The 57,179-nt window shown below is 59.6% G+C and carries 52 protein-coding genes and 3 pseudogenes (1 of these 55 running past the window's edge); 34 read left to right on the top strand and 21 right to left on the bottom strand.

Going from position 1 to position 57,179, the window contains the following annotated elements; translation table 11 throughout:
- Nucleotides 1-431, bottom strand: the 5' portion of a protein-coding gene (locus KUA11_RS06485) for a deaminated glutathione amidase (protein WP_217409557.1). Its footprint begins 358 nt before the window's first position; 431 of the gene's 789 nt are visible here — the first part of the coding sequence; it begins with the start codon at nt 429-431; the stop codon falls past the left edge of the window.
- A gap of 221 nt (nt 432-652) precedes the next feature.
- Here KUA11_RS06485 and KUA11_RS06480 point away from each other — a divergent pair, with 221 nt between their 5' ends.
- Both KUA11_RS06480 and KUA11_RS06475 read left to right on the top strand, forming a co-directional pair.
- Complete coding sequence (locus KUA11_RS06480; protein ID WP_217409556.1) at nt 653-895, top strand: hypothetical protein; 243 nt, start codon at nt 653-655, stop codon at nt 893-895.
- A gap of 46 nt (nt 896-941) precedes the next feature.
- Nucleotides 942-1,247 carry a hypothetical protein gene (locus KUA11_RS06475; protein ID WP_166317964.1) on the top strand — a complete coding sequence of 102 codons (306 nt, stop codon included), beginning with the start codon at nt 942-944 and terminating at the stop codon, nt 1,245-1,247.
- A gap of 37 nt (nt 1,248-1,284) precedes the next feature.
- Here KUA11_RS06475 and KUA11_RS06470 read toward each other — a convergent pair whose 3' ends face one another.
- The 4 genes from KUA11_RS06470 to KUA11_RS06455 form a co-directional block, all read right to left on the bottom strand.
- Nucleotides 1,285-2,460: a deoxyguanosinetriphosphate triphosphohydrolase gene (locus tag KUA11_RS06470; protein ID WP_217409555.1), complete on the bottom strand. Its 1,176-nt coding sequence runs from the start codon at nt 2,458-2,460 to the stop codon at nt 1,285-1,287.
- 89 nt (nt 2,461-2,549) lie between these two features.
- Entirely contained in the window at nt 2,550-3,980 is a 1,431-nt protein-coding gene (locus tag KUA11_RS06465; RefSeq protein WP_408744167.1) for an outer membrane beta-barrel protein, read from the bottom strand.
- A gap of 353 nt (nt 3,981-4,333) precedes the next feature.
- Nucleotides 4,334-5,119: an ethanolamine ammonia-lyase subunit EutC gene (eutC, locus tag KUA11_RS06460; RefSeq protein ID WP_217409553.1), complete on the bottom strand. Its 786-nt coding sequence runs from the start codon at nt 5,117-5,119 to the stop codon at nt 4,334-4,336.
- A gap of 2 nt (nt 5,120-5,121) precedes the next feature.
- Entirely contained in the window at nt 5,122-6,504 is a 1,383-nt protein-coding gene (locus tag KUA11_RS06455; protein ID WP_217409552.1) for an ethanolamine ammonia-lyase subunit EutB, read from the bottom strand.
- Between the two features lie 222 nt (nt 6,505-6,726).
- On the opposite strand from KUA11_RS06455, the gene KUA11_RS06450 reads away from it, so the two are divergent.
- From KUA11_RS06450 to KUA11_RS06420, 8 genes and pseudogenes are all read left to right on the top strand, one after another.
- Nucleotides 6,727-7,272, top strand: coding sequence for a protein-export chaperone SecB (locus KUA11_RS06450; protein ID WP_217409551.1), 546 nt, complete (start codon nt 6,727-6,729; stop codon nt 7,270-7,272).
- Between the two features lie 181 nt (nt 7,273-7,453).
- The gene (locus KUA11_RS06445) at nt 7,454-10,441 is read left to right on the top strand and encodes a glycosyltransferase (RefSeq protein ID WP_217409550.1); all 2,988 of its coding nucleotides are present in this window, start codon (nt 7,454-7,456) and stop codon (nt 10,439-10,441) included.
- Between the two features lie 152 nt (nt 10,442-10,593).
- Nucleotides 10,594-11,943, top strand: a complete 1,350-nt coding sequence (aptA, locus tag KUA11_RS06440) for an omega-aminotransferase AptA (RefSeq protein WP_217409549.1) — start codon at nt 10,594-10,596, stop codon at nt 11,941-11,943.
- Nucleotides 11,944-11,978: 35 nt separating this feature from the next.
- Nucleotides 11,979-12,380, top strand: coding sequence for a tautomerase family protein (locus tag KUA11_RS06435; RefSeq protein ID WP_166317940.1), 402 nt, complete (start codon nt 11,979-11,981; stop codon nt 12,378-12,380).
- A gap of 121 nt (nt 12,381-12,501) precedes the next feature.
- Complete coding sequence (locus KUA11_RS06430) at nt 12,502-13,524, top strand: NAD(P)/FAD-dependent oxidoreductase (protein WP_217409548.1); 1,023 nt, start codon at nt 12,502-12,504, stop codon at nt 13,522-13,524.
- A 73-nt stretch (nt 13,525-13,597) separates the two neighbouring features.
- Complete coding sequence (gene alr, locus KUA11_RS06425; protein WP_217409547.1) at nt 13,598-14,731, top strand: alanine racemase; 1,134 nt, start codon at nt 13,598-13,600, stop codon at nt 14,729-14,731.
- A 319-nt stretch (nt 14,732-15,050) separates the two neighbouring features.
- A pseudogene (locus KUA11_RS18180) lies at nt 15,051-15,236 on the top strand (IS5/IS1182 family transposase); the annotation flags it as partial.
- 292 nt (nt 15,237-15,528) lie between these two features.
- Nucleotides 15,529-17,202, top strand: a complete 1,674-nt coding sequence (locus KUA11_RS06420) for a DUF6119 family protein (protein WP_217409546.1) — start codon at nt 15,529-15,531, stop codon at nt 17,200-17,202.
- Between the two features lie 292 nt (nt 17,203-17,494).
- Here the strand turns inward: KUA11_RS06420 and KUA11_RS06415 are convergent, their stop codons facing one another.
- The gene (locus tag KUA11_RS06415; protein WP_217409545.1) at nt 17,495-18,034 is read right to left on the bottom strand and encodes a hypothetical protein; all 540 of its coding nucleotides are present in this window, start codon (nt 18,032-18,034) and stop codon (nt 17,495-17,497) included.
- Nucleotides 17,995-18,576, bottom strand: coding sequence for a Fur family transcriptional regulator (locus KUA11_RS06410; RefSeq protein WP_254454734.1), 582 nt, complete (start codon nt 18,574-18,576; stop codon nt 17,995-17,997). Before KUA11_RS06410 ends, KUA11_RS06415 begins: the two co-directional genes overlap by 40 nt.
- A 50-nt stretch (nt 18,577-18,626) precedes the next feature.
- Here KUA11_RS06410 and KUA11_RS06405 point away from each other — a divergent pair, with 50 nt between their 5' ends.
- The 4 genes and pseudogenes from KUA11_RS06405 (at nt 18,627) to KUA11_RS06390 (ending at nt 21,513) form a co-directional block, all read left to right on the top strand.
- Entirely contained in the window at nt 18,627-19,511 is an 885-nt protein-coding gene (locus KUA11_RS06405) for a metal ABC transporter solute-binding protein, Zn/Mn family (RefSeq protein WP_217409544.1), read from the top strand.
- Nucleotides 19,508-20,278 (top strand): metal ABC transporter ATP-binding protein, encoded by a 771-nt coding sequence (locus KUA11_RS06400; RefSeq protein ID WP_368040948.1) that lies wholly within the window; start codon nt 19,508-19,510, stop codon nt 20,276-20,278. The genes KUA11_RS06405 and KUA11_RS06400 overlap by 4 nt, the downstream gene beginning before the upstream one ends.
- Before the next feature lies 1 nt (nt 20,279).
- Nucleotides 20,280-21,053 (top strand): annotated as a pseudogene (locus KUA11_RS06395) (metal ABC transporter permease); the annotation flags it as partial.
- 103 nt (nt 21,054-21,156) lie between these two features.
- A complete protein-coding gene (locus KUA11_RS06390) occupies nt 21,157-21,513 on the top strand; it encodes a hypothetical protein (protein ID WP_217409542.1) in 357 nt (118 codons plus the stop codon).
- Nucleotides 21,514-21,530: 17 nt separating this feature from the next.
- On the opposite strand, the gene KUA11_RS06385 is transcribed toward KUA11_RS06390, so the two are convergent.
- Nucleotides 21,531-22,334 (bottom strand): aminotransferase class IV, encoded by an 804-nt coding sequence (locus KUA11_RS06385; RefSeq protein WP_217409541.1) that lies wholly within the window; start codon nt 22,332-22,334, stop codon nt 21,531-21,533.
- Complete coding sequence (locus tag KUA11_RS06380; RefSeq protein WP_217409540.1) at nt 22,331-23,644, bottom strand: anthranilate synthase component I family protein; 1,314 nt, start codon at nt 23,642-23,644, stop codon at nt 22,331-22,333. The genes KUA11_RS06385 and KUA11_RS06380 overlap by 4 nt, the downstream gene beginning before the upstream one ends.
- Nucleotides 23,645-23,798: 154 nt before the next feature.
- On the opposite strand from KUA11_RS06380, the gene pstC reads away from it, so the two are divergent.
- The 7 genes from pstC to pstS all read left to right on the top strand — a co-directional run bounded on the left by pstC (nt 23,799) and on the right by pstS (nt 30,287).
- Complete coding sequence (pstC, locus tag KUA11_RS06375; protein WP_217409539.1) at nt 23,799-24,803, top strand: phosphate ABC transporter permease subunit PstC; 1,005 nt, start codon at nt 23,799-23,801, stop codon at nt 24,801-24,803.
- The gene (gene pstA / locus KUA11_RS06370; RefSeq protein ID WP_217409538.1) at nt 24,800-25,681 is read left to right on the top strand and encodes a phosphate ABC transporter permease PstA; all 882 of its coding nucleotides are present in this window, start codon (nt 24,800-24,802) and stop codon (nt 25,679-25,681) included. Before pstC ends, pstA begins: the two co-directional genes overlap by 4 nt.
- A 5-nt stretch (nt 25,682-25,686) precedes the next feature.
- Complete coding sequence (pstB, locus tag KUA11_RS06365; protein WP_166318346.1) at nt 25,687-26,478, top strand: phosphate ABC transporter ATP-binding protein PstB; 792 nt, start codon at nt 25,687-25,689, stop codon at nt 26,476-26,478.
- Between the two features lie 13 nt (nt 26,479-26,491).
- Nucleotides 26,492-27,199: a phosphate signaling complex protein PhoU gene (gene phoU / locus KUA11_RS06360; protein WP_166318349.1), complete on the top strand. Its 708-nt coding sequence runs from the start codon at nt 26,492-26,494 to the stop codon at nt 27,197-27,199.
- 8 nt (nt 27,200-27,207) lie between these two features.
- A complete protein-coding gene (gene phoB / locus KUA11_RS06355) occupies nt 27,208-27,924 on the top strand; it encodes a phosphate regulon transcriptional regulator PhoB (protein ID WP_217409537.1) in 717 nt (238 codons plus the stop codon).
- A gap of 72 nt (nt 27,925-27,996) precedes the next feature.
- A complete protein-coding gene (locus KUA11_RS06350) occupies nt 27,997-29,148 on the top strand; it encodes a sensor histidine kinase (protein ID WP_217409536.1) in 1,152 nt (383 codons plus the stop codon).
- 116 nt (nt 29,149-29,264) lie between these two features.
- Nucleotides 29,265-30,287, top strand: coding sequence for a phosphate ABC transporter substrate-binding protein PstS (pstS, locus tag KUA11_RS06345; RefSeq protein ID WP_217409535.1), 1,023 nt, complete (start codon nt 29,265-29,267; stop codon nt 30,285-30,287).
- A gap of 137 nt (nt 30,288-30,424) precedes the next feature.
- On the opposite strand, the gene KUA11_RS06340 is transcribed toward pstS, so the two are convergent.
- A complete protein-coding gene (locus tag KUA11_RS06340; RefSeq protein WP_217409534.1) occupies nt 30,425-31,873 on the bottom strand; it encodes a glycosyltransferase family 2 protein in 1,449 nt (482 codons plus the stop codon).
- A 198-nt stretch (nt 31,874-32,071) separates the two neighbouring features.
- On the opposite strand from KUA11_RS06340, the gene KUA11_RS06335 reads away from it, so the two are divergent.
- Complete coding sequence (locus KUA11_RS06335) at nt 32,072-33,382, top strand: DUF763 domain-containing protein (protein WP_217409533.1); 1,311 nt, start codon at nt 32,072-32,074, stop codon at nt 33,380-33,382.
- 200 nt (nt 33,383-33,582) lie between these two features.
- The gene (locus tag KUA11_RS06330) at nt 33,583-35,772 is read left to right on the top strand and encodes a GGDEF/EAL domain-containing response regulator (RefSeq protein ID WP_217409532.1); all 2,190 of its coding nucleotides are present in this window, start codon (nt 33,583-33,585) and stop codon (nt 35,770-35,772) included.
- A gap of 286 nt (nt 35,773-36,058) precedes the next feature.
- Here KUA11_RS06330 and KUA11_RS06325 read toward each other — a convergent pair whose 3' ends face one another.
- The 7 genes from KUA11_RS06325 to KUA11_RS06295 are packed head-to-tail and all read right to left on the bottom strand — an operon-like array spanning nt 36,059 to nt 42,615.
- Nucleotides 36,059-36,817, bottom strand: a complete 759-nt coding sequence (locus KUA11_RS06325; RefSeq protein WP_217409531.1) for an MBL fold metallo-hydrolase — start codon at nt 36,815-36,817, stop codon at nt 36,059-36,061.
- Between the two features lie 18 nt (nt 36,818-36,835).
- The gene (locus tag KUA11_RS06320; RefSeq protein ID WP_217409530.1) at nt 36,836-37,957 is read right to left on the bottom strand and encodes an ABC transporter ATP-binding protein; all 1,122 of its coding nucleotides are present in this window, start codon (nt 37,955-37,957) and stop codon (nt 36,836-36,838) included.
- Nucleotides 37,954-38,763 (bottom strand): ABC transporter permease, encoded by an 810-nt coding sequence (locus KUA11_RS06315; RefSeq protein WP_217409529.1) that lies wholly within the window; start codon nt 38,761-38,763, stop codon nt 37,954-37,956. The genes KUA11_RS06320 and KUA11_RS06315 overlap by 4 nt, the downstream gene beginning before the upstream one ends.
- Entirely contained in the window at nt 38,760-39,620 is an 861-nt protein-coding gene (locus tag KUA11_RS06310) for an ABC transporter permease (protein WP_217409528.1), read from the bottom strand. The genes KUA11_RS06315 and KUA11_RS06310 overlap by 4 nt, the downstream gene beginning before the upstream one ends.
- Entirely contained in the window at nt 39,613-40,677 is a 1,065-nt protein-coding gene (locus KUA11_RS06305) for a polyamine ABC transporter substrate-binding protein (RefSeq protein WP_217409527.1), read from the bottom strand. The genes KUA11_RS06310 and KUA11_RS06305 overlap by 8 nt, the downstream gene beginning before the upstream one ends.
- Before the next feature lie 21 nt (nt 40,678-40,698).
- Nucleotides 40,699-41,751 (bottom strand): isopenicillin N synthase family dioxygenase, encoded by a 1,053-nt coding sequence (locus KUA11_RS06300; protein WP_217409526.1) that lies wholly within the window; start codon nt 41,749-41,751, stop codon nt 40,699-40,701.
- A 15-nt stretch (nt 41,752-41,766) separates the two neighbouring features.
- Nucleotides 41,767-42,615: a sugar phosphate isomerase/epimerase family protein gene (locus KUA11_RS06295; RefSeq protein WP_217409525.1), complete on the bottom strand. Its 849-nt coding sequence runs from the start codon at nt 42,613-42,615 to the stop codon at nt 41,767-41,769.
- Nucleotides 42,616-43,161: 546 nt separating this feature from the next.
- Between KUA11_RS06295 and KUA11_RS06290 the strand changes: the two genes are divergently transcribed.
- From KUA11_RS06290 to KUA11_RS06270, 5 genes are read left to right on the top strand one after another with little or no spacing between them, the layout of a single operon-like run.
- Nucleotides 43,162-44,034, top strand: a complete 873-nt coding sequence (locus KUA11_RS06290) for an ABC transporter permease (protein WP_217409524.1) — start codon at nt 43,162-43,164, stop codon at nt 44,032-44,034.
- Nucleotides 44,031-44,843 carry an ABC transporter permease gene (locus KUA11_RS06285; protein ID WP_217409523.1) on the top strand — a complete coding sequence of 271 codons (813 nt, stop codon included), beginning with the start codon at nt 44,031-44,033 and terminating at the stop codon, nt 44,841-44,843. The genes KUA11_RS06290 and KUA11_RS06285 overlap by 4 nt, the downstream gene beginning before the upstream one ends.
- A gap of 26 nt (nt 44,844-44,869) precedes the next feature.
- Nucleotides 44,870-45,940 carry an ABC transporter substrate-binding protein gene (locus tag KUA11_RS06280; RefSeq protein WP_217409522.1) on the top strand — a complete coding sequence of 357 codons (1,071 nt, stop codon included), beginning with the start codon at nt 44,870-44,872 and terminating at the stop codon, nt 45,938-45,940.
- Nucleotides 45,941-45,984: 44 nt separating this feature from the next.
- Nucleotides 45,985-46,539 (top strand): helix-turn-helix domain-containing protein, encoded by a 555-nt coding sequence (locus tag KUA11_RS06275; protein ID WP_217409521.1) that lies wholly within the window; start codon nt 45,985-45,987, stop codon nt 46,537-46,539.
- 2 nt (nt 46,540-46,541) lie between these two features.
- On the top strand, nt 46,542-47,627 hold the full coding sequence (locus KUA11_RS06270) for an ABC transporter ATP-binding protein (protein ID WP_217409520.1): 1,086 nt from the start codon (nt 46,542-46,544) through the stop codon (nt 47,625-47,627).
- A 153-nt stretch (nt 47,628-47,780) separates the two neighbouring features.
- Here KUA11_RS06270 and KUA11_RS06265 read toward each other — a convergent pair whose 3' ends face one another.
- Nucleotides 47,781-47,999: a hypothetical protein gene (locus KUA11_RS06265; protein WP_217409519.1), complete on the bottom strand. Its 219-nt coding sequence runs from the start codon at nt 47,997-47,999 to the stop codon at nt 47,781-47,783.
- Between the two features lie 402 nt (nt 48,000-48,401).
- Between KUA11_RS06265 and KUA11_RS17465 the strand changes: the two genes are divergently transcribed.
- From KUA11_RS17465 to KUA11_RS06250, 4 genes are all read left to right on the top strand, one after another.
- Entirely contained in the window at nt 48,402-48,644 is a 243-nt protein-coding gene (locus KUA11_RS17465) for a hypothetical protein (RefSeq protein WP_254454732.1), read from the top strand.
- An 89-nt stretch (nt 48,645-48,733) separates the two neighbouring features.
- A complete protein-coding gene (locus KUA11_RS17460) occupies nt 48,734-49,021 on the top strand; it encodes a hypothetical protein (protein WP_254454731.1) in 288 nt (95 codons plus the stop codon).
- A 13-nt stretch (nt 49,022-49,034) separates the two neighbouring features.
- Complete coding sequence (locus tag KUA11_RS06255; protein ID WP_217409518.1) at nt 49,035-49,517, top strand: hypothetical protein; 483 nt, start codon at nt 49,035-49,037, stop codon at nt 49,515-49,517.
- Between the two features lie 70 nt (nt 49,518-49,587).
- Nucleotides 49,588-52,560 carry an ATP-dependent DNA helicase gene (locus KUA11_RS06250; RefSeq protein WP_217409517.1) on the top strand — a complete coding sequence of 991 codons (2,973 nt, stop codon included), beginning with the start codon at nt 49,588-49,590 and terminating at the stop codon, nt 52,558-52,560.
- A gap of 8 nt (nt 52,561-52,568) precedes the next feature.
- On the opposite strand, the gene KUA11_RS06245 is transcribed toward KUA11_RS06250, so the two are convergent.
- Entirely contained in the window at nt 52,569-53,831 is a 1,263-nt protein-coding gene (locus KUA11_RS06245; protein ID WP_217409516.1) for a hypothetical protein, read from the bottom strand.
- 308 nt (nt 53,832-54,139) lie between these two features.
- Here KUA11_RS06245 and KUA11_RS06240 point away from each other — a divergent pair, with 308 nt between their 5' ends.
- Nucleotides 54,140-54,418, top strand: coding sequence for a hypothetical protein (locus KUA11_RS06240; RefSeq protein WP_166317751.1), 279 nt, complete (start codon nt 54,140-54,142; stop codon nt 54,416-54,418).
- Between the two features lie 3 nt (nt 54,419-54,421).
- Here the strand turns inward: KUA11_RS06240 and mutL are convergent, their stop codons facing one another.
- A complete protein-coding gene (mutL, locus tag KUA11_RS06235; protein WP_217409515.1) occupies nt 54,422-56,245 on the bottom strand; it encodes a DNA mismatch repair endonuclease MutL in 1,824 nt (607 codons plus the stop codon).
- 76 nt (nt 56,246-56,321) lie between these two features.
- Here mutL and KUA11_RS06230 point away from each other — a divergent pair, with 76 nt between their 5' ends.
- A complete protein-coding gene (locus KUA11_RS06230) occupies nt 56,322-56,804 on the top strand; it encodes a YaiI/YqxD family protein (protein WP_217409514.1) in 483 nt (160 codons plus the stop codon).
- A gap of 91 nt (nt 56,805-56,895) precedes the next feature.
- Here the strand turns inward: KUA11_RS06230 and glyA are convergent.
- Nucleotides 56,896-57,179: pseudogene (gene glyA / locus KUA11_RS06225) on the bottom strand (serine hydroxymethyltransferase); the annotation flags it as partial.

Genomic DNA, 57,179 nt, shown 5'->3' with positions numbered 1-57,179 from the left:
AGGCCGACGCGCAGATCACCGATTTCCAGAATGGGCGGGAGTTCGGCTCCGCAAAGATAGGTGTCGGACTCTTTCATGTTGAAGGCGTCGTAGAGGTGCAGCTTGCAGTAACAGGCGATGACGCCGGAGGCGTTGATGGCGATCTGGCAGTTATGGGTCATCTGCTGTTCCGCCGGGGTGGCGACGCAGCAGATGACGGTCAGTTCTGTCCCAGCGAGTGCGGCTACCAGCCCTGTCACAAACGGTCCGTCGAGTGACTGGGCTGTGCGTACAGTGATGCCGGGATCATTCATGTCAGCGGCGATGATGCTCTCGGGCAGCACGAGCAGCTTGGCTTCTTCCGCCACGCTGCGGCCGATAAGCGCCACGCATTGTTCAAGATTGGTGTTCCAGTCGGGGGCGACAGCAAACTGACCGAGTGCGATTTTCATGAAAGGCTCCCTGATCCCGCGATAGGCATCCTATGGCAGGTCAGGAGAGGCGGCCATAGTCAGGATTTTCCTGCGCATGGCCGCTCTGCATAAGAGCAACACATGATGAAAAACGGTGGTTGCACCTGTTTTCATGGCTCACATACGCTGACTGCATGTTGCGTTTTGGCGTCTGTATTCCCTTCTTTCAGAGATACAAGTTCTGAAAAGGAAGAAATCCTATGGCACATGATCGCGCACCGCATGCTTCAAGTTCGCTTCACGATCTGGCCCGCAAGGCGGTTCACACACCCAAATTACTGACGAAGGAAGAGGTTCTTCGTTTGGCCGAACATGTTCTCAAGGGTGGGGAACATGCGAGCGAAGTGGAACGTGAGGCCGCAAAGAAAGCGACGCACAATCCCGAAGGTGTGACGGCTGAAGAGATTGCTCTTCTGGGCAAGAAAACGGCGGGCGAGGGCTGATTTCCCAAAATATCGTCCTGTGGAATTAAAGGTAAGGAAATAACCGATGTCCGCTTACAAGACCCTGCGTGAGGCGATCGAGAAGAAGAGCGTTGTCGGCTTCACGCTGTCCGGCAAGCCGCAGAGCGGTTCGCCGCATGCGCTAGGCAAGGGTGATGGTATCGAAAAGGTGCTGATGTATCGGGGAGAAGATTCCCACGAAAAAGGCATCCCGCCCACCAGCGAGTGGAGCTGTCTTGCCGTTGCCGATCTGAGCAATGTGTATCTGATCCCCGATGAGCCGTTTCATGTCGGTCATCCGGAGGCCAAGCACCGCGAAGGCATCCGTGAAGTCGACATCGAGATCGCCTGATCGAGAAAAGGGAGCCTTCAGGCTTCCTTTTGTTTTTCTAACCGGGCACTGACAGATCGGTAAGCCGCCGGTGTTCTTCCATGGCGAAACGATCCGTCATGGAAGCCAGATAGTCCGCCACCACGCGCCGTCGTGCGATTTCATTGGGCGCGGCACAGGATTGTTCGTTCCAGCCATCCGGCAACAGATTGGGTGATGCGCCAAGCGTGTCGAACAGTTCCGTCACCACCCGTTTTGCCTTGTGGGACATGCGGTTCACCTTCCAGTGGCGATAGAGCCGGGCAAACAGGAAGGTGCGAATACCCTGATTCGCTTCGTGCATGGCGGGGCTGAACGTCACCACAGGACGATCCGCATGACGCACATCATCGGCGGATCCGGGCGCTAGCGCGGTCAGGTTGAGTGCTGTCTGGCGCAGCACATCACTGACGAGGCGATGGATCAGCCGCCTTACGGTCTCATGCCGGATTCTTTGCTCAAGAGCGACAGGCGTGGTGGTGTCTTTCAGTGTGGCGGCCAATGCGCGGGCTTCTCTGAGAGCCTCTCCCGCGACCGGGACATCCACCAGATCGTCCAGCGACAGCAGACCGGATTTGATGCCGTCATCAAGGTCATGCCCGTGATAGGCAATGTCGTCGGCAAGGGCGGCAAGCTGCGCTTCGACAGATGCGAAAGACCCGAGTTTGAGACAGAACTGTGAGTCGTGTTCCCGCAACCAGGCCGAAGGGTGTGTGACGGGACCGTTGTGCTTGACCAGCCCTTCCAGCGTCTCCCATGTCAGATTCAGACCGTCGAACTGGAGATAACGGTGCTCCAGCATGGTGACCTGCCGCAGAGCCTGCGTGTTGTGGTCGAATTCGCCCCACGGCTTCATGGCGGCGGCGAGCGCCTCTTCCCCCGCATGACCGAACGGTGTGTGGCCGAGGTCATGGGCGAGGGCGATGGTTTCGGTGATGTCCTCGTCCACATTGAGGTGGCGGGCCATGGACCGGGCGATCTGCGCCACTTCCAGCGAGTGGGTCAGGCGTGTGCGGAAAAAATCGCCTTCGTGATTGACGAAGACCTGCGTTTTGTATTGCAGACGGCGAAAGCCGGAAGAATGGATGACGCGATCCCGGTCCCGCTGCCAGGGCGAGCGGGTCGTGGCTTCGGGTTCGGTGTGAAAACGCCCGCGCGTGGGGCGGGCGTTGACGGCGTAGGGAGCTGGTTTCATGCGGCCCGTCCGGTCTGTTGACGGGGCATTTGACCATGTTCCAGCAGTTGTGGCGAGAGGTGGCGGAGCCGAGGCTCCGCCGTAGTGGATCAGAAGGCCCAGATGGCGTCTGCGTTGAACCACAGCATGTTGTTGGTGCCGTGCGTGACGATGGGGTTGTCCACGGTGCCAGCTGCGTTGAACGGACGGGTGCCGTTGAGGGACTTGTCGAGGCGGATTTCCGGCCGGAACGTGAACTGACCGAAAGTCACACGCTTGTTGATGAAATCCGGACGGTAGGACACGCCGACGGTGAGTTCGCCGAAGGTCGTGGGGAGCGCGCCATAGTAGGGGTAAGGCTTGTTGCTGGCGGCCTTGGTGAAGGAGGTGAAGCTTGAATATTCGACGATCGTGCCGCCGGTGTTGTCGCGCAGAATTTCACCGCGGGCGTTGAAGGTCAGGTTGGGGTTGATGTCGTAGGCGAAGTAGGATGTCACGCCATAGACATCGTCGCGTGTCAGATCGTCGTGCAGCCACGTGCCGTCGATGGTGAAGGTCATCTTGTCGTTGATGTGATAGGTCGCCAGCACATCGACGTTGTACTGCATCTTCTGGTTGGCAATCTTGCCGACACCTGCGCTGTACCAGCCGTTTGCATAGGACGCGCGGCTGTTGTTCCCCTGTGGCCCGAAGTGCCCAAGGATGTGGAAATCCAGTTTGCCGTCAAGCAGCTTCATGAAGTTGAAGCCAAATGTGCCTTTGGGGCGGCTATTGTTGCCGGCCTGTCCGAAGCTGGTGGAGTTACCCGCGTCGATGCCCAGCACCCAGTCCACATGCTTGTCGAGATGCAGTGTCGTGTAGATACCGATGACCTGGAAAGGTACGATATAATCGGACGCATAGTTGAAGGTGTAGAAGGGACGTGCCAGCGCTGGCGTGCCTTCAGACCCCAGCAGACCGTACATCTGGCCGAGTTGTACATCGATGCCGCGCTTGAGCAGCCAAGGCATGTGGAAATCGAGATGCGCCTGCGTTGGAACCCACTGATAAAGTCCGGAAATGGCGCCGTCACCCATACCGATGGTCGGATCGAAGCGGGCATCCGAACCATACATTGTCTCGAAGGTGAAGCCGAAACCGTAACCCTTGCCGATATTCGTCACGGGATGGGACAGCGAGCCCATGATCTGGTTCATGGTGACCGTGTTCGCGCGATCCACATAGAACTGTGCAAAGTTGCGTGCGGATTTGGTCCACGGGTTGCCGGCGATGCCAGCCTCTACCGTGAGATGGCCCACCAGACCGTCCCAGTAGTTCAGCGGTTTGCCCGCCTTGGGATGGAAAATGTTTCCCTGAACGAGCTTGAGGCTTTCTTCGGTTTCTGCGACGTCGTCATCGACGAGTTTGTTGTGGTCCGAAACTTCGTCAGGAGCCGTGGTGGCCGGAGGGGCCGTGTTGACGGTGACGTTTGAAGCAGCGGCGGGTGCCGCCGTGGTGGTTTGGGCATGAACGACATGAGGCAGCGTGAGGCTTGCCGTCATCAGGGCTGATGACAGGCCGAGAACCTTTCCGCGGGACAATGCGAGCATCGAGGGCTGTCTCCTTGGGCAGTCGGGGATGGGCTGGTCCCGTGTCCCTAAATCGGGATTGAACAGGTTTATAATCGAAACGGAATCGAAATGAGGCAAGCGGGAAAATTTGTTGTTCGTCAGGAAAGTAACCACCTGCGGCAAAAGTGTCACGCTTGACATGTTGTGAAATATATCGGTGCGATCAACAGTCTCTCGTTTTCTGCAGCCACAAAAAATATCCTGTCTGCGTAAAACGAAAAGAGCACGGCGAGCCTATGTTGCCCGTTCGAGCTGACATTGCCTCTATGTCTCGAGGATGAATTTCAGGTGTCGTGTGACGGAAGCGCTATCTCGTCGGGCGCGTCATCTTTCAGTGCGACACCCGTGATCTGACGGCTGCGCGCCTCTTTCATCAGCCACGCGAGCTTGTCGGCGGCGGGAGCTGTTTTCAGCCCATGCAGATGAATGTTGGACAGACAGTTGCGCGCCGAATCCGGAGTGCCGACACGTGGAGCGTATGTCAGATAGACGCCCAGACTGTCGGCCACGGAAAGACCGGGCCGCTCGCCGATCATCATGACGACCATGCGTGCGCCCATGGCTTGCGCAATCTCGTCGCCCAACGCCACGCGCCCCTGAAGCGCCATGACCAGCGGGGCGATTTTCCAGTCCGGCAGCCGTTTTTTCATCTCCTGATAGAGCGCGACGGCGCCCTCGGCGGTCGCGACGGAGGACAGGCCATCGGCAGCGACGAACACCACGTCCCAATCGCCTTTTTTGAGTTCCGCGAGGCTTTCGGGGGCGAGGCGGCGTCCGAGATCTGGGCGGCGCAGATAGGTCGGGCGGTCGGGAGCGCGGCTATGCACCACGAGGCACGGTTCGCCGAGGGCCGCCTTCATCGCGTCCACATCCAGCGCCGTATGCACGGCGTCGCGAGCCTGCGCGTGGGCGGCCTGAAAGGCCAGCACATCGGTGGTGCGCTGGGCGTTGCCGCTGCGGCCAAGCCCGATGCGTGCACGGGTGAGGGCGCGCAGATCCTGCCACGGGTCGAGGTGAACGATGTCGCCTGTGGGGCGCGACGAGGTGCTGGGGGGTGTGCTGTCGGTCATGGTCAGGCGATCATCTGGCCGAGGTGGGTCTGTCCGGGGGAGACGGGGAGCATCCGCTCGCGGTGCGTGTCATAAAGGCCCATCCGCTCCAGCCAGGCCGCGAATTCCGGTGCGGGCTTGAGGCCAAGCAGGTTACGGACGGTCAGGATGTCGTGGAAAGACAGGCTCTGGTAATTGAGCATGATGTCGTCCGCGCCCGGCACCCCGATCAAGAAGGTGATGCCTGCGGTTCCGAGCAGCACCATCAGGTTGTCCATGTCGTCCTGATCGGCTTCGGCGTGGTTGGTGTAGCAGACGTCGCAGCCCATCGGGACGCCCATCAGCTTGGCGCAGAAATGGTCCTCCAGTCCGGCGCGGATGATCTGCTTGCCGTCATAGAGATATTCCGGGCCGATGAAGCCCACGACCGTATTCACCAGAAGCGGATGGAACTCCCGCGCCACGGCGTAGGCACGGGCTTCCACGGTCTGCTGGTCGATCCCGTGATGCGCGTCGGCGGAGAGGGCTGCGCCCTGTCCGGTCTCGAAGTACATCAGGTTCGTGCCCAGTGTGCCGCGTCCCAGCGATAGGGCGGCCTCGCGCGCTTCCTTGAGAATGGCGAGTGAGACACCAAACCCTTCATTGGCTTTCTGCGTGCCGGCGATGGACTGGAACACGAGATCAACCGCGCCACCGCGATTGATGATCTCGATGGTATTGGTGACATGCGTGAGCACGCAGGTCTGTGTCGGGATATCGTAGCGCTGGCGGGCGTGGTCCAGCATATCCAGCAGAGCCAGTCCGTTGGCCACGCTGTCGGTCGCGGGATTGATGCCGATCACGGCGTCGCCCATGCCGTAAAGCAGCCCATCGAGGGTGGAGGCCGCGATCCCCTTGAGGTCATCCGTGGGGTGATTGGGCTGGAGGCGGGAGGCGAGGCAGCCTTTCAGGCCGATAGTGTTGCGGAACTTGGTGACCACTGTGATCTTGTGCGCAACGCTCATCAGATCCTGATTGCGCATGAGCTTGCTCACCGCTGCCGCCATTTCGGGTGTGACGCCCGGTGCAATGGCGCGCAGAGCCTGCGTGTCGGCCTCATGCGAGAGCAGCCAATCCCGAAAGCCGCCGACTGTCATATGAGCAATGGGGGCGAAAGCCGCTTTATCGTGGGTGTCCACGATCAGGCGAGTGACTTCGTCTTCCTCATACGGAACGAGTGCGGTGGCAAGGAACGTGGACAGCGGCAGATCCGCCAGCGCATAGCGCGCAGCTACGCGCCGTGCATCCGAAGTGGCGGCAAGCCCGGCCAGTTCGTCGCCCGATCGGCGAGAGGACGCGGCCGCAAGCAGCGCCTTGAGATCGGTGAAGGTGTGGCGCTCTCCGCCAAGCGTATGATGAAAGGCCATGGATCGATGCTTCCTCCAGCGGGATGAATGTCCTTTGGCCGGTCTGCGCTGTCAATGCGAAAACGCAACGGTTCATGCGCTGCAAACTGTTCCGTGTGGCGAGATGCCGTTTCATTCGATGGTAAAGAGTTTCATTGCATACTCGCGGCCCGGGACGGAGTTTGCTAAAGCCCAGTCCTGAAGGAAGATTGTACAACACATTAAATGGAAGTCCTTTTACGTATGGTCGATCAGGCAACGATGGAAACGGTGGCGGGAGCTACTCAGGGCGCCAGTGGCGCGGACAGCGTGAGCGGAGGGACGAATCCGGCTCAACCCACGCTGATTCTGGGCGCTCAGTACGTCCGTTCGGTGTCGTTTCAGGCCATAGATTCTGCGCGGCTGCACACCCGACCGCCGGTGCGTCCCAACACGCGCATGGCGATCGATGTCACCGCGCGCCAGATTCTGGAGAACCAGCCCGATTTCGAGGTGGATCTTGTCATGCGCTGCGAAGGCATCGGGGAAGAGCCGGTCGAGGGCGGTGACGCACCGCGCCTGTTCGAGACGGTCATCACCTATTCCGGTCTTTTCACCCTGCGTAATGTGACGACGGAAAGTTTCGAGCCGCTGCTGCTGGTGGAAGCGCCGCGTCAGATCTTCCCCGCAGCCCGCAACTATCTGGCCGACATCACGCGGGAGGCTGGGTTCATGCCGGTCATTTTGCCGCAGATCGATTTTCTGGCGCTGTGGCAGTCCCGCCGGGCCGCAGGACAGGTGGCCCGCTAAATCGGGTCAGAGCACCTGCGTTGTGCCGGTCTGCATGGCGGGGTAGTCTTTACACAAAATCGGGAACGGACGCCGGTGGTTGTTGCGGGGCAACGCCTCATCGTCCGGATGAGTGCGTCGTGGTGGTGCTGGCAACAGCCCGCTCCTGTGATGGTTGAGAGGTCTGGTGTCTCCGGAATCAATGAAAATCCCTGCATGGGCGCAGTTTGATGCCGGCTGGTATCGTCTCACCTATGGCGGGCGGCTGGGTGAGTTGGCCAGCGCATCCTCCGAGGAACTGGAGGCGCATTACCGCGAGACAGGCCAACGCGAAGGATGGTCGCCCAACCGCTTCTTTGATGAGGAATGGTACCTCGCCGCGCATCCGGATGTCGCCGCCGCCGTGCGTGCGGGCACCTTCGCCAGCGGGTTCGAGCATTACCGAGCAGACGGTTTTCGCTCCCGCTCGCCACACTGGCTTTTCTCCGAGAGTCAGTATCTCGCTCGTTATCCCGATCTAACCCGCTCCACGCTCGACCGTCTGGGGCTGGCCAATGGTTACGACCATTATCTGAGTGTGGGAGACAGGGAGTTCCGTTCCGGACACCTGTTTTTCGATCCGCACCTTTATTATGCAAAAGCTGTGGTCGCACCTGCGGGTGAAGGCAAGCCTGCGGCCACACGTATTCCCGAGATTGGACCGTTCGCGGATTTCCTTACCGATCTGAAGCAGCGCACGGATCTGCGTGTCAGTTGGTATTTTGATCCAGAGTGGTATCTGCGCACCTATCCCGATGTGGCGCAGGCTCTCGAAGGTGGCGCTTTTTCCAGCGCGCTCCATCATTTTCTGACAAACCCGACACCGCGCCAGTATGGTCCGCTGGAATGGTTCGAGGAAGATTACTATCTCGAACTTTATCCCGACATTGAGGACGCGATCACCAGCGGGTTCCTCCGCTCGGGATACGATCATTTCGTGCGTTATGGTGTGTTCGAGCGCCGCAAGCCGCATCCCGATATCGATCTGAACGTCTATTTCTTTTCGGGAACCGTTCGTGCCGACATCGAACGCGGGCTGGTGCGGGATGTGTTCGTTCATTGGCTGTCGCGTCGCCATGTGCGTCCACTGGACGAAGGCGTTGAGCGACCGCCACTGGAGCAGTTCGAGACGCTTGCTCGCCGCAAGGCGGAAGCACTTCTGCCGCTCCTGACCCGCCATCCGCTCGATTTTACGCGGCAAGGCGCGGCACGACTGGGTGTCGTGCTGATGGCGCACAACCGGCTGCCCCTGACGTTGTCTGCCCTTTCGGCTCTCCATGCTGCCTGTGGCGAGACGATGCAGGTTGTTGTGGTGGATTGCGGATCGCAAGATGACACGCGGCGCCTGCACCATTTCGTCACGGGTGTGAAGGTCATTCGGTTGGGGCAGACGGCTACCCGGGCGGAAGCATTGCGGGCGGCCCTGCCGCATCTGCACGCGCCGGATGTGCTGTGGCTCGGGCAGGGCATGACACTGCGTTATGGCGCGCTCGATGCAGCATTGGCTCAACTGGCGGAAAGTCGGGCGACGGGTGGTGCGGAGCGGGTTGGCCTTGTCACGGGGCGGGTGATGCGTGCGGATGGCCGCCTGTGGGAAGCGGGGGCCATTGCGTGGCGTGACGGTTCTCTCGCGCGCTATATGGAAGGGGCGCGGCTGGAAGCGCCGGAGGTCAGTTTCCGCCGGCAGGTTCCCTGCAGCACGGCGCCTGCCATGCTGATCGATCGGGCGTTGCTGGAGCAGCTTGCCGGATTCGATGAAGCCTTCGGCACTCAGGCTTTCCAGCTTGCCGATGTGTGCCTGCGGGCTGCGGCGCTGGGGCGGCGCACGCTTTATGAACCGTCCCTCATCGTGTCCAACGATGCGCATGAGCCGGTGGATGACGAGCAGGCGCAAGCCGAGTGCCGTCTTTTGCGCCGCCGACATGCCCGTCGTCTGGACACGGCCTTGCCACCGTCTCCTGTCATGGTGTCCCGGGCGCGCAGTGTCAGGCCGTCGTCCTCTTCGCGGCGCATCCTGTTCATCGAAGACCGGATTCCCACGCGCCGTCTTGGTTCCGGCTTTGTGCGCTCCAACGACATCGTGCGCACGATGGCGGCCCTCGGCCATGAAGTGACGGTGTTTCCGATCTATTCCTCGACCGATCCGCTGCCGGTTATCCATCGTGATTTCCCTGTTGGGGTCGAGGTGCTGCACGATCGTGGTTTCGAACATCTGGAAGCGTTCCTTCAGGAGCGCAGCGGGATGTATGACGGCGTGTGGATCGGCCGCACGCACAATGTCGGACGTATGCTGCCGGTGCTGCTCGCGCAGGCGCAGGCTCTGCCGATCGACGCGCTCGTGCTCGATACCGAAGCGGTTACGGCCCCGCGTGACGCCCTGCGGGCAAAACTGTTCGATCTGCCGTTGACGCGCAGTGTGGCGGACGCTCTGGAAGATGAACTCTCCAGCGCGTGGTTGTGTCAGACCATTGTGGCGGTCAATCCGCTCGACGCGCGCATCCTGCGTGAAGCGGGACACGAGCATGTGGCAGAACTCGGCCATATGTGTCCCTTGCGCCCCACACCGGCAGGGTGGGGTGAGCGTCGGGACATGCTGTTCCTCGGTGCGATTCATGAGGCGAACTCACCCAATCATGACAGTCTGGTGTGGTTCGTGAACAAGGTGCTGCCATTGCTGCGGGACCGCCTGCCCGAAGGCGTGCGGTTCACGGTTGCGGGGTATCTGGGAGCGGGCGTCGATCTCAGCGCGCTGGGGCATGACCCACGGGTGGAACTGGTGGGGCCGGTGAAAGACCCGGCGGCGCTTTATGCGTCTCACCGTATTTTCGTCGCACCTACGCGCTTTGCCGGAGGCATTCCTTTCAAGATTCATGAGGCTGCTTCACACGGTCTGCCTGTCGTGGCGTCCCAGTTGTTGTGCCGCCAGCTTGGATGGCGGGACGGGATGGAAATCATCTCGGGCGGGGACAATGATCCGCAGGTGTTCGCGGATCGTGTGGTGGCTCTGTATGAAGACCGCGATCTGTGGGACGCAGTGCGCGCCGGTGCGTTGGCGGTTCTGGCCGATGAAAACAGTGAAAAAGCCTATTCCGTCCGTCTGAACGCCATTCTTCAGGATGTTTTTGAGCGCGCACAGGCGGCTCAGAGCTGAAAATAGGCCATTCATTTTCATTTTTCTGCAAAAGCACGCTCCATTCATTTGGCAGCGCGCGTCATTTGCGTCATCATGTGTTTCGGAAAGCGAACGACTTCCTTTCGGTATCGTAAGGGCGTCGTCGTCGCGTACGAGTGCTGGAGCAACCGATGCCGGAACTGAAAAACGAGTTTGATTGCGCCGCCACCCTCAAGGAAGGCACGTGGTGGATGCCGTTTACGGCCAACCGTCGTGTGCGTGAGCAGGGGCTGGCCCGTGTCGTTACGTCCGCCAAGGGCGCGTATTACACGGCGGCGGACGGCACGAAGCTGTTCGACACGCTCTCCGGCCTGTGGTGTTCACCGCTGGGTCACGCCGACCCGCGCATCACGGAAGCGCTGCGCAAGCAGGCCGACACGCTGGATTTTGCACCGGGTTTCCAGATTGCGAATCCCGAGACCGTACGCCTGAGCGAGCGTATCGCCAACATGGCACCGGCGGGCATGGACCATGTGTTCTTCGCTAATTCCGGCTCGGAAGCCGATGACACGGCGCTGAAAATCGCGATCGGTTATCACCGCCTGCGGGGTGAGGGTGCACGGTTCCGTCTGATCGGACGCGAGCGCGGCTATCACGGTGTCGGGCTGGGCGGCATGTCGGTCGGCGGCATTGTGCCCAACCGCAAGATGTTCGCCACCATCATGGTGCCGGGCGTCGATCACATCCGTCATCCGTATGATCATTCCAAGGTGGCGTTCTCCAAAGGCCAGCCTGAATGGGGCGCGGAAATGGCGGAGGATCTGGAGCGACTGGTCGCCCTACATGATGCCTCCACCATCGCCGCCGTCATGGTGGAGCCGGTGCAGGGTTCGACCGGCGTTCTGGTGCCGCCCGTGGGCTATCTCGAACGCCTGCGCGAGATCTGCACGAAGCATGGCATCCTGCTGATCTTCGATGAGGTCATCACGGGTTTTGGCCGCATGGGCGAAAACTTCGCGTCCCAGAGGTTCAACGTGAAGCCGGACATGATCACCTTCGCCAAGGCTGTTACCAACGGCATCGTGCCGATGGGCGGTGTGATCGTGTCGTCGGACATCTACAACACCTTCATGACCGGTCCGGAAAACGCCATCGAATTCGCGCATGGCTACACCTACTCCGGCCATCCGATGGCTGCGGCGGTCGCGCATACCGTGCTCGACATCATGGAAGAAGAGAATCTTGTCTCCCGTGCCCGGGCGTTGGAGCCGGTTCTGGAAGAAGCGGTTCACAGCCTTCGTGATGTGCCGACTGTGTATGACATTCGCAACATCGGTCTGACGGCCGCCATTGATCTGAAACCGGCCGCAGGCAAGCCGGGCGCGCGCGGGTTGGCGATGTTCGAACGCGGCCTGAAGGAAGGGCTATTGCTGCGCTGTACGGGCGATACGATTTCCTTCGGCCCTCCGTTCATCTCCACGCCGGAGCAGTTGCGCGACATGGTGGCCACCGTGCGCAAACTCATCATCGAACTCGACTGAGTTCGGTTCGTTCTTTATTCTGAGAGGAGAATTTCATGCCACTTCTGCATTTCCATATCTACGAAGGTCGCAACGAAGAGCAGATCAAGAAGCTGCTCGACACCGCGCATGAGGCCATGCTGGAGGCCTTTCAGGTGCCGCGTGGCGACCGCTATCAGATTGTGACGGAGCACAAGCCTTCGCACATGATCCTTGAGGATACCGGGCTTGGGATTCCGCGCACCAAGGACATGGTGCTGCTTCAGGTGTTCAGCCGTCCGCGTGGCGATGGCGGTTTCGCGCTGTTCTACCGCCTGCTGACCGAGCGACTGGAGGCCGAGTGCGGCATCAAGTCTTCGGATGTCATGATCTCGGTTGTTGAGAACAAGGACGCGCACTGGTCCTTTGGGCTTGGGCGTGCGCAGTTCCTCACGGGCGAGTTGCCGTTGCGCAAGTAAAAGGCGGTTTTTCCGGGCAATGCGCGGGAGTTTTCCGCCCCGCGCATTGCCTCCCGCGTCGCCCTGTCGCACAAAAGCGTCCAACAGGAACGCCATGTGTGAGGCAGGAGCGCGCACCATCATGTCAGCCGACACGATCCAGACCGACGTCGTTATCATCGGCGCAGGCCCGACCGGCCTGTTTGCCGCCTTCCAGTGCGGAATGCTCAAGCTGCGCTGCGTGCTTGTCGATGCGCTCGACGAGATTGGCGGTCAGTGCGCGGCGCTTTATCCCGAAAAACCCATTTATGACATTCCCGCCTGCCCCGCGATCGAGGGCGGCCAACTGATCGAACAGCTTGACGCGCAGATCCGTCCGTTCGATGTGCCGCGCCTGCTGGGCCGTCGTGTGACCACCCTGAGCGGTCATCGCGGGGATTTCACGCTCGGCACCGACAGGGGCGACACGCTCAAGGCCCGCGCCGTGATCCTTGCCGTGGGTGCGGGAGCGTTCGGCCCCAACCGTCCACCACTGGACGATCTGGCGGCGTATGAGGCCACGGGTGGCGTGCAGTATTACGTCCGTCGTCGCGCGGATTTCACGGACAAGACGCTTGTGATCGCAGGCGGTGGCGATTCCGCGCTGGACTGGGCGCTCTCCCTGCGGGATGTCGCGAAAAAGATCTATCTCGTGCACCGCCGCGACAAGTTCCGCGCTGCTCCGGAAAGCCTCAGCCAGTTGGAGGAGGCCGTGGCGCGCGGTGAGATCGAGAAAGTCGTGCCCTATCAGCTCAAGGCGCTGCATGGGGAGGGCGGGCAGCTTTCCGGCGTCGAAGTGGCCACGCTGGCGGGCGAGAGCCGTGTGCTGGAAGCGGATCACCTGCTCGCTTTCTTCGGATTGGCGACCGATCTTGGCCCGCTGGCGCAGTGGGGCATGGACCAGATCCGCTCCACCGTGCCAGTCACGCCCTCGACCTGCGAAACCTCGCTGCCCGGCGTGTTCGCCATTGGTGATGTCGCGACTTATCCGGGCAAGCTCAAGCTGATTCTGCAAGGCTTCAGCGAAGCCGCGATGGCCGCGCACGCGATCTATCCCATCGTGAATCCGGAGCAGGCGCTGCACTTTGAATATTCCACAAGTCAGGGTGTTCCGGGTTCGAAATGAAATGGGCCTGACAGACGAAACTTCCGCTGTTATGAGGAAAGAAAGGTAAACGGCACCGAAGGACGAGCGGATAATGGGCGTGAATGCACAGGCAGCCGGAGGCATCCTGACCATCGACCTCGGGGCGGTTGCCGAGAATTATCGCACGCTTGCGGGGATGATGGCCGGGAGTGCCACAGCCGAGCATCCCGCACCGCTTTGCGCTGCCGCAGTCAAGGCCGATGCCTATGGCCTTGGGGTCGAGCATGTCGGGCCGGTGCTGGAAAAAGCCGGGTGCCGTCATTTCTTCGTGGCGCATCTGTCGGAAGGCGTGGCGCTTCGTCCGTATCTCAACCCGGAGATGAACATCTTCGTGCTGCACGGGCCGCCACCGGGAACGGCGACCGAGTTTCTGGCGCATGATCTGATCCCGGTCCTCAACAGCATGGAGCAGGTGGCGCAGTGGCAGGCACTGGCCCGCCGTCAGGAGCGGATCCTGCCCGCCGTGTTGCAGGTGGATTCCGGCATGGCCCGCTTCGGCTTCACCGCGCAGGAAGTGGACCGTCTGGCGCGTGATGCCACGCTGCTGGAGAGCATCCGCACCGTGCTGGTGATGAGCCATCTGGCCTGCGCCGATACGCCGGAGAATCCGGCTAACCGCCACCAGCTTGAAACCTTCCGTGCGCTGGCCGCGAAACTTCCCGCTGCGCCGCGCAGTCTGGCAGCGTCCTCCGGTCTGTTTCTCGGCCCCGATTGGCGCTTCGATCTCGGACGACCGGGGGCGGCGCTCTATGGCGTCAACCCGACGCCGGGCCGTCCGAACCCCATGCGTGATGTGATCCGTCTGCAGGCCAATGTCATCCAGACGCGCGACGTGCCGGTGGGGCAGGCCGTGGGCTATGGCGGGATGTTCGTGGCAAAGCGCCCGACCCGCGTGGCGCTGCTGGGTGTGGGCTATGGCGACGGCTTCCTCCGCAGAGCCTCGGGACGCGGCACGGCGATCCTGCCGTCACGTCCCGAGGTGAAGCTGCCACTGATCGGGCGCGTGTCGATGGACTCGCTGGCCGTGGATGTGACGGACCTTGGCGAGATGCCACTGGCAGCGGGGGAGGCGTTTGATCTGATTGGGCCGTATAACCCGCTGGAGATGGCGGCGGAGGCGGCGGAGACGATTGGGTATGAGTTGTTGGTGGATTTGGGGGGGCGGTATTTGAGGGAGTGGAGGTAGGGGTGGATGTCAGCTTTGGGGGGTAAACGGAAGGTCGGCTTTGTCTGAGGTGATCGGTAAAACCGGACATTCACATGGACGACCCTCGTGAAAAACTTTCACCCCACTCCGATCACTTAAATAACCCATGAGATTTTCTGAAAGCCGACATTTGCTCATAAAACAGGCAAGCGTTATAATAATAGAGCAATTCCATGAAACTATTACCAGCCGCGGCGTGCTGCCTCTGCATTTTTCCGGAAAAGAATGCAAAGGCATGGAGTTCCACATTACTGGGCACCGTTGCCCCGAATGAACCCTACGGACTTGCAGGCAAGGCGGACGGGCCATCTGGAGACGATGAAGTGGCTATTATCGACGACGCCACGTCGAAACGAAGATGCACTGCAGTAGATTGCTGGGGCAGTGTCTGATCGCTCATGATTTCGACTGCCAGATCACCGAGGCGGATATCCGTGCGGTCATACTCAACCGCTTCACAGCACTCGGAATCCCTATCGCGTAAGAATTAAAAATTCTATAATAGATTCAGCTCACTTATCGGTTAATTTGTGCAACTGATCCGTCGCGAGCAAAAAGTGATGCAGTATATTCTCGACGATGTCATCGATCTCAAATCATAGAATTGCGTTATTGATTAAGATGACTTGGCTGGGTTAGATAACATTATTGATTTAAAATGGAGTCAACATACTTAGGCATACCAATCGTCGGTTCTAGGCTTCAAGAATTAGCGGAAGAACTTTGCTGACGGGCGTTTGGTGAGTGAAATTAGAGATTACTGAGAGAGAATTTTCATGACCGAGAATATTCAGAAGCTTTCTATCCGCCTGCTGAAGGACGGCATCGAGCCTGACGATGCCCTTCGCGAGGGAGTCGATCTCAGGGACTGGCAGAGGATAGAAGGGGCAAAGATTGCTTTGGATACTATGGGTGGTACCCCGCCGAAATGGGCAGGTTTTCTAAATCTATCCGACGATGAAAAGAAGAAGGTGTGGAATAACACCGCCTACGGTCTGGTGTTTTTGAACACCTCTGGCCGTTGGTTTGCTGTATCGTTCGGCATGGGCCATGTGAAACTTGACCCGGCAAAGTTCGAACAAGACTTCGGTCTCCGTGTCGTCCTAAATTCTGTAGACGAAGCGCAGCTGAAGAGTGCTGATGTCAGGACGCCGGATGAGAACACCCTATCTCGACGGAGCCAGACGAGTCGCGGCTCCGACCAGTCTGCCTTTGCGATCGACGTCGAACGCGACATTATTCGCGGGTTGGCAGGCACCCCTAAAGAGAAGGATTTCGCAACGCGTGTGGCGGGTAGCGATGCATTGTCCATGGATCGGCGATTGAAGGTGACGGATCTTCCCAAAGCATGCGACGACGCTCTCACCATGTATGCCAAGGATGACTACAAGCAACATTTCAATTGGGTCGACCAGATCAAACACGTGCGCCAAGCTGATCTGATCAAGAAACTGGATAAAGTCGCAGCTCTCAAACTTGAAGCCGTGATTGGTGGAGCTGATCCGGATGGACTACATCTGGCTTTCCCTATCATTTACGACCCGGAAAAAGGGGCAAGTATTCGTTACAAGGGATTCCGCAGTAAGCTTATATTTTCCGACCTTGACCTCAGCGGTTATCTGAATGCCTTATATGATCAAGAGGTGACGAGCTTCGATGCTGATGATCTAAAAAAGCACTCTGTGCATGAGGTGGACGAATACGGAAATGACTGTGGGAAAAGCTGGAAAATTAATGAATGCCTTGTCCTTGAAGCGGAGGTTGACGGGCACACATATGTTCTCTCCGGAGGGCGGTGGTATCAAGTAGCTCATGACTTCGCGACGCAACTCGTTAAGTTCTTCGATAATTTAAAGAAAGAAGAACTGCCAGATGCTTTGCCTGATGAGAACGAGGAGAAATATAACTCACGCCTGAAAGCTAGTGAAGTTGATCTCCTCTGTCTTGATCGAAGACTTATCAAGCCCACTGGCTGGGTCACAACCATGGAAGCTTGTGATTTCCTCGACAAGAAATCCCGTATCATTCATGTCAAGGATAAGACGTCCTCTTCACGCCTCAGTCATTTGTTCAATCAAGGAATAGTTTCAAGCCGAGTCCTGATAGTTGATGGAGCAGCTCGCGACTTGATCAGGGGCAAGATTAACGAAGTCCAAACTGAAACCGGGCAAACAGATTTCGTAGATATCATTCCAGGTGATGGAGGTAGTTTTCAATCACGGAATTATACCATTGTCTACGCTGTTATCGGCACCGGCAATGAGCCTAAGCTCCCTTTCTTCAGCTTAGTGACACTCCGTCAAGCTATCCGCGAACTTACAGCTCTGGGTTATCAAGCAGCATTCTCCTGGATCAAAAAACCAGCTTCTGTAGGTGTAAAAGCGGTCAAGTCGGCTGATAGTGAGCAAGATGAAAAAGCCGTTATTGATAAAGATGGCGAGACTATATGAGCAGTGATGGATTCATCGTGGCGGAGAAGCATCAGTATTAAGCCCCTACGCTGCAGTTTCTGGCGCGTCCGGATGACGTCTCTTTCCCAAAAGAGGCTCTGCGGTAAGCGTGTGGTCCTTACTCAGGACCGCACGGTGTGCGCGCCTTGCCGGCTGGATCGGCTTCTCCACCTCACCAGTCGGGTTTTCTCCTTCGAGGGCTGCTCCTTAAGCTCGTGAAGGGATCGAATCCGAATAGCGGAGAAGAGCTGTTCAAAGACCCAGATGACCGACATGAGGGCGAAACCAGCCCTCACACCCCAACCAAAAAGTACCCTCGTCCCCCCGGCTCACTGGACCCATCCGGGTCCAGCTCCATCACATCTCGCACCAACTTCCGCCGCAGCCTGAACAGCACCACGCGTCCTTCCGCGAGCAGTTCCTCATCCAGATCCGCCAGCCATCGCAGCGCCGCTCCGGCCTCGCGTAGCAATGGCGGGTCCGCGCGATCCGGCAGTAGCCCATCTTCCAGCAATCGATCTGTCAGGCTCGGGTCCGTCACGCCGTAATAGAGCCATGTGTCCACGGTTGCGGGTGTCGCGGTCTGGCGGAACTGGTGCAGTGAAACGGGAGAGAGCGGAAAGCCGACCGGGCGGCTGATCGTGCGTGGCGGCGGTGCGCTGAACAGGTCCGGCTCAGCGGGCGGCGTGGTTTCAGCCGTAACAGGCTTCTGCACCCGCGGGCGCGCAGGTGTGGGCGGTTGTTCCGGAAAGGGGAGCGGCAGTTGCTCCCGCTTGGACCGAAGGCGGCCCATCAGGCGCGGGTGGGTGCCGCACCGGCGCAGCGGGCGCACACGCCTTCAATCTCGATGGTGGAATGTGTCATGCGAAATCCGGCCTTGCGTGAGGCCGCGACAATGGCCGCGAGAATCCCGGCATCCTCCAGTTCCGTCACCTGCGAGCATTCGCGGCAGATCAGGAACTGACCGGAATGAAGACATTCCTCGCCTTCTTCATGCGCGTGCAGGCCGTGATCGTGTTCCAGCGTGTGCAGGCACGGCACGAAGGCGGACAGGCGTTCGATCTTGTGGATCAGCCCGATCTCCAGAAGAAAGTCGAGCGCGCGATAGACGGTCGGCGGGGCGGCGCCGTCATGAAGGGTGCGAAGCTGCTCCAGCAGATCATACGCCCCCATGGGCCGCGCCGATTCCAGCATCAACCCGAGCACCTGACGGCGCAGGCTGGTCAGCTTCATGTTCTCGCGGGAACAGAAGTCCGTTGCGCGGTCGAGCAGGCGTTCCGTGCGCGGCGGAAAGCGGTGGGTGTCGGTGGCGGCTGTCATACGGGCTGCATCGTAGGCCAAGGTGGGCGGCGTGCCCATACCTGCCTGTTGCATCGCGTCCATTTGACGATACAATATAACATATCATCGAAAAGAGTGACGCCATGTTCCTTTCGCGCCGGACCGTTCTTGCTTTTCTCGGGGCGCTTGCCCTGCCAGTTGCCGCGCAGGCCGCCTCGCAGCCGCTTCCCGTTGTGGCGGCGGAGAGCGTGTGGGGCGATATCGCCGCCAGTGTCGGCGGTCCGCATGTGAGCGTGACCAGCATCATCCACACGCCTGACATCGACCCGCATATGTTCGAGGCCTCGCCGTCTGTGGCGCGGGCCATTGCGGGCGCGGGCATGGTGATCGTCAACGGCGCGGGCTACGATTCGTGGATGGACCGTCTGGTGGCGGCCAGCGGTCACACGCCGCCAGTTGTCTCGGCAGCGCAGGCGGCGGGCTGGAAGGACGGAGACAATCCGCATCTGTGGTTCGATCCGGCGGTGGTGCGGGCGACTGTGGAGCGGATGGCGGATGTGCTGGCTCAGGCGCAGCCGCAGGACGCGATGGAGATCAAGGCCTATCTCGCCACGTTCGAGCAGGAACTTGGAAAGATCGATGCCCGCATTGCGGCGCTCAAGGCGAAAGTCGGTGGGCTGCATGTGGGCGCGACCGAACCGCTTCCGGGCCGTCTGACGGACGCGCTGGGTATGATCTCGGATGAAAAGGCGTTTCAGCTTGCGGTCATGAACGAGGCCGAGCCGGCGCCTGAGGACGTGGCGCGGTTCGAGCGGGATCTGAAGGACAAGCACCTGAACCTGCTGATCTATAACGAGCAGACCACGACGCCGACGGCCACGCGCCTTGTCGAGATCGCGCGCAAGGCGGGCGTGCCGGTCATGGGGCTGTCCGAGACGCTGCCCGAAGGGCTGCACTGGTTTGGCTGGATGAACCGCACGCTCGATCAGATCGAAGCTTTGCTTGTCCCGGTTGCGAAGGCGCGGTGACAGACACACCCGCCATTGTCTGTGAAGGCGTGACGCTGGAGCGGGACGGTCGGACGGTGCTGGCGGATGTCAGCCTGACCATCCCGCAGGGGTGTTTCGTGGGCCTGTTCGGCGCCAATGGCTCCGGCAAGACCACATTCCTGCGCGCGTTGCTCGGCTTGCTGCCGCCCACGCAAGGGCACATCACCGTTATGGGGCAGCCGCCCGCGCAGGTGGCGTGTCATGTCGGCTATATGCCGCAGGTCCGCACGCCCGCTGGCGCCAGCCTGACGGGCTATGACCTGCTCGGCTCCGGTATCAGGGGTGATCGTTGGGGGCTCCCGTGGTTACGGGCCTCCGATCGCGCCGCCATTGATGAGGCACTGGAGGCTGTGGACGCCACCGTCTTTGCGGCGCGCAGACTTGGGGAGCTTTCGGGCGGGGAGCGACAGAGGCTGCTGATCGCGCAGGCACTGATCGGCAATCCGCGCCTGCTGCTTCTCGATGAACCTCTGGCCAGTCTCGATCCCGTGCGGATGCGCGATGTGGCCGAGCGCATCGGAGCGATTGCCCGCGCACGAGGCATGACGGTGATCTGTTCCGCGCATGACCTCAACGCTCTTACCGGCGTCATGGACTCCGTGCTTTATGTCGCACGCGGTCACGCCCGCCTCGGCCCGGTGGACGAGGTGGTGACGAGCGCGAGCCTGAGCGCGCTCTATGGTGCGCCGGTGGAGGTGTGCCGCTCCCCTTCGGGGCGGATTCTGGTGGCGGCGGACGGTCTGTAGGATGCTGGAATACGAGTTCATGCGGACCGCGTTTGCGGCGTCCGTCTTCGTGGCGCTGCTGGCCGGACCTGTGGGCTGGTTTCTGGTGCTGCGCGGGCAGGCTTTCGCGGGGCATGCGCTTTCTCACATCGCGTTCGCAGGAGCGGCGGGCGCTGTGCTGGCCGGGTTCTCGCCGTTGCTGGGGCTGTTCGGCGCGGCGGTGGTCGCGGGCGGCGCGATGGGCGCGATCGAGGGGCGGGCGAGTGCTCAGCGGGATGTGGCGATCGGGCTGGTGCTCTCGCTGGCACTGGGGTTCGGGGTGCTGTTCCTGCATCTGATGACCCGCTCGGCCTCGGTGGCTAATGCCCTGCTGTTCGGCAACGTGCTGGGGGTGAGTCCCTCCATGCTCGTCTCGCTGGGCGTCTTTGCTGTGGGCGGTGTAGCGATGCTGGCGGTGATGTCGCGCCCGCTGCTGTTTGCGTCGCTTCAGCCGGAACTGGCGGAAGCGCGGGGCGTGAAGCTGCGGCTGTTGTCCATGCTGTTCCTGATGCTTGTTGGGGCCGCCACGGCGGAATGCGCGCAGATCACGGGTGTGTTGTTGGTCTTTGCCTTAATGGTAGGGCCGGGTGCCGTAGCGCACCGTCTGGGGCTTTCGCCGCTTGCCGGACTCGTAGGATCGGCGGTGTTTGCCTTGGCCGAGGCATGGGGCGGGCTGGTGCTCTCATGGTGGACGGACGCGCCGGTTTCGTTCTGGATCGCGCTTCTCGGGGCGGTGGCCTATGTTCTGTCCGGTGTGCGGATCGGGCGTGGGTTCCCTGCGTCCGCGTGCCTTGCGGCAGGGCGGGAAAGCTGGGACAAGCCGGAGAGGCAACAGGCCAGCACAAGAGGGACGGACAACGATGCGCGGAATGCTGTGGCGTGTGGGTGGAGTGGCTCTGCTGGCGGGTATGATGGCAACGCCGGTTCTGGCGCAGAGTCTTCCCGGCGGCGGGGAGGATGACAAGAAAGCCGCTCCGGACATGCAGGCGCTTTCAAAGCATTTCAACGCCATGCGGGTGCGCAAGGATTACAGCTACATCCAGCGTCCTGTGGGCGACAAGGTGGTGGAGCAGCCCGATATCGATCGTCTGATGTTCTGGACTAAGGACGGTCGTCCGGATGGATATGCCCAGCGGCGCGGTGACAGCGTGATCTACTATGACGCAGGCGGTCGGGCCGTACGCGTGCAGCATCTGGCTCCGGGGCAGGCGGACTGACAGCCGCCCTTCGCGGTTTATCCGAACAGAAAGCTGCGCAGCGCGCCCTCACGGGCGGCGTCCAGTCTCAGTTCATGCTCACCGATGGCGGCGACAGCCTGCACGGACAGTGCGGTCGTGAGCCACGCGGCTTCCACCTCATCCAGACGGGCCAGCGGGATCGTCCGCTCACCGCACAGCCCCGCTTCCAGCAGACGTGCGCGGGAGATGCCGGGAAGGGCGCCGTCTTCCACCAATGGCGTCACCAGTTCGCCATCCAGCAGCAGCACGATGGTGGCGGCGCTGGCTTCCGCGATCACATCGCCGATGCCGGGCAACAGCGCGTCATCGAACCCGGCCGCCACGGCTTCCATGCGTGCGAGGACAGCAGGCAGATAATCCAGCGATTTCACGCTTGAGAGGGGTGCGCTTCCGTCGCGGGTGAAGCGGCTGATGCCCAGTCGCAGCGGAGCGGTTACGTCGCCACTATGGGGTGCGCAGGTCAGCAGCACGGTTGGAGCGGGAGGATTGGGAGGCAGCAGGCCGCGTGGACCGCAGCCGCGTGTGACGGTCAGGCGCATGGAACCAGCGGTTATGTGGCATACTGCCTGTAGCGCATGGATTGCCTGCCGAATGGTCTCGCGGGATGGGGGAGGAAGCTGGAGCACGCCGCAGCCGCTCTCCAGTCGGGCCAGATGGCGCTCCAGTTGTGGCACCTCGCCCCCCACCAGCCGCATGGTCTCGAACAGGCCATCTCCCAGCAGAAACCCTCGGTCGGTCGGATCGATGCGGGCCTGACCGGCGGGAAAGAGGTGTCCGTTGAGCCAGACCATATCCGTCATTGAGCAAAAACCTTCAGAAGAGGGGCGGCCTTGAGCAGCATTTCGTCATATTCCCGTGCGGGGTCGGAAGGCCATGTGATGCCGCCTCCCGCGCCGATGGCCAGTCTGTCGCCGGTGCGTTCCATGCTGCGGATTACCACGGAACTGTCCATGTCACCGTCCCGCCCGATGCGGAACAGGGTGCCGCAATAGGCACCCCGTGCAGATGTTTCCACCGCATCGATGATCTCCATGGCACGATGCTTGGGCGCGCCGGTCACCGATCCGGGTGGCAGAGTGGCGCGCAGCAGGTCTTCGGCTGTCAGGCCGGCGCGCAACCGGCCCTGCACGCAGGATACGAGATGATGGAGATGCGCAAAGCGTTCCACTTTGCAGAGCTGTGGAACGGAAATGGAGCCGATCTCGCACACACGGCCGATGTCGTTGCGCATCAGGTCCGTAATCATCAGATTTTCGGCGTTCTCCTTGGTGTCCGCCGCCAGAGCCGCCGCCAGATGCCGTGTTTCCGTGTCATCTGCACCGAGAGGGGATGTGCCCTTGATGGGCCGTGTCTCCACGATTCCGTCTGTGGAGAGGGAAAGAAAGCGTTCCACGGAAGCGCTGAGCAGCGAAACCTCTGGCGTGCGGAACCAAGCCCCGAAGGGCGCGGGGGACGCCGTGCGGAGAGCCTCATAGGCCGCATGTTCATCGAAGGAGCTTGGTGCGTGCGCATGCCAGCGCATGGTCAGGTTGGCCTGAAAAATATCTCCCGCACCGATCAAGTCGATCACATCCTGCACGCGGACGAGCCAATCTGCGCGGCCCATGTCGGGTGAGAATGTCAGGGGCGAAAAGGCAGCGGGCGACGGCAGTGAAGTGGTGGCGGGTAGATCGCCGATGGCGAAACAGCGCTGCTCCTGTCGGTCGAAGGCCAGCAGATCGGCACAGGAAAAAGCAATGAGGTCGGGCGTCGTGCTGTGATGGCGGGAGGTTACGTTCTCCAGCGTCAGTCCCGCCCCGTAGGAGGCCAGTCCGATGAGACCGCCGCGAAAGGGAGGTGGTCCTTTCGGGGGCAGAGGAAGGGCTAGACGCATGTCGCGCAGATGCTCCCATGCCGAGCCAGTGACGGGTGTGCCGTTGCGCCAGAGCTGTTTTCCTCGCCACACCAAGGTCTCACGGGGGCGCGGGCAGAGAAAGGACCACCGGGCGCGGGGCGCATCGGCCGCGCCTCCACTGTCAAGAAAAGCCATCCAGGGCGCTGCGGCATACGCACGCAACGCAGCCTGCGGCGGGAGCCACGCATGGGGCCGCAGGAGAGGAATATGGGTCATGGAAAGGCGTGCATACACCGCGTGGACCGCCCCGTGTATGGGTGGAACGCACGCGATGAAATAAAAATGTCACGGCCTCGGAGGGGGCGCGTGGTTGCCGCCGGGTTTGCCCTTAAGTAATGGTCCCTTCGCGTCAGCAAGCGGAGCGCCTTTCATGGAGACAACATCGCAGACGGTGTCCCCGGCGGCGAGGGTAATCGGCGACGAGCATGGACCCGAAGCCGGCGATGGCCGTCGGTTCGATACGGATATCGTGTTCCGCTGGTTGGTGACGGCAGCGGGAATCGGCGTTCTTCTGCTCCTCGGCGCGATCATTCTGGTCATGGTCGTGGGGGGAATGAAGGCGATGACGGCGTTTGGGCCGGCGTTCCTTTTCACGTCCGTCTGGAATCCGGTCACCCAGCATTTCGGGGCGTTGGCTCCGGTGTTCGGCACGATCGTCACCAGTCTGATCGGACTGATTCTGGCGGTGCCCTTGGCTTTTGGCGCTTCATTCTGGCTTACGCAGATGGCGCCAGCACGGGTTGCGGCTGGCGTGGGCATGGCGGTGCAGCTTCTGGCGGCAGTGCCTTCCATTATTTTCGGTATGTGGGGCTTTTTCGTGATCGTGCCCCTGATGGCGCATTACGTGCAGCCCACGGCGCGGCACTGGTTCGGCCATGTGCCGGGAATCGGCGCGCTGGTGCAGGGGGCGCCGTTCGGCACCGGTCTGCTGACGGGTGGCCTGATCCTCGCCGTGATGGTGATGCCCTTCATCACGGCGGTGATGTGCGATGTGTTCGCCTCCATTCCGCCCGTGCTCAAGGAGAGCGGCTTCGGCCTTGGGGCTACGCGCTGGGAAGTGATGCGCAATGTCATCCTGCCGTGGTCGCGTTCGGCCGTGGTGGGCAGTGTTGTGCTGGGTATGGGCCGCGCGATGGGCGAGACGATGGCGGTGACGTTCGTCATCGGTAATTCCAACCGCATCGGCTGGTCGCTGTTTGCGCCCGGCAACACCATTGCCTCGCTGATCGCCCTTGAGTTTCCCGAGAGTCCGGCGGGCAGCCTGAAGCTGTCCTCTCTGATGGCTCTTGGCGCGATTCTGATGGTGCTCTCGTTTCTAGCACTCGCGGCCTCCCGCGTGTTGCTGGGGATGTCGAAGAAGGGAGATGGCCGATGAGCGAGGGAAATGGTTCCATTCGCGATGACGGCTGGAAGGTCAACGGCACGCTGGCCATGCGGCGGCGCCTCATGGATCGGCTGGCCACGGTTCTCAGTCTTCTGGCCACATCGGTCGCGCTGATAGCGCTGGGTTCCATCCTATTCACGCTGGTCGTGCGCGGAGTGGGTGGTCTCTCACTCATCACATTCACACATTCCACGGCGTCTCCCGGACAGGAAGGCGGTCTGGCCAATGCCATCGTGGGCAGTCTGATCCAGACAGCGATGGCCATCCTGATTGGCGCGCCGGTGGGCATGTTGTGCGGCATCTATCTCTCGGATTATGGGCGCGGCTGGCTGGCCAGCACCACGCGCTTTGTCTCTGACATGCTGCTGTCCGCGCCCTCCATTCTCATCGGCCTGTTCATCTATCAGCTCGTGGTGGTACCCAGCGGGCAGTTTTCCGGCTTCGCAGGGTCGCTGGCTTTGGCCATCCTCGCGCTGCCGATTGTGGTGCGCACGACGGAGGATATGCTCCGGCTCGTGCCGATTTCCCTACGTGAAGCGGGGATTGGTCTTGGCGCTTCGAAATGGCGGGTGATCGTGTTCATCTGTCTGCGGGCCGCGAAAACAGGCGTTCTGACCGGTATTCTGCTCGCGGTGGCCCGCGTGGCGGGTGAGACGGCGCCGCTGCTGTTCACATCGCTGGGTAATCTGGACTGGTCCGTCAGCCTCACACGGCCGATGGCCAGCCTGCCGGTGACGATTTACCAGTACGCCGGCTCGGCTTTCGAGGACTGGGTGCAACTGGCCTGGACGGGTGCGCTTCTGGTGACGCTGGGCGTGCTGTTCATCAATATTCTGGTGCGGATCGGTTTCGGCCGCAAGGGAGCGTAAGGCGCATGATCGGGCAGGCAAGTCAGGAGACGAAAGTGGCGGAAAAGCCCGCGATTGCCGTGCGCAATCTCGATTTCTACTACGGCGACAACAAGGCGCTGCGCAATATCACGATGGATTTCCAGCGCCGCAAGGTGACGGGCATGATCGGTCCGTCGGGCTGTGGGAAGTCCACGCTGCTGCGCGTTCTCAACCGGATGTATGATCTTTACCCCGGTCAGCGGGCCACGGGCGAAGTGCTTTTTGCCGGTCGCAACGTGATCGGCTCAGGGGTGGATATCAACCGTCTGCGCGCGCGCGTTGGCATGGTGTTCCAGAAGCCCACCCCTTTTCCGATGTCGATCTATGACAACATCGCGTTTGGCGTGAAGCTGCACGAAAAGCTCTCACGTTCGGAGATGGACGCGCGCGTGGAGGATGTGCTGCGGCGCGTGGCACTGTGGGGGGAAGTGAAGGATCGCCTGAAGGCATCCGCCACGGCGCTCTCGGGTGGTCAGCAGCAGCGTCTGTGCATTGCCCGCACCATCGCCACGCGCCCCGAAGTCGTTCTGCTCGATGAGCCGACGAGTGCTCTCGATCCCGTTTCCACGGCGCGTATCGAGGAACTTCTGGACGAACTCAAGAAAGAGTTCACGATTGCAATTGTAACGCACAATATGCAGCAGGCGGCACGCTGCGCGGATCAGGTGGCGTTCTTCTATCTAGGTGAACTGGTGGAAATGGACAGCACCGACCGGATGTTCACCGCGCCGAAGGAAACGCGGACGCAGGATTACATCACCGGCCGGTTCGGCTGAGGGGAGTGGGGCGATGACCGAGGCGACGCATACCGTAAAGAGCTACGAGCAGGAACTCGAACATCTGCGCAGCCTCATGAGGCAGATGGGCGGACTGGTCGAGCGCCAGACAGCTCAGGCCGTCAAGGCCATTGTGGATGGCGACGACGAAGCCGCCATCGAGCCGCCCGAGCTTGATCCTGAAGTGGATGAACTGGAGCGCGAGGCGGAAGCTCTGGCGATCCGTATCCTTGCGCTGCGTTCGCCCATGGCGGTCGATCTGCGCACGATCGTTGCGGCTCTCAAGATCACGGGCGATCTGGAGCGCATCGGGGATTACGCTTCTTCTATCGCTCGTCGGGCCATGAAGCTGGACATGGAAGGCGGTCCGTCGCTCGTGGGTCTGCGCAGCATGGGGCGTCTGGTGCAGGACAATCTGCGTCGCGCCATCGATGCGCTGGCCAACGAAGATCGGGATGCCTCGGTGGCTGTGTGGCAGGCGGACGCGGCCGTGGACGAACTCTACACGGCGATGTTCCGTGAACTGATGACGTACATGATGGAAGATCCCCGCAACATCGGCACCTGCATCCACCTGATGTTTGTTGCGAAGAATCTGGAGCGGATCGGCGATCACACCACCAATATCGCCGAGCGTGTCTATTATGCCGTGACGGGCGAGATGCTGCCATCCGTTCGTCCGCGTGGGGGACGTGGAAACATGGCCTCCCTCCAGTCCTGAGAGAGCTTATGTCGGGAAGTCTGGTCGGAAGCGGACTGCGTGTGCTGGTGGTGGAGGACGATCCTTCGCTGCAGGTCATGCTGCGCTACAATCTTGAGAAAATGGGCTTTCAGGTCGAAGTCGCCGCCGATGGGGCGACGGCGATCGATTTGCTCGGGTCTTATCGTCCTGCATTGGTTCTGCTGGACTGGATGCTGCCGGGCGGTCTGAGCGGTCTTGATATATGTCGTCGCCTGCGAGCCATGCCGGGTGGGGGAGACATCCCTGTCATCATGATGACAGCGCGCTCGGAAGAGGCGGATTCCATTCGTGGACTGGAGACGGGCGCGGACGATTATCTGGTCAAGCCGGTCAGCATGGCGTCGCTCGAGGCGCGTATTCGTGCGCTGTTGCGTCGTGCGGGCGGTTCGACCGTTGAGGATGTGCTGCGGTTTGAGGACATCTCGCTCGATCTGGTGAAGCATCGTGTGACGCGGGGGGACCGCACGCTTCAGCTTGGCCCCACCGAGTTTCGTCTGCTGGAGTTTTTCCTCCGCCGTCCAGGGCGCGTGTTCTCGCGCGAGGAGATTTTGCGGTCCATCTGGGGTGAGAACATTCACGTGGAAGTTCGCACGGTGGACGTTCACATTCGTAGGCTTCGCAAAGAGATCAATGGCGCCGGCGACAAGGATTTCATCCGCACTGTCCGATCTGCGGGCTATGCGCTGGACAACGAAGACGCGTGACATGGCTGCGCTGTCCTTCTTTTCAGAGGTGGACGTGTCGGTAAAAGAGCGGAGCGAAAGCCTCCGCACGCGATGAGCACAATGCTTCTCACGGCCTGTGTGGCCACCGGGTGGCTGACAGGCAGTCTGTTCGGCTGGTCGTTCGGATGCCGCCGTGTGACGGCCCGAAAAGCGCGTATCCGCCGTGAAGAGCGGCGTGCGCCTGTCGTATCGATGGAAGTGCTGCTGGACCTGCTGCCGGACGCCGCCGTGCTGCTGGATGGGCATGGCGCGTTGCGTTTTGCCAATATCGAAGCGAAGGCAACCTTCGGCGAGGCTCTGGGCACGATTGTCCGCTCGCCCGGCATGTTCGCAGCCTTGAAAAAACTGGATGGGGTGACGTTGCAGGCCAGCGGTTCGCTGGTGATCGAGGTGCCGGTCCGGCGCGTCGTGCGCGTGGCGGTCCGGCTGCTTCCCGATGCTCTGACGACGGGGCCTGCGCGTGTTCTGGCCATCTTGAGCGATCATTCCGAGATGGACGCGGTGGAGCGGATGCGGGCCGATTTCGTGGCCTATGCCAGCCATGAACTTCGCACGCCGCTGGCGGCTCTGAGCGGGTTCATTGAAACCCTGCGTGGTCCGGCGGCAGATGATCCACAGGCGCAGCAGCAATTTCTGGGGATCATGGCCGATCAGGCCGCGCGCATGCAGAGACTGATCGAGCAGCTTCTGGAACTCTCACGGGTGGAGATGCTCGAGCATCGCAAACCACGCGGACGGATCGAAGCGGCGTCCGTGATCGAGCGCGTGTGTGAAGAGACGGCGGCTGCCTGTACGGCGAAGGGTGTCGTTCTGGATACGGCGTACGAGCCACTCAGTGTGGCGGGAGACGAGGAGCAGATCATCCGTGTTCTGGTCAATCTTGTTGAGAACGCCTTGAAATATGCAAAGGTGGAGGCACGCCCGCTTCGTATTCGTGTCCGGATCGAGGCGCAGACGCAGCATGGGCGTGCGGGAGTGGTCTTCGTAGTGGAGGACGATGGCGCGGGAATCGATACCGCTCACCTGCCGCGTCTCACGGAACGGTTCTACAGGGTGGAAGGACGTGGGCGCACCGGTGGCGCGGGGTACGGGCTGGGGCTGGCCATCGTGCGACACATCGTGGACCGCCATGGTGGCAGTTTCGAGATCGACAGCATCGTGGGGAAAGGGACGTGCTGTCAGGTCTGGCTGCCGGTTGCCTGAGACAGCCTCTGTCATGAAGACATCATTTTCCCACACAGGACATGTGCGTTAGGACAGGCGGGCGATGCGGGCCGCGTATGCGGTTCCGCATGCCTTTGTGTTGTCGGAGAATCAGAATGCTGACCGGAAACCGCTTTCTCGCCGCCCTGCTGCTGACGGCCGCGCCGCTCGTGATGCATGGTGCTCACGCCGCCGAGATCACGGGCGCGGGGTCGAGCTTTGCCGCGCCGATCTATCAGGCCTGGGGGGACGAGGCGAAGAAAGCCGTTGGAATTTCCCTGAACTACCAGAGCGTCGGGTCGAGCGCAGGCCAGAACCTCGTGTCGGCCCGTACGGTGGACTTCGGCGCTTCTGACGCTCCGATGGCGCCTGCCAAGCTGACCTCGTCGTCACTTTACCAGTTCCCGACGGTGGTGGGTGGCATTGTGCCCATCGTCAACATTCCGGGTGTTGCGTCCAATACGCTGAAGCTGGATGGTGAGACGCTGGCGAGCATCTATCTCGGCACGATTTCAACGTGGAACGATCCGAAGATCGTGGCCCTCAACCCGGGCGTGACGTTGCCGGATCTGGCGATTGCGCCGGTTCACCGTGCGGACGGGTCGGGCACGAGCTTCGTGTTCACGTCCTATCTTTCCAAGGTCTCCTCCGCATGGAAAGATCAGGTGGGAGCCGCGACCTCCGTTCAGTGGCCGGGTGGCGCGGGCGCGCGTGGCAATGACGGTGTGGGCGCTTCCGTGCGCGCCACCGAAGGCGGTATCGGTTACGTCGAATATGCCTATGCGCGTCGCAATTCTATCCCGACCGTGCAGTTGCAGGACAAGGATGGTGAGTTCGTGACGCCGGAAACCGCGAGCTTTGCCGCAGCGGCGGCTGGAGCCGATTGGGAGCACGCACCGAACTTCGCGGTGGATCTGCTGGCGCCTGCTGGCAAGAACGCATGGCCGATCATGTCTGCGACATTCGTTCTTGTGCCGATCAACCCGAAGGATCCAGCACGCGGCGCTGCGGTGTGCACGTTCTTTGCCAACGCGTTCCGCACCGGCGATGCCACGGCTCAGAAGCTCGACTACGTGCCGCTGCCTGAAACGGTCAAGCAGCAGGCTGTTTCCGGGTGTCCCACGAAGGGTTCCAACTGATATAGGAATGGACGAAGGAAGAGGGGCGTTTTGTCCCTCTTTCCATAAGGCCATTACGAAAGACCCCGCCCGGTTCTGCCAGGCGGGGTCTTTGCTGTTCGGAGTAATGTTCCCGACCGTCAATCAGGAAGCGGGTATCAGATCCAACTGATGATCCGCCCTTCGCTTGAGCGGCTTACATCGTTGCGACAGCCGTCAGGCAACGCTGCGAGAGCCAGGACAAAATCATCGTAAGTGAGGCGTCCTGCGTTCTGGCGCAGAAACTCGAAAAATTCGTGCCGGTTTTTTACATTATGAGGGGAGGCCAAAAGAAGAGGAGTTTCGACCGATTTCTCGATCAAGGAACACTCTTCCCATTCCGCTGCGGTGTCGCGATTCGCGTCCACGACATTACCGGCTTCCGGTGGTGGAAAGGCGATGTATTTCCCGCCATCTTCCCGGCGTAGATGCCAGCGGTTCTTGGTGCTTGATGGCACGAGGAGATAGTCCAGCGAACAGCGGAATCGACCATCATGGCGGAGACGGAATGGCGTGGGCGAAATGTGCCCATACTGCTCCACGAACAGATAGATATGCTGCGAATCTTCAGCGTAAACAGCGCCTGTCAGTGTTTGGGTTGCATCCGTATCGGCATCGGAAGATTGCGTCACATGACCTTCGGGATGATCCAGAACCAACGGGATCTGTGCGTGCGTCTGGATGCGGTAGAGACGAGCGGCGTTGCTGGTCGTGGGTGTGGCAAATCCGTGATGCGTCAGTCGCTGGAGATAGTGATTGGCGCAGGCTATGCGAATGGTCGCAATAATTGCGCCGGCGCGCTCAATGAATTCCTTGCGCTCGGGAGCATATATGTCGTTACGGTTGAAGTAATTCCAGTAATCGGTTGAGTCGGAGAGGTCGGAATTGATGCGCCGTCGGATACGATCGACATAGTTTTCCATGGAACGCAGGATGTAGTGATTGATGCAGGCTCCTTCCCAGAGAGTATCGTGGATAGAGCCACGCCATACGAGCGGTCGACCCAAGGCGTCCGCATAGCGTTCATTTTTCAGAAACAGACGATGAGGCGTCTCGTATTCATAAGTATAGTCTTCAGGACGGATAAAAGCCTTGCCCAGTTCGCAATCCCCCATGTCAGGGGTGCAGTGAAAAGTATAGGCTTCATAGGCGGGGCGGCGGCTCTTGAGCACACGGGTGCCGGAGCCATAAATACGCCAACTCAGGCCGACACCATTGTAATCCGCGAATTTTGAAAAGAAGGCGCCGAGATTTTCATCGCGTTCGAGAGAGACATATTCGTCTCCATCGAGGCATCCGATCCAGTCATAATGACCGGTAGCTTTGCGGCATGCGTCCTTGTAGCAATCGGCCTGCCGCCAGTAAAAATCGGGGGTCTTCTCGGGATGGGTGCGGGCCAGTTCGATATCGTAGAGAGACGCTGCGGCCTGAAGGATTTCCCAGGTTCCGTCCGTGGAATGATCGTCGTAGATGAAGAGGCGATCCGCGCCCAGCGCCAGATGCCAGGCGATCCAGCCCGCGATGTCCTGAGCTTCGTTTTTTACGAACAGGGCAATTGCTATCTTCACGTTGCGTTCCTGTGAACCATGTCAGTATCCAACTCACTGACGACAAAGGTGTATATGGGACGTCGCGTAGGAGACAGCGGCGCAACGCCTGTGAGGACTTTCCCTATAGCGTGCCTTTCGCGTGCTGTGAAACAAAGGGTAAAAGCCGCATAGCGGGATAAGGGACGCATCCGTTCACGCAAACCGGGAGGTCGGGTTATGACACGTCGGGCTGGAAGTGCCGATCTGCCCCTGCATGGCGGTCGTGTGCCAATATGGCTGGCTCAGCGGATGAGCACACTCGGCGCCGTCATCACACAGGCCATTGTGCATCATTATGGACGTGAGGAGTTTCTCCGGCGTCTGGCGCATCCGTTCTGGTTCCAGTCCTTTGGCGCCGTGATGGGCATGGACTGGCATTCCTCTGGCATTACCACCAGCGTCATGGGGGCGCTCAAGCGTGGGCTGGAGCCGCTGGCAGGGGAACTGGGACTGCATGTTTGCGGCGGCCGAGGACGTCACTCGCGGCGTACGCCCGATGAATTGCTGGCGGTGGCGGAACAGACCGGATTGGATGGCGCAGCACTAGGGCAGGCCAGCCGCTTGGTGGCCAAGGTGGACAGCGCGGCGGTGCAGGATGGCTTCGATCTTTATCTGCACAGTTTCGTTGTCGCGGACGATGGCGCCTGGGTGGTCATTCAGCAGGGCATGAACGGTGAAAGCCGGTATGCCCGGCGGTATCATTGGCAGTCGGAAGGGCTGGGCAGTTTTGTCTCGGACCCACACAGTGCGATCGACGGCAAGCCGCGGGGCAATATCGTCAATCTGGCGGACCGACGGGCCGAAGGGGCGCGCAGCGCACAACTCGAACTGTTGCACGATCTGGGACCGGACCGGATCGCCCGGGAGGTTGCGCGGTTGCGCGGCTGCGATCATCAGCCGCAGCAGGGGATGCTGCCGCATCTGGTCATGCCCGAACATCATGATGTACGTTCGGGCGATGTGATGATCCGCAGGCTGCACGGTGCATTGGCGGCGGCAGCGGATCGAGGACCGGCAGATTTTCAGGATCTGCTTCTGGTGCCCGGTGTGGGTGGGCGCACTGTGGAAGCGCTCGCCATGGTGGCGGAGGTCGTGCATGGCACGCCCTGCCGTTTTGCCGATCCTGCCCGTTTCGCGATGGCGCATGGGGGTAAGGACCGGGAGCCATTTCCTGTGCCGACAGCGGTGTATGACCAGACGATCGCCATGCTCAAGGGTGCGGTCGAGCAGGCGAAGCTGGGCAGTGAGGATCGCTTGGAGGCCATACGCAGACTGGACGTGCAGGCCCGCACGCTGGAGCGGTGGGTATCGGGTCCATCGCTGGAGCAGCATATGGAATCTGAGCGGAGTGCTTCGCACGCCTATGGTGGCCGCAGTGTGTTTGGATGGGAGCCGCCTGCAAGAAAAGCGGTCGTGAAGAAGTCGGCACCGGCTCGGACCGTTGAAGGTCGTCGCAAGCGTCCGCCGCGTTTTGCTCTGACCCCCTGAAGCGCCAGCAGATCCAATCCAGCGAAAGTGGCGAAAGGGATTGGCGGTCGTCCGAAATGATGTGACTTTGCCGATGTGCCAGTTTGTTATCGGCTCTTAACATTCTTTTACCTACTTGTGTCTTAAGTGAGGAAGAGGATGGTATCGACGCGGAAGGATTAATGTTCTGTTCCGCATTCGGGATCGAGGGCGAGGGCTAGATGAAACTGATCGCGATTGTAGATGATCAGGCATCGAAGCGAACGGCCTTCGAACAGTTGGCCCGTAGCGTTTCCTCTGCTGTTGAGGTTGAAACCTTTGCCCGGCCCACGGATGCGCTCACGCGATTTGACAACGAACATTATCCCGATCTGCTCATTACCGATTTCAAGATGCCGGAGATGGACGGCGCCACCTTCATCGGGAAGGTGCGGGAGTGTGGGTGGGGGCATGATGTGCCCATTATCGTGGTTACCGCTCACGATGAGCGGAAATGCCGCCTGAAAGCTTTGGAGAGCGGAGCGACGGATTTTCTGCTCAGTCCCGTCGATCACACCGAATTCGTCACACGGGTGCGCAATCTGCTGCAACTCGGTTCGTTCCGTCGCCAGGCGCGTCAGCGTGCACGTGTGCTTGAGCGTGAACTGGCTGACAGCCACAAGGCGCGCGAGACCCTTCTGCGCGATACGCATCATCGTCTTCTCGAGGTGATCGACACGGTTCCGGCCATGATTGGCGCCACGGACGAAACGGGGCGCTACGTATTTGCCAATCGCTGCATGGCGCAGGCTCTCGGAACTACGCCGGGGCAGCTTGTGGGCACTCAGGCGAGCGGCATGGGCCGCGCGCTTATGGAAAGCGGCCCTTTTCGGCGTCAGCGTGAAAAGGTGGTGCAGAACAGGGAGGGGCAGGAACGTGTGTTTCTGACCACGCGCACGCCCCTTCACGGTGGTGGACGGGACAAGCCGCTGACGCTGATGACGGCGCTTGATATTACCGAGCTTAAAGAGGCCGAACGAAAACTCCTTTTCCTGGCCTATCATGATCCTCTGACAGGTGCTCCGAACCGTTTTCTCATTGCGCAGGAAATGGAAAAGCTTCTTACGCAGGAGGAAGGAGACGTATTTGGTCTTTTCCTTATCGATCTTGATCGATTCAAGGGGATCAACGATACGCTTGGGCACCGCGTGGGTGATCGTCTTCTGAAAAGTGTCACGACCCGGCTGGCGGACAGACTGCCCGACGCCGAGGTGATCGGTCGTCTGGGTGGAGATGAATTCGCTATAATACACAAACTGGATGGGGCGTGTCTGGATGCGGACGCGCATCGGAAAGCAGAGGCTATCCTACAGCTTTTCAAACAGCCTTTTAGCATTGCCGAGGACGAGGACGATCTGAAAACGGGTAATGTCATCAGCACCACCATCAGCATGGGGGTTGTGATCCATGCCGGTGGAGAAGAGACGTTTGATGCGCTGCTCAAACGGGCAGATCTGGCAATGTACCGGGCCAAGCAGCGGGGTGGAAACGGATATCGTCTCTTTGAGCCCGAGATGGAAAAAGCCGAGGCCGTCATCAGGCGAATCGAACTCGATCTGCATGACGCCGTGCGCAATGATGAACTGGTTTTGCACTATCAGCCGCAGGTTGATCTGCGTTCTGGGCAGATTACGGGTGTGGAGGCGCTTCTGCGATGGCGGCGGCCCGATGGCAATCTTATGGCGCCCGGACATTTCTTGCCGGTCGCGGAGGAAACAGGCCTTATCGTGCCGATCACGGAGTGGGTTCTGCATGAAGCCTGTGGGCAGCTTGTTCGCTGGTCGAAAGAGGGCTTGACGCTTCGTATGGCTGTGAATCTATCGGGGGTTCTGTTCCACCGTGTGGACATGCAGCACATGCTGACGGAGGCGATCACGACAACAGGGGCGCAGCCCGCGCAACTGGAACTGGAGTTGACGGAATCTGTGCTGATCCACAATGCCGATATCGTCAACCGGCAGTTCAAGGCTTTGCGGGAACTGGGTACGGCGATTGCGGTGGATGATTTTGGAACGGGATATGCTTCGTTGGGGTATCTGAGTCGTCTGGTGATTGATCGTATCAAGTTCGACAAATCCTTCATGGATCGACTGGAAAGCAGCGAGACCGATCAGACGATTCTACGTTCGATGATCATGCTGTGCCGCAATCTGGGCATACGGATGACGGCTGAAGGAATAGAGCGTCCCGAGCAGGCGCGATGGCTGGCCGCCCATCGCTGTGAGGAAGGGCAGGGTTTTTATTTCGGCCGCCCCCAGACACCGGATCGCGTTGAGGCACTTGTGCGGGCGTCATTGCCGCACTGGCATCAGGAAATGGGAGGCATGATCTCACCGATTGCAGCCGTCGGTGGCGGCGGATTTTCTTCCTGATGGTTGTCATGATCGTTGTGTGGGGCGCAAAAATTATCGATTTCAGTCAGGCTTGAGAGCCGGATTTTGCGCTCAACACTGGAGTGGCCTCTACACAGGGTATGATGAGGGCAAGTGCAAACGGGAGCAAAGCTGCGTATGCCAGTCATTTGGGGCGATCTTGCTGATGCGCTGGCCGCAGATGGGGCCACCTATGGCGAGCGTATGCTTCACCCTTGGCAAGTTTTCAGATCATCGCTTTTCAGAACGATAATGTGCCCGGATTTCTTCTTTCAGAAATTCGTTTTCATAGCCCCTCAGTAGGACAGCCGGGCTTTCGTCGTCCTTCACAGTAGTCCGTTATCAACTGCCCAAAACGGACACGGCCGAAGCTTGGGAAGTGTCCCCCGTGGACGATGGAAACGGGCAAAGAGCGCAACGTCTCAAGGCTTACACAATAGTCGGCTGGCGAGGAATGATACGTGTCGTCCAGAAGGGGGCCATCGTAGATGGTATCGCCCGAGAGCAGAACGCCTGTGGCGCTTTCCCATAGAGCAATGCCGCCGGGCGAGTGACCTGGTGTATGGATGACCTCGAAAGCCCTGTCTCCAAGATCAATAATATCGCCATGTTGCAGAATGTGCGTAGGGATGACGCCCGGTGTGCGGTAACGCTCGGGATCCCAACCAAGGGGCCGACCGTCGAACATATCGTCATTCGCGTAAAGATCGGCCAGCGTTGTGTGAGGTGACGGACGCTCCAAAATCGAAGCTTCGAGTACATGGACGCCACAGTCACAGAACTCATGATGACTGCCGATGTGGTCAAAATGGGTATGGCTTGCAACGCACAGGATAGGGCGCTCCCGTAGAAGTGCGACGTACTTGCGCAGAGAAACCGCACCCAGACCGCTGTCGAAAAGCAGATCCCGATCTCGCCCCTGAACGAACCACATGTTGCAACGGTAAAACGGTTTGATCCACGGCTCGTGAATCAGTGTGATGCCATGAGATTGAGGAACAGTTTCGTACCAGTCCTGTGGCGCGATGAAACGTTTGCCCTGCATGTTCTGATCTTTCATGGTTTATGCAGGAACGATGACAACATCATCCACGGAGCAACAGGGCACGATGCGTGTGCCAACTGTGGGAGCTTGCTGGGGCGGCAGGCACAATACGAGTTCCTGCCCCGCATCGGTAAGCGCGAGTATACGGACATAATTGCCCTGAAAAATCGTTTCCATCACTGTGGCTGTGGGCAGAGATTGTTTATTATCTGGACTGAATGTGAAGTTTTCCGGCCTGATGATCGCGACGGCTTCGTCATCCTTTTGCAGGACCGTCGAACGGCTCGGCATGTCGCCAACAGCACCTGGATTGGGAGCGGCAATTCCCTCAAGCATCCCAAATGCGGTCTCCAGTGTCAGGACATCTCCCGCACGGTGGGTCACGCGCCCAGTGATCTGGGTACTCTCGCCCATAAAAGTGGCTGTGAAACGTGAGGCTGGTCGTAGATAGACACGTCGTGGAGTGCCTACATCCTCGATGCGACCGTGGCTCATGACCACGACAAGATCGGCCAGCGCCATGGCTTCTTCCTGATCGTGGGTCACGTGAATGAAGGTGCGGTTCATCTGACGTTGCAGTCGTCGCAATTCTTCCTGCACCTGCCGTCGCAAGGCCAGATCAAGAGCTCCGAGCGGTTCATCAAGCAAGAGGATTTCCGGATCGACCGCTAATGCACGTGCCAGCGCGACACGTTGCCGCTGTCCACCTGAGAGCGCCTGGATCGCACGGTCTTTCTGCTGTTCCAGTCCCACGAGACGCAGCATGTCCTGTACCCGCTGCTTTCGTTCCTGTGGGGACATGGGCTTCATTTTCAGCCCGAAGCCGACATTGGCGGCGACTGTCATGTGGGGGAACAGTGCATAGTCCTGAAAGACCGTCGTGGTGGGGCGACGTGAAGGAGGAAGTGCTGTCACGTCTTCACCACCGATACGGATCGCTCCGCTATCGGGCATGGTGAAGCCGCCGATGATCGAGAGCAATGTCGTCTTGCCGCTGCCCGACGGGCCGAGCAGCACGACATAGCATCCTCGTTCCACCGAGAGAGAGACGTGATCGAGCGCCACCTGTCCGGGATAACGCTTGACGATCTTCTCAATACAGAGATGGGTGGGAGCCGGAGGAGTGGGCGTAACCGTCATGCGGAGTTCTTCTTTTTTCTGAATAGGAGCGTCTCGGCCATCAGCGCGAGGGCGACCACACCGAAGAAGACGAGAGAGCCGATGGCGTTCGTCTGTGGATTCAGGCCACCACGCAACATGCCCCATATGGCCACAGGCAAGGTGATTTCGAAGCGGCTGAGCAGGAACGCGCTGAGAAATTCATCCCACGACAGCGTGAAGCACAGAATGAAGGCGGCAATCAGGGTCGGGGCCATCATTGGCACGGTGATTTGCAGCAGGATGCGTGGAAGCGAAGCCCCAAGATCTCCTGCCGCCATCTCGATCCGGGCCTGCGTTTCACTGAACTGGGCGGCGCAGAGCGCGAACGCCAGCGGCATGTTGATGACGACATGCGAAATCCCAACCAGCCACAGCGACGGTGCGATATGCGCCCATGACGCCATGACCAGCAGCCCCATTCCAACAATGAGGTAGGACACCGCCATGGGCAGCACCAGAAAGCCACGGATCAGGCTGCGACCCCGGAAGCGGTAGCGGGCAAGGCCGTAGGCGGCCAGAAAGCCCAGCACCAGCGAGAGCAGGCTCGATCCCACCCCGACCAGAAACGAATTGCCCATGGCCGCGACCAGGCGGCTGTTGGCCAGAACTTCGCCATACCAGAACAGGGTCGGGCCGTGGAAAGGCGGGACAGGCAGACGGCCGTCCTGAAAGGAGAAAAGCACCAGCACGATGACGGGCAGGAAAATGAAGCCGTAGCAGGCCAGCATGTAGAGCAGGCCAAGCCCTTTCCACGACAGCGCGCGACGAAGGCTAAGAACATTCATCGGCTGCGTTCCCCGGCATCCAGAAAACGCCTTAGCCCGAGATAGGCCAGTGCCATGATCAGAGTCAGGACAAGCGACATGGCAGACGCCATGGGGAGATCAAGATGCTTTTGGATCTGCATCATCACCGTCTGCGGCAGGACGATGGCCCGCATGCCGCCAAGAATCTGGGGGGTCACGTAATCGCCGAGGCATAGGACGATAGTGAGAAAAGCTCCCACAGCGATACCGGGCACGCTCAGGGGCAGCGTCACGGTGAGGAAGGTGCGCAACGAAGAGGCGCCAAGATCGCGAGCGGCGAGGGCGAGGCGTGGGTTGATCTGCACGAGAGACGCATAGATCGTGAGAGTATCGAGCATGATGAAGAAATGGACGAAACCGATTTCCGTGGCTGTAGGAGTGTACGCGAGACGCAGGGGTGTGTGGATCAGACCGAGAGCAAGGAGCAGTCGGTTGAGAAACCCTGTCGGTGCCAGCACAAGCAGCCACGCATAGGAGCGCACGACGTAGGAGGTCCAGAATGGCAGGACGGCAAACGTCAATGCCACACGCTGCATGCGTCGCGACAGAACCGTCACGATGGAGTAGGCCAGAGGATAGGCCAGAAGCAGGCTCGCGACAGTGACGGTTGCTGTCAGGACCACCGAGTTCAGCAGAGCGGATTCATAGGATTTCTCCATGAATATGCGTGTGAAGTTGCCAAGCCCGATCTGCCCGGTCGCGCTATCGCGAAGGCTGATGACGATCATCGCCAGAAGCGGGGTCGCGAAGAATGTCGCAAGCCACGCCAATGCGGGCAGGGTGAAGAGAAATCCCTTCATCCCTTCAGAGACCTTTCGTACAGTCACCTCACTCATTCTGCATGACTTCCGTCCAGAGCTTCTGCAGCGTCTTGTCGAAGGCCGGGGTCATCTGGAGGTAGGTAGCCGTGCGGGCGATATAGGAAGGCTGCATATCCCACTGGAGAAGTTTCTTATCCTCATCTTTCAGCACGGCCTTGCTGTTGGCGGGCATGCCCCAGTAGCAACTTGAAGTGGCCAGCTTGCCCTGTGCTTCCGGCGTGAGAATGTACTGAGCGAACGCGACCGCGAGATCTTTCTTCTGTGAACCGGCAAACACCGCCAGCCCCTGTTGCCAGCGCACGCCTCCCTGCGTGGGGATGAGATAAGTCAGGTTGGGGCGGTCCTTGGCCATGCCGGCCGTCACCCATTCGCCACCGCCCACGAGAATATCGACCTGTCCGGTGGCGAGGGCTTGCTGTGTGGTGGTGACATCCCCGACAAGGGCGGCATTATGACGCAGTTCTGAAAGCTTTGTGCGGATTGCCGGCAGATCGGCATCGCTTAACGTGGCAGGATTCTTGCCCAGCGCCAGCGCGGTATAGGCAACGATTGGTACGTAGTAGTCGTAGATGGCGATGCGGTCCTTGTATTCGGCTTTCCATGGCGCCTGAATATCGCTCATCGCGGCGGCAGAAATGGCGGTTCTGTTGTAAGCTACTGTGTTGTAGCCGAATTTTTCAGGAACGGCGTAAGTCTTGCCGTTGAAGCTGCTAAGCTTCGGGCTGTCGATGCCGGGGAAGAAATCGGTCGTGGGAAAAGCTGTCGGATCAAGCGGGGCGAGCAGCCCCATTGCAGCCAGACGTGGTGTGTCGGTCTCATCGAGGACCAGCACATCCCAGTCGCCGGGTTGGGATTGCCCGATGACGGCAAGAGCGGCGCCGGTGCTGTCAATATCCTTGAAATGTACCTTCACATTGTGCGCTTTTTCAAAAGGAGCCAGAAGGGCCGGGTCTTCATGGTCGCACCATGTCAGGACATTGAGTGTAGCGTCCGCAGCGTGGGCCGCCATAGGGGTGAGGATGAAGAGAGAGCTTGCCAGAAGGGCGCGCAGACTGGACCGGCAACGTGTCATGTGGGCGTCTCCAGAGTAGTGTCAGGGTACGTGTTTCAGGTGACCGAAAGAGGCGGTTGTTCTGGCACCTTCGGGCAATGCCAGCTCTCCTTTTTCGACCTTGCGGCGCAGGTAGGTGTAGGTTTGCAGAGCCTGCGACCACATATGCTCGCCAATGGTGATCGTGCCGTAATTGTCATCCGGGCGGGTAAAGGCCGGGAGCGGCGCGATGCGTGTGTGATAGTCGCAGGCATAGAAGAACGGAAAGGAGTAGCGCTCTTCCGCAACCTTGCGGACCCGGTGAGCCGTCGCGACGAAAGTGCCGCCGGTCATCACTTCGAGCATATCGCCGATATTTACGACGAAGGCACCCTCGATCGGCGGCGCGTCGATCCATTCGCCGCGTCCGTTCATCACCTCAAGACCGGGGCGGTCGGCCAACAGGATGGTAAAGCACTCGTAATCGGTGTGTGCACCGATGCCCTGAGCGTCCCGTGCGCTTTCATCGAAGGGGTAATGGATCATCCGCAGCTTGGACGGCGGGAAGTTTGCTATGGTGTCGAAAGCGTCTTCCGGCTGATCCAAAGCCAGTGCAAAGCCACGAAACAGCGTACGTCCCAGCGCAAAGACCGCCTTGTAGTAGGCTTCTGCCGCAGCACGAAACCCGGGCAGATCGGGCCATTCATTAGGACCGAGAAGCGGCGTGCGTGCAAGGAAGAGCGGGTGATTCGACGGTAGCTCATAGCCGATATCGAAGGCTTCCTTATGGTCGGGAAGCTCAGTGCCATAGGCCTCTTCTCCTTCCGGGACGAACCCCTTGTGAGAAGCAGAGGTGCCGATATAGGAGTCCATTTTCTTCTCGAACGGCATCGCGAAGAAGGCACGCGCAGCGTTTCTGAGCCCATCCACAAGAGCCGGGGCCAGACCGTGGCCGGTGATGTAGAGGAAGCCGACCTCGCGCGCGGCGCGACCTAATTCAGCGGCCACCTTCTGTCGTCGGGCCAGATTTTCGCTGAACAGTCCGCTGATATCGACGAGTGGAATGGCGTTGAAGGTTTCGATCGGGGTGTCAGGTTGGGTGTTTGCTACAGTCATGCCGGAACTCCTTATCTATAAAGACGTCGTGTGGAGGCGGATGAAATGCTCTCGTTCGGTGTGGGCCATCCACCGATTGAGCTGCGCTAGATCGGCCACAGGGGCATCGGTGAAAGGCAGTGAGGGCAGATAGCCGTCCGGGCCGAATTCCGGGGTGAGCGTGGTCGTGGCATAGCCGCGGGCGCGTTGGGATACCCAGATCTGTTCCCACATCTCCTGATGGAAATGCAGAGCAGACGCATGTTCGGGGGCTGCCGGATGTGTCACCTGTGGAGCCTGTGGCTGGCCCACGCGCGCCTGAATGTGGTGTACGCGTTCCACGAAAGGCGAAAAATCGTCGAGAGGGTCATTCAGCAGACGTTCGCAGCAGACGACCCAATGGCTGATATCTGCCGTGAAGAGCGCATCAGGCCGTAGACGGATGACATCGAGCGTGATCCATGGCGTGGCGAGAATACGCGAACGATGTGTCTCAAAGCAGCACGTCATCCCGGCGCGTATGCAGATATCTTGTGCACGAGCGATGAAATCAGCCTGCACTGTGGCTGGCCAGCGGTCATTGCCACCCAGAACAGAAATGAAACGGACGGGCATGATGCGCGCACGGTCTATGGCATTGGAGAGATCGACAAGGTGGTCTTCAGGTGTTGCGGCCTGATGCGGGATCACATCACCCCCGGTGATGGCGATGCCGATCCATGGGATGTTGCGGTCATGTAGCAACTGCGCCCTCATTTCGGCCTGCGCCATGGTGGAAGGGATGCGGGACTCAATGCCGTCGAAATCAGAATCTGGCCCGGTTGGAAGTGCTACATCCCATGAGCGATGGTCGCCCCAGAGACTCCGAAAAATATCGAGATGCATGTCCGGAGCCTCGTGGTTACAGGGCCAAGGGCCCTATGAGACGAACTGTGTGTTGCTATATCGAAACGATATGGATGAATGATGCCTGTTTTTCTGAAGCCTAGCGGGAACTTTTGTCTTCGCAAATCGGGAATATGTGATCCATACATTGATGTTCTACGATGCATCGCTGCGGAAGCGCTCGGCCCCCATATATAGAAACAAACAATGGATCCAAAAGTGATGGAAGGACGAGAACGTATAATGTGTCAGAAAAGCGTACGATCTTCGGATGCGGAAATGTTTCAAAAGTCTTCAAATCTGGTCTGATGGAGATTTTTGTACATAAATACATTGATTTTTTGTCGATGTTACTGCGTGGAGCCATCAAATGTGCCTTTGGGACACAAAACCCTTCACCATCATCTTTGATGGCTGACTTTTGAAACAGCTTCTGCATTTGGAATCTAAAAATCGGCCATTTCATTTCGATATAAAAACATATTGACGGCGTTTCTTCATCTGTGAAATCGTGAACTCGGATTTCACGTCTGAGGAATGTACCGGATGATCCCTGTCAGGACAGTTGTTCCAGATGTGCGATCGCTTGTGTTTCGCTGTCTCATGCTGCTTCCCGGCGCTGTGATGGGGCTTGGCCTCATAGTCTTTTCTCTCGGGCTCGTGGTCTTCTTGGCGTTCCGCCACAATGACGGCTCTGTCTTGGGGGCTGGCTGGACGTGGTCGAACTTCCAGACAATTCTTACGGACCCGCTTTATGCACAGGTGGCGTTACGCTCTGTCGTGATTGCGGGGACTGCGACCGCAGCAACGGTTTTAGCCGCCTATCCGGTAGCCTATTGTATAGCGCTGCGGGGAGGGCGGTGGCGTTCGCTTTTGTTGTTTCTGGTGACGTTGCCGTTTTGGACCAGTTATCTGCTGCGCGTCTTCGCGTGGAAAATCGTGCTGGCCTATAACGGTGTTCTCAATTCCGTCCTGGTCGGGTCAGGCATTCTGCACGCGCCCTCACTTGCGTTTCTGAACACACCGGCTGCCGTAATTGTAACATTGGCACACGCTTACGCGCCCTTTGCCATTCTACCCATTTATACTGCCCTGGAGGGATTGCCGCGTTCTCTGCTGGAAGCGGCTTCTGATCTTGGTGCACGGCCATGGACGACCTTTCGACGCGTCGTTCTGCCTGCTTCTGTGCCGGGTGTGCTGACGGCAAGTATGGTGGTGTTCATTCCAACACTTGGAGATTACGTTACGCCGGCTCTTGTTGGCGGTCCGCGCAGCATCATGATTGGTTCATTGATCCAGATGCAGTTCGGGCGCGCCAATGACTGGCCTTTTGGTGCTGCACTGGCCGTTGCCGTCATGCTGGTCGTGGCGGGTGGAATGGTTTTGGGGCGGAAGCTGAGCGTGGGGAGGCAGGGATGAAAATTCCGGTTCCTCCCGTCCTGCGTGGCTCCTCATCGGGGACGGCGTTATGGGTTTATGTCGCGCTGTATTTGATCTTTCTCTATCTGCCGATCTGTCTCATTCCTCTGTTTTCGTTCAATGATTCGGTGCAGGCGGCCTTTCCACTCAAAGGCGTGACACTTGGTTGGTATCGCACGCTTTTTCAGGAAGAAGGTATCCACAGCGCATTGTGGACAAGCCTGGAAGTGGGGGTTTTCTCGGCAGCGCTGGCCACATTGTGTGGGGTGACGGTGTCCTATGCCAGTGTGTTTATGAAAAGCCGTTTTGCAAATCTTCTGTCCTATGTTGCGCGACTTCCGATCCTTATTCCGGGCGTCATTATCGGAATCGCCATGCTGATCATGGCCAATCTTGTGGGAATCGGTCCTTCGGTGCCTGCGATTATCGCTGGCCACACATTGGTGGGCCTTCCTGCAACCGTCATGGTGATGCAGGGGCGTTTCGCTTCGTTTCCACGTTCCATCGCAGAAGCAGCAGAAGATCTGGGAGCGCGGGAATGGACACTTGTCCGGCGTGTGCTTCTGCCCATGGCGGTTCCAGCGATTGGCTCCGCCTTCATGCTGGCTTTTCTGACAAGCTTTGATGAATTCATCATCGCTTTTTTCCTGTCCGGCCCGCATCCGACATTGCCCGTCTATATTTGGGGACAGCTTCGTTTCCCAAGGTCTTTGCCAATCGTCATGGCACTGGGAAGCCTCATTCTGGCGGTGAGTGTCGTGGTTTCCATCCTCTCTGAGGCATTGCGTCGACGAGGTCAGACAACGTGATGTCATGTCGTTATGGAGAATATTCAATGACGAAAAAGACGTTTTCCAAAATTCTCGGTGCGGTGGCATTCTCTGCTTTTGCTGCAGCCTTGACGGTGTCTGGAGCCGCTCGTGCAGAAGACGGAAAGCTGACCTACTTTACATGGTCAGGATATGAACGTCCTGAATATGACGAAGTTTATCTGAAATCGCATCCGGGAACCATCAGTGCCTCGGTCTTTGGTGATGATGATGACGCCTTCACCAAGCTGAAAGCCGGGTTCCGTCCTGATATCGCTCATCCCTGTTATGACAAGATCATCCGTTGGAAAGATGCGGGTCTGATCGAACCCATTGATACCAAGAGGCTCAGTAACTGGAAAAATGTTTTTCCAAGCTTGAAAAGTCTGCCGGCCCTTCAGGCAGGAGATGGAAAAGTCTGGATGGTGCCATGGGATTGGGGAAATACGTCGATCATATATCGCACGGATCTCCTGCCCAATCCGGAAATGAGCTGGAATTTGCTGTGGGATAAACAGTATGCGGGACGCATGGCCACAATTGACGCCGTGCATGACACCCCCGTCGTGGCCGCTTTGGTGGCAGGCGTAAATCCGTTCGATCTGAGCTCGTCCGATATGGAAAAAGTGGCGGCCAAGTTGCGTGAACAGCGCCCATTGATGGCATCCTATACAACGGATATGACCTCCATTGAGCAATCGCTCGCCAGCGGCGAACTTGTGGCATCCATGGGATGGAATGAGGCGGTTGTGGCGTTGCGCAAGCAGGGTGTGCCCGTGGCGTTCATGAAACCCAAAGAGGGAATGCTGACATGGGCATGTGGCTTCGTGATGCTCAAAGGAACGAAAAATGCCGATTTGGCATATGAGTTCATGAACAGCCGTCTGGACGTGTCCTCAGGACAGCGTCTGATCGAAAATGATGGTTATGGTGCTTCCACTTCCACAGCATTTGCGGCCGTCGGACCCGAAAAACTCAAGGAACTGGAGCTGCCTTCCAACCCCGACGATATGTTCAAAACTACTGTTTTTACCGCGCCCATGAAGCAGGCGGATGAACTGGCCAAAATGTTTGAGAAGATCAAGGCCGGTGGATGACGGAGTCTTTGGCGCATTCTGTGCGTAAAAAGACGGACGTTTCTGTGGCCGACATTCTTGTCGGCCGCAGGATCAGAGCACTACGTTTGGAAAAAGGTCTGTCTCTTTCCATCTTGTCCGCACGTGCGGGAATATCGGTGGGGGCGCTCAGTCAAATCGAACGCGGCCTTTCTTCTTTACGGATCAGAACAATCTGGCCGCTCGCGACCGCGCTGTGCGTGGATCCACAAGATTTGGTTGCGGAAGGAAAAGAGCCGCAAAGGGATGTGTATTGTGTTCCGGCATCGGCTAGGAAGACGCTTCCCATTCATTCCGATGGTATCATAAAGAGCCTTTTGTCGCCGCATGCAGCCGCTTTGACGGGCATGTTGGTGTGTGTGGAAGTTGGTGGTGCTTCAGGCATGTACGCCCATTCTGGAAATGAGTTTGGATACGTTCTTTCCGGAGAACTCATGCTGTGGATAGAGGGAGCGTCTTACCGCCTCTCTTCTGGCGACAGTTTTGCGTTTCGAAGCAATCTTGAACACTCCTTTCGTAATTGCGGTACGGAAGTGGCCAAAATTCTGTGGGTCAACACCAGTAAACCAGAGAAAGAATGATAATGACAGGAGCCCTTCTCAAGCTCGACGGGATTGGGAAAATATTTCCCGGAGGTGGTATTGGCCTGGATGGAATAGGGCTGGAGGTTGGGCATGGAGAGTTTCTTAGCCTGCTTGGACCGTCTGGCTGCGGGAAAACCACAACTCTTCGTATCATAGCGGGGTTTGAAGCACCGACATCGGGGCGTGTTCTTTTGGATGGTGAGGATATCACCGCACGGCGTGCTTTTGAGCGCCCCGTCAACACGGTCTTTCAGGACTACGCGCTGTTTCCGAATATGAATGTGCAGGAGAATATTGAATTTGGCTTGTCGCTGCGTCGTATGGCATCGGCTGAGCGTGAACGGAAAGCAAAGCAGGCACTGGAACTGGTTGGTTTGCCGGACAAGGCCAAAGCGCGTGTGACAAGTCTTTCCGGTGGACAACGACAGCGTGTGGCATTGGCGCGCGCGCTTGTCTGTGAACCGCAGCTCCTTTTGCTTGATGAGCCCTTATCGGCGCTTGATGCCAGTCTGCGCGAACATATGCAGAGCGAACTTAAACGTCTGCAAAAAGAGCTTGGAACGGCGTTCGTCATGGTCACGCATGATCAGACGGAAGCTTTGTCGATCTCCGATCGGATTGCCGTTATGAACAAAGGACGGATTGAACAGGTGGCCACTCCGGCAACTTTGTACGACCGACCGGCTTCCCGGTTTGTCGCAAGTTTTATTGGAACCACCAATCTTATTTCAGCCATTTTTCAAAATCGTGAGGAGACGCGGCTGCGATTTGCAGTTGGAACGGACTGGCATCCTGTGATGAATGTGCCGGGTGAACTGTCTCTCATGTCAGGGACGGAAGTCACTTTGGCGATGCGTCCAGAAGATATCGTGATGAGCGAGGAGGAAACCCCCGATACGTTCATGGGCAGAGTGGCGTCCATCACGTTTCATGGACGCAGCCTTCGTCTTCAGGTCAGGTATGGCGATATTGAGCTATGGGTGGATGTGCCACGAGATGATCGTGCCCGAAGTCATGTCGTGGAGGGGGCCGAACTGTCTTTCAGACTGCGACCAGATGCCATGTGTCCTGTTCTGGTCAGCTAGGATGCTGTTCGTCCCGCAGGTTATTCGAGAGAGTCATCTTTGCTCGGAAGTCAGAGTCGATAACGGACAGCACACGCTAAAACAGACCCCTTTTGAGGACGCATAAATCCATCATTTTTTGTGCTCGTGAGTCGTATCCGATGAATATGTGCTTCAGGCCTGCGCCATGGTCCGGGCATTGACGGTGGAGCGAGCCCGCCGAAGCAGGACGGCCGCCTGGCGGATCAGATCGGTCGGCTCGGCGATGATGCGGGCGTGAAGAGCGCGAACGCTTTCGTGGATGGCATGAAAGCGAAACTGGGTGGAACTGCGTTCCTTGATCATGGTGCCGAGAAAGACGCCGTCGATCTCGATAATGCGCGATGCGAGCATGGTGGCCTCCATGTGCCTGCCAATGTGATGCGCCACTGCTGGTGAGATTTTGTCCGGGCGACGCAATGTGGAGCCTCTACATCCCACCGCGTCGCTCAAGACAAGTTACGGTTATGTTGCATTTGATGCTGCCTGCTTCTGGATGAGGGGCGTTCTCGTCATGCAAGGCTGTGATGGAAGCAGAGATGTTCCTGATCCGAAAAGAGAATATCGTTAAGAATGAGGGCCCTCCTATCCAAAGTGAGGTTTTTCCGTTCCACGTGCTGGGAGGAGAGGCCCGCGCTCATGGAAAGGGAGCCTCACATAATGGTGTACTCTCGCGTGACGTGGCGATCCAAGGTGCCGTGACGTCTCCATTCTCCTGCTGTCTGGGGACATTCATGGTCCGCAGAGCAGGAAGCCGTGTCCGCACGCCTTCCATCTTGCGGAAACATCCTTGGAGAAACGGGCGTGAATTTTTTCGATGGCTACCTCGGACTGGTCGTGAACGCGACGCCTGGTCTGGCAGTCGAGGCGAGCGGCGGCGGTTATGCGCGACAGACAGTCACCTTTCTGCCATCAGGTGACGGGCGACAGACCTTTGCCCAGTCCTCTTCCTACAGTTTCGGACTGGCGAGTGATGATGGGGGCTGGTTACGGGGCTAGCGCTTTTTTCCACCACCGGTTCGGACGAGCTACCGCTTGTTTCATGGGCCATTCCACCGCGCACGGTGAGCGCTGGCCAGACACTTTCCGTGTCGGCGCCGGTCCTTCGTCTGCGCTCGGATGGCTATTTCCCCGAAGGCGCTACGGTGGGGATGGCGGACACGGGCGCGGATGTCGTGGCGACGCGCGCTGTGAGCCTGCGCTCAGGTGTTCTTCTGCCAGCCACGGCGACGAATGGGGCTGCCTCTCTCAGTCTGTCCGAACTCAATGGCGCGCTGTCCCAGTTGATGCAGGGGTTGCCGCAATCCGATCCGGGGGACGGTGTTTCGCTGTGGTGCAACGCCAATCTGCTGGCGCTTTCCACCAAAAGCAGCTGAGGAGATTGGCGTAATGGCAGATCGTGAAGCGTATCTGAACGGCTTTTTGCCTATGCCGGAAATCGGTCTCGATCCGCGTGAGTTCGCGCGGCAGAACGCCGCAGGCCCGGTTGGGAATCTTGTCACGACGTCATCAGGTGGAGGCGGAAGTTCGTCGGGAGGAAGTTCTTCCTCCACTCAGACGGCAACGCCCGTCACGACAGTGACGGCCCCCGGCGCGAGTCTGGACATGACGTTCGCGAGCAATGGCGATGTGACTTATGACGTGACACCTAACGCGGCGTTGACTCTCTCACTTAGCGGCGGGACGGCCGGCACGCTCAGCAGGCTGACCCTGATCCTGCATCAGCCCTCTTCGGGTGGTTTTGCGGTTGCTCTCCCTACAGCCCGCTATCAGGACGGCGAAAAGCCTGTGGTCAGCACGTCGGCTGGTACCACGACTGTCATTTCCTATCTCACGGACGATGGCGGCAAGACGATATATGGCGGCGTTTGATCGCGCTGCGGGGCACCTTCCTCCATGAGAACGATTGCGAACGGACGATCTTCCACTACATTCCACGGGAATGTCGTCCGCTCCTCTCTCCCCTCATGATGCCCCGGCGCTTGTAGCCGGTCACGGCTCCGTCTCCATCCTTACGGAGGACGGAGAGGTGCTGACGCTTGATCGTCCGGCGGCCGTGCGGCGTCTTGAGCGCCTCTCGCCACCACTTGTGGTGCATGCTCCTGCAACGGCACGGATGCTGGGCATTGCCCCGCCGGGACAGCCTTCCTCGTGGTTTGACCTTCTGGAACTTTTCGCCTTTGTGCATCCGGTGCGCTCCGTCGCGCCGACGCCACGTGGCCTGGCGCTTGCGCTTGAACTGGAAGAAGCGGAGCAGGGGCCGGTGGGCGCGGAAGTTCTGCCGCGTCTGCTCGTACGTTTGCTGGCCGATTTGCGGCAGATTGCGCAGGGACCGGCGCGCGAGATCGTGCAGGCGCTGGTCGTGAGGTTGGGGCAGGCTGGGTGGATATGGGCACCTGTCGTTCTGGAGAGTGTGGGTGTGGACGGCCCTCTTTCTCGTGATGCGCTCCAGCCCGCGAATGCGCTGCGTATCTGGTATGAACTGCCGAAATGGGAAGAAACGGCGCAACGGCCGCCGCCGGGGTCCATGCCCGTCACCCCGGCCGAGGCACGAAGCCGTCTGAGCGAGATGCTCGGCTCACAGGCCGAGATCCGCGTGGGGCAGGCCGATTTCGCGGATGTCGCGACCAATGCTTTCGCCCCGCGTGAGGCGATCGGTATGCCGCGTGTCGTGTTGGCGGAGGCCGGGACGGGGACAGGCAAGACGCTGGGCTATGTCGCTCCGGCCAGCGTGTGGGCCGAGCGCAATGGCGGCGCGGTCTGGATCAGCACCTATACCCGCCATCTGCAACGCCAGATCGAGGCGGAAACGGCGCGACTGCACCCCGATCCGGCAGTGCGGCGGCAGCATGTAGTCGTTCGCAAGGGCCGCGAGAACTATCTTTGCCTGCTCAATATGGAAGAGGCGGTGAACATCGCACCCAGCCGGGGTGAAGGAGCGGTGATCGCACTGTCCATGCTGGCACGATGGGGGCGTGCGACGGCGGAGGGGGATCTTTCCGGCGGCGATCTTCCGGGCTGGTTCGGAGAGATTTTCGGTCGTGGTGTGCTGGCCGCCGTGGCCGACCGACGCGGCGAATGCATTCATGGAGCCTGTCCACATTATCAGCGCTGTTTCGTGGAACATTCCATCCGACGGGCGCGGGACGCGGATCTGGTGATCGCCAATCATGCGCTGGTCATGGCGCAGGCCGCCTGGGCGCAATCCGAGGGGGTAAACGCATCGGAGCAGGGCGATGCGCCCGACGCGACGTCATCCGAAGCCCGTGTACCGGAAGAGGATGGTGTGCCCACGCGCTATGTGTTCGATGAGGGGCACCATGTTGCGGACGCGGCCGATGGGGCGTTCGCGCTGGAGTTCTCGGGGCTGGAAGCTGCGGAATTGCGGCGCTGGCTGCTGGGAGCCGAAGGCAGTCGCTCCCGTGCGCGGGGGCTGAAGCGGCGGCTGGACGATCTGGTGGCCACCAATCCGCGTCTGGAAACGCCGCTGGAAGCCGCTCTTCTGGCCGCCAAGGCGCTTCCCGCTCCCGGTTGGTCCGCACGCCTGAAGCCCGACCAGGGGAGCGAGCCTCCCGATGAGCCGCCTGCCGAAGCTCTGGATCTCATGCCCGCCTTGCTGCCCATGCCGGAACTGGCTCCCGAGCCGGTGATGGACAATCCGGCCGAGACGTTTCTCGCCCTGTTGCGCGATCAGGTGCTGGCGCGCGCGGGCAACGATCCGCGCCGTCGTAATGGCGCGGAATGTGACCTTCATCCGCTTCTGCCCGGGCTGGACGATGCGGCGGCGGGGCTTGTGCGGGCGCTGGGGCGTATCGCCGAACCTTTGCGCACTCTGCTGCGGCGTCTGGAAGAACGGCTGGACGAAGACGCGGAAACGCTCGACGCCACCACACGCGGACGAATCGAGGCGATGGTCCGCTCGCTTCGGCGTCGGGCGCTCACACCGCTGGACGGATGGGTGTCCATGCTTTCGACCGTCTGCGTGCCGGAGGACGAGGGGATTACGCCCCAGTTCATCCGCTTCATCCGCATGGAGGCGCGCGAGGGGCAGCGGCGTGGCGAAATGGATGTCGGGCTACACCAGCACTGGCTGGACCCGACTGTGCCGTTCGCCGCCACGCTGGCGGCGCCGGCGCATGGGTTGCTCATCACATCCGCGACCCTGCGCGACGAGACCGGCCTGCCGCTGCCGGGTGAGACCGAGCGGGTGTGGGAGGCCGCTGAAGCGCGTGTGGGAGCAAGCCACCTGCCGGTCCCGGCCCTGCGTGCCGCACTGGCAAGCCCGTTCGATTATGCCAGCCAGACGCGTGTGTTCCTCGTCAACGATGTGGCGCATGACAATATCGACGCGCTGGCAGCGGCCTTTCGGGCGTTGTTCCTGGCATCCGGGGGAGGTGGGCTGGGACTGTTCACGGCCATCGAACGGCTGCGCGGTGTGCAGAGGCGGATTGCCGGACCGCTGGAACAGGCGGGGCTGCCGCTCTATGCGCAGCATGTGGACGCGATGGACAACACCACCTTGGTGGATGTTTTCCGGACCGAGACGGATTCCTGCCTACTCGGCACCGACGCCATGCGCGACGGCGTGGATGTGCCGGGACATGCGTTGCGGTTGGTGGCGTTCGAGCGGGTGCCATGGCCGCGCCCCGACATCCTGCACAGGGAACGGCGGCGCTATCTCTCGGATGGAGAGCCGCGCGTCTATGATGACCGCATTGCCCGCCTGAAACTGCGACAAGCCTTCGGACGACTGATCCGCGCGCGGGACGATCGGGGTGTGTTCGTGCTGCTGGACCGGCGTACGCCCTCGCGGTTGCTGGGAGCGTTTCCCTCGGGCGTGATCCCCTACCGGATGGGGCTTGCGGACACCGTGCGGGAGATAAAGACGTTTTTTGGAACGGGAGTAGAGCAATAATTAGGTGTTCAGACTAACCAGCGACTTTCCTTAAACCACAGAATGGACGCCAGAACATGCAGACAGGCCATGATGGCCAGTGTCGTCATGATAAAGCGTCGTGAACGTCCAAGCGTAGCGCACGCCAGAAACTCTATGGTGAGTGGGTTTCCGAAGACAAAGCGTTCAATGGACTGCGCTCCTGATGAGCAGGCCAGAATTGCTGTCGCGCTTACAAGAGCAGCGTTGAGAAACCATTTTCTGGCCCACATTTTCCACAAGAGCGGAAAAGCAAGGAGGGCATAGATGCCGTACTGGAACTGATGCTTATGTCCTAAAGCGTGAATGATATGTAGAGGGAAGAAGCGGAACCTTCTGTTCCATCCGATCTGGATATGGGCAAAAGCAAAACCATCTCCCATCAAATGGAAAAGATACAGAACAAAGCACGACAGTCCGGCTCCTCCCGCAGCAATGAGCAGCAGGCTGTCCGATAAGCGCGGGTTGGCGGCAAGGTGGAAGAATGGGCGTGGAGCGGATGCGGGCATGTTGTTTGAGGAACGATTTTTTAAGAACCACCAGATAGCGAGACACATGGCCATCAAAAAACCGGTTGGCCGGGAAAGCGCTAGAAGAAAGCAGACAAAAGCAGCCAGATTAACGTTCTGGCTACGCAGAGCTGTAATGGCCGCCATAAGAAGAGTGCCATAGATGGCCTCGGAATACTGCGCCGAATACCAGATATTGAACGGATAAAGCAGAAAGAAAAGTGCGAATAGAAGTCGATCTACGTGGAGACCGCGGAGTGATATGTCTTTGTAGCAAAGCAGAATAAGCACAGGCCACAGGGAAAAATTGACCGCCAATTCGGAAGCGTGCGTACTCAGCGTAGTAATATGCGTGACGAGAGAAGCAAGTAATGGAAAAAGTGGGAAAAAAGCCCAGCTTGCAAGTCCCGCATGTCCTACCCATCGTCCCAGATGCTGCCTATCCGAAAAATGGGGTAGTTTAGGATATCCGTCTTTGACGATGTCATCGTACCAGACACAATCCCATCGGCACGATGCCGAAGTCAGACCGCCCCAAGGCAAGGCGAGCAACGCGGAGATCACCAGACTGACGATGCACCCGCCAAGAATGATGAGGGCGAGCCCTAAATAACTCTTGTTTGCCAGATTCTGTAGAGGACGAAACAGGAATTTTTCTATTATGCGCGACATTTTACGTTGTGTGCCAATCGTCCTATGAAAAAAAGTGCGTGAATGCGATTTGTTGAGATGAGTGGTTTGCACGTCTGGCTTCTGGTTCAATCTGGATCGGATGACATCGCTTACTCCGTTATGGTTTGTTGATGCTATATCCAGCTTTGCGATAATTTTTCAAAGACTCATATCAGGATCAGGATTTTGGAAGCGTTCGCCCTTGTGGATTTGTGCGACGATACGAAATTGCTGATTAGACTGTCCGTTGCGTCGAAGAGTATTTCGAAAGAATAATAATTGTTAAGAAAGGCAATTCTCGGCTCTTAACACCATGATAAGCCTTCTCGGCAATCCTTGCGCTTGTTCGAGACGCGATTCTGCAAGGACTTTCCCGCTTCATGGAGTTTCAGGACCACCACCCCGATCATGACGTGCGTCAGCCGCACACGGACGAACTGGCTGCGTTGCGCCGTTCGGTCGCACGGTTTGCGTCCACCGATCCGGTGATTCTGGCGTGGGCGCGCCAATGCGCGGCCAATTTGGCGGAAGAGGATCAGACGACCGAGGACATGATCCGTCTGTCCGCCACAGTGCTCAAATTCGTGCTGGATCTTGAGCTTCAAGCGCGTGCGGCTGTGCGACGTAATCTGCCCACACAGTGGTGCTCCTCTCTCTGAGGCTTAGCGTCGGCGGAACAGCAACTCCAGATCGTTGCGCGTGAGCCGCACCCATGTCGGGCGCCCGTGCGAGCAGGTACCGGCGCGGGGTGTGGCTTCCATCTGCCGCAGGAGCGCGTTCATCTCGGGAACGGTCAGCTTGCGGCCCGCGCGGATGCTGCCATGGCACGCCATGCGGGCGATCACGGCGTCCAGCCGGGCGTCCAGTGTCGGTGTCTCGTCGATCTCGGCCAGTTCGTCCGCATCCAGTTCTTCCGCCAGATCGCGAAGCAGATCGATGGCCGAGGTATTTCCGAGCAAAGCGGGCAGTGAGCGGACAAGCACGGCTCCGGGGCCGAAGGCCTCCACGTCGATTCCAAGGCGCGTGAGTGCGCCGGCGCGGGACACGAGAAGGTCTGCCTGACTGCGCGAGAGTTCCACTACATCGGGCACTAGCAGACGCTGGGACTGGATGGTGCCGCAGAGGAACTGCTCGCGCAGGCGTTCGTGGGTGAGACGTTCGTGGGCGGCGTGCTGATCCACGAGAATCATGGTCTCATCGGCCGCCACAGCGACAATGTAGGTATCGAGCACTTGCGCCAGAGCGGCACCAAGAGGATGATCTCCTTCATCCTTGGCAGGCTCGGGGGTGGCCATGAGAGGAGCGTCGAGCGCGCTCTGTGCACCTGTCTCGGAAGGTGGCGTAGAGGCCGTGAACGTGCGGGCTGCGGGCTGACTGCGCAGGGCGAGCAAAGGCTCAGCGAAGCCGTCCTGTGTGCGAGGTGCTTCCGGTGGGTAGACGATTCGCGCCGTACGGGGTGGAGCGAAGGACGGCCGCACACCTGCCGTGCCGGCCCCCAGACCGAGAGCGCGGGTGATGGTGCCGATGACGAGCGAGCGCACTCCTGCTTCGTCTGCGAAGCGCAGTTCGGTTTTGGCAGGGTGCACATTCACGTCCACCTGCTCATAGGGCATGCTCAGATTGAGAACGGCCACCGGATGTCGTCCCCCTTCGATCACCCGGCGATAGGCCACGCGCAACGCGGTGCGCAGCAGTGGATCGACCACGGCGCGTCCGTTGACCAGCATGAACTGGCCTGCGGTGGTGGGCCGGTGCACCGAAGGGCTGCAGGCAAAGCCGGTCAGGCGCATGTCGCCGCGCGTGCCGTCGAGCGCCAGCAGACCGTCCGCATCCTCGATTCCGAGAAGGGCGGCAGCGCGGGCTTCCAACGTTTCCGCTGGACGGTCGAGAATGGTGCGCCCATCCACCTCCATGAAAAACGCCACCTGTGGAGCTGTGAGCGCTAATCGCCGCACCGCCGCTTCGGCATGTGAGCCTTCCACGCGGGCGCTCTTGAGAAACTTTCGGCGTGCCGGTGTGGCGAAGAACATGTCCTCCACCAAGATGCTGGTGCCGGGTTCGCCCGCTGCGGGTTCGGGTGGGGAGATCGCACCGCCTGCGACGTGAATCCGCCACGCGCAGTCGCTCTCTCGCTTGCGGGAGGTGATGGTCAGCCGCGCGGCGGCTCCTACGGAGGGCAGCGCTTCGCCTCGGAAGCCGAGAGTGCTGATACGCACTAGCGTTTCGTCCGACAGCTTGGAAGTGCAGTGACGCTGGACGGCCAGTTCCAGTTCCTCGGGCGTCATGCCGATCCCGTCATCCGTGACGGCAATCCGATCCGCGCCCCCATTCACGATGGCCACGCGGATGCGGGTGGCGCGGGCATCGAGCGCGTTTTCGACCAGTTCCTTGAGGGCGGCGGCGGGCCGTTCAATCACCTCACCGGCGGCGATCCGGTTGATGACGGCGTCAGACAGGCGGCGCAGGGTGGGCTGAGGCTCGGACATGGGAGGCGTTGTAGCAGGTCGGGTTGGAGAGCAGGAGAGGTTTGCGAGGCGCCGGTATGTGCGGCAGGTTAGGCTTATGACCCGTATATTTGTCGATGCCGATGCCTGTCCCGTGAAAGACGAGGTGTACCGTGTGGCCGGTCGCTACGGCCTGCATGTTTTTGTCGTCTCCAACCGCATGATTGCCGTGCCGGAAGCCCCGCTGGTCGAGCGCGTGGTGGTGGATGCGGGGCCGGACGTGGCGGATGATTGGATTGCCGAGCGGGCAGCAGCACGCGACGTTGTGGTGACAGCCGATATTCCGCTGGCGGCACGGTGTGTGGAAAAAGGCGCGGTCGTGATCGAACCGAAGGGTCGCCTGCTGGATCAGGACGCCATCGGCATGGCGCTGGCGATGCGTAACCTGATGACGGATCTGCGCTCGGCGGGGGTGATGACGCCGGGCGGAGCCGGTTTCGGGAAAGCCGATCGGTCGCGGTTTCTCTCGGCACTGGATACGCTGGTGGTGAAAATGCGTAAGCCACGCGTGCGACCTGTGGTCCGGCGGGACATTGTCTAAGTTAAGCGTGCCAGTCAGGTTCTGATAAAGAGGAGCATGACCGAATACATCCTTGCGGATGATCCGGTCATGTTTTCAGAACTTGCGGCTCTTACTTATAGATTGGGAATTTTTTACAGAGTTCCCGGACTCTTTCGTGGACGTTGTTTTCGACGGTGGCATCGCCTTCACCGCCGGAGGCGGCAAGGGCTGTGAGCACCTCGTCGATCATCTCGCCGACCAGCCGGAACTCCGCCTCACGGAAGCCGCGCGCGGTGGCGGCGGGGCTGCCCAGACGGATGCCCGAGGTGATGGCGGGTTTTTCGGGATCGAACGGCACGGCGTTCTTGTTGGCCGTGATGCCCGCACGCTCGAGCGCCTTTTCGGCGGCCTTGC

It is taken from the genome of Acetobacter estunensis (genome assembly GCF_019083805.1).
GTDB lineage: Bacteria > Pseudomonadota > Alphaproteobacteria > Acetobacterales > Acetobacteraceae > Acetobacter > Acetobacter estunensis_A.
This window is presented reverse-complemented; position numbering and strand designations above follow the sequence as displayed.

Excerpts from the sequence above, each read along its gene's own strand:
- KUA11_RS06480 (WP_217409556.1), top strand. The coding sequence starts at position 653 with ATGGCACATGATCGCGCACCGCATGCTTCAAGTTCGCTTCACGATCTG.
- KUA11_RS06475 (WP_166317964.1), top strand. The coding sequence starts at position 942 with ATGTCCGCTTACAAGACCCTGCGTGAGGCGATCGAGAAGAAGAGCGTT.
- KUA11_RS06470 (WP_217409555.1), bottom strand. The coding sequence starts at position 2,460 with ATGAAACCAGCTCCCTACGCCGTCAACGCCCGCCCCACGCGCGGGCGT.
- KUA11_RS06465 (WP_408744167.1), bottom strand. The coding sequence starts at position 3,980 with ATGACGGCAAGCCTCACGCTGCCTCATGTCGTTCATGCCCAAACCACC.
- eutC (WP_217409553.1), bottom strand. The coding sequence starts at position 5,119 with ATGACCGACAGCACACCCCCCAGCACCTCGTCGCGCCCCACAGGCGAC.
- KUA11_RS06455 (WP_217409552.1), bottom strand. The coding sequence starts at position 6,504 with ATGGCCTTTCATCATACGCTTGGCGGAGAGCGCCACACCTTCACCGAT.
- KUA11_RS06450 (WP_217409551.1), top strand. The coding sequence starts at position 6,727 with ATGGTCGATCAGGCAACGATGGAAACGGTGGCGGGAGCTACTCAGGGC.
- KUA11_RS06445 (WP_217409550.1), top strand. The coding sequence starts at position 7,454 with ATGAAAATCCCTGCATGGGCGCAGTTTGATGCCGGCTGGTATCGTCTC.
- aptA (WP_217409549.1), top strand. The coding sequence starts at position 10,594 with ATGCCGGAACTGAAAAACGAGTTTGATTGCGCCGCCACCCTCAAGGAA.
- KUA11_RS06435 (WP_166317940.1), top strand. The coding sequence starts at position 11,979 with ATGCCACTTCTGCATTTCCATATCTACGAAGGTCGCAACGAAGAGCAG.
- KUA11_RS06430 (WP_217409548.1), top strand. The coding sequence starts at position 12,502 with ATGTCAGCCGACACGATCCAGACCGACGTCGTTATCATCGGCGCAGGC.
- alr (WP_217409547.1), top strand. The coding sequence starts at position 13,598 with ATGGGCGTGAATGCACAGGCAGCCGGAGGCATCCTGACCATCGACCTC.
- KUA11_RS06420 (WP_217409546.1), top strand. The coding sequence starts at position 15,529 with ATGACCGAGAATATTCAGAAGCTTTCTATCCGCCTGCTGAAGGACGGC.
- KUA11_RS06410 (WP_254454734.1), bottom strand. The coding sequence starts at position 18,576 with ATGCAACAGGCAGGTATGGGCACGCCGCCCACCTTGGCCTACGATGCA.
- KUA11_RS06405 (WP_217409544.1), top strand. The coding sequence starts at position 18,627 with ATGTTCCTTTCGCGCCGGACCGTTCTTGCTTTTCTCGGGGCGCTTGCC.
- KUA11_RS06390 (WP_217409542.1), top strand. The coding sequence starts at position 21,157 with ATGCGCGGAATGCTGTGGCGTGTGGGTGGAGTGGCTCTGCTGGCGGGT.
- KUA11_RS06385 (WP_217409541.1), bottom strand. The coding sequence starts at position 22,334 with ATGACGGATATGGTCTGGCTCAACGGACACCTCTTTCCCGCCGGTCAG.
- KUA11_RS06380 (WP_217409540.1), bottom strand. The coding sequence starts at position 23,644 with ATGACCCATATTCCTCTCCTGCGGCCCCATGCGTGGCTCCCGCCGCAG.
- pstC (WP_217409539.1), top strand. The coding sequence starts at position 23,799 with ATGGAGACAACATCGCAGACGGTGTCCCCGGCGGCGAGGGTAATCGGC.
- pstA (WP_217409538.1), top strand. The coding sequence starts at position 24,800 with ATGAGCGAGGGAAATGGTTCCATTCGCGATGACGGCTGGAAGGTCAAC.
- pstB (WP_166318346.1), top strand. The coding sequence starts at position 25,687 with ATGATCGGGCAGGCAAGTCAGGAGACGAAAGTGGCGGAAAAGCCCGCG.
- phoU (WP_166318349.1), top strand. The coding sequence starts at position 26,492 with ATGACCGAGGCGACGCATACCGTAAAGAGCTACGAGCAGGAACTCGAA.
- phoB (WP_217409537.1), top strand. The coding sequence starts at position 27,208 with ATGTCGGGAAGTCTGGTCGGAAGCGGACTGCGTGTGCTGGTGGTGGAG.
- KUA11_RS06350 (WP_217409536.1), top strand. The coding sequence starts at position 27,997 with ATGAGCACAATGCTTCTCACGGCCTGTGTGGCCACCGGGTGGCTGACA.
- pstS (WP_217409535.1), top strand. The coding sequence starts at position 29,265 with ATGCTGACCGGAAACCGCTTTCTCGCCGCCCTGCTGCTGACGGCCGCG.
- KUA11_RS06335 (WP_217409533.1), top strand. The coding sequence starts at position 32,072 with ATGACACGTCGGGCTGGAAGTGCCGATCTGCCCCTGCATGGCGGTCGT.
- KUA11_RS06330 (WP_217409532.1), top strand. The coding sequence starts at position 33,583 with ATGAAACTGATCGCGATTGTAGATGATCAGGCATCGAAGCGAACGGCC.
- KUA11_RS06325 (WP_217409531.1), bottom strand. The coding sequence starts at position 36,817 with ATGCAGGGCAAACGTTTCATCGCGCCACAGGACTGGTACGAAACTGTT.
- KUA11_RS06320 (WP_217409530.1), bottom strand. The coding sequence starts at position 37,957 with ATGACGGTTACGCCCACTCCTCCGGCTCCCACCCATCTCTGTATTGAG.
- KUA11_RS06315 (WP_217409529.1), bottom strand. The coding sequence starts at position 38,763 with ATGAATGTTCTTAGCCTTCGTCGCGCGCTGTCGTGGAAAGGGCTTGGC.
- KUA11_RS06310 (WP_217409528.1), bottom strand. The coding sequence starts at position 39,620 with ATGAGTGAGGTGACTGTACGAAAGGTCTCTGAAGGGATGAAGGGATTT.
- KUA11_RS06305 (WP_217409527.1), bottom strand. The coding sequence starts at position 40,677 with ATGACACGTTGCCGGTCCAGTCTGCGCGCCCTTCTGGCAAGCTCTCTC.
- KUA11_RS06300 (WP_217409526.1), bottom strand. The coding sequence starts at position 41,751 with ATGACTGTAGCAAACACCCAACCTGACACCCCGATCGAAACCTTCAAC.
- KUA11_RS06295 (WP_217409525.1), bottom strand. The coding sequence starts at position 42,615 with ATGCATCTCGATATTTTTCGGAGTCTCTGGGGCGACCATCGCTCATGG.
- KUA11_RS06290 (WP_217409524.1), top strand. The coding sequence starts at position 43,162 with ATGATCCCTGTCAGGACAGTTGTTCCAGATGTGCGATCGCTTGTGTTT.
- KUA11_RS06285 (WP_217409523.1), top strand. The coding sequence starts at position 44,031 with ATGAAAATTCCGGTTCCTCCCGTCCTGCGTGGCTCCTCATCGGGGACG.
- KUA11_RS06280 (WP_217409522.1), top strand. The coding sequence starts at position 44,870 with ATGACGAAAAAGACGTTTTCCAAAATTCTCGGTGCGGTGGCATTCTCT.
- KUA11_RS06270 (WP_217409520.1), top strand. The coding sequence starts at position 46,542 with ATGACAGGAGCCCTTCTCAAGCTCGACGGGATTGGGAAAATATTTCCC.
- KUA11_RS06265 (WP_217409519.1), bottom strand. The coding sequence starts at position 47,999 with ATGCTCGCATCGCGCATTATCGAGATCGACGGCGTCTTTCTCGGCACC.
- KUA11_RS06255 (WP_217409518.1), top strand. The coding sequence starts at position 49,035 with ATGGCAGATCGTGAAGCGTATCTGAACGGCTTTTTGCCTATGCCGGAA.
- KUA11_RS06250 (WP_217409517.1), top strand. The coding sequence starts at position 49,588 with ATGTCGTCCGCTCCTCTCTCCCCTCATGATGCCCCGGCGCTTGTAGCC.
- KUA11_RS06240 (WP_166317751.1), top strand. The coding sequence starts at position 54,140 with ATGGAGTTTCAGGACCACCACCCCGATCATGACGTGCGTCAGCCGCAC.
- mutL (WP_217409515.1), bottom strand. The coding sequence starts at position 56,245 with ATGTCCGAGCCTCAGCCCACCCTGCGCCGCCTGTCTGACGCCGTCATC.
- KUA11_RS06230 (WP_217409514.1), top strand. The coding sequence starts at position 56,322 with ATGACCCGTATATTTGTCGATGCCGATGCCTGTCCCGTGAAAGACGAG.